At 65.3% G+C, this 56275-nt stretch carries 54 protein-coding genes and 3 pseudogenes (2 of these 57 only partly in view); 34 read left to right on the top strand and 23 right to left on the bottom strand.

The window, feature by feature from the left end:
• Nucleotides 1-465 carry the final stretch of an iron-containing alcohol dehydrogenase family protein gene (locus tag ACLMAJ_RS31790; protein ID WP_412017565.1) on the top strand. 702 nt of this gene lie to the left of the window's left edge, so 465 of the gene's 1167 nt are visible here — the last part of the coding sequence; the start codon falls outside the window, past its left edge; its stop codon occupies nt 463-465.
• Nucleotides 462-1929: pseudogene (locus ACLMAJ_RS31785) on the top strand (NAD-dependent succinate-semialdehyde dehydrogenase). Before ACLMAJ_RS31790 ends, ACLMAJ_RS31785 begins: the two are co-directional and overlap by 4 nt.
• Nucleotides 1930-2094: 165 nt before the next feature.
• Here ACLMAJ_RS31785 and ACLMAJ_RS31780 read toward each other — a convergent pair.
• From ACLMAJ_RS31780 to ACLMAJ_RS31765, 4 genes are all read right to left on the bottom strand, one after another.
• Nucleotides 2095-2961, bottom strand: a complete 867-nt coding sequence (locus tag ACLMAJ_RS31780; protein WP_412017564.1) for a class II glutamine amidotransferase — start codon at nt 2959-2961, stop codon at nt 2095-2097.
• Between the two features lie 99 nt (nt 2962-3060).
• Nucleotides 3061-4341 carry an ATP-binding protein gene (locus tag ACLMAJ_RS31775; RefSeq protein WP_412017563.1) on the bottom strand — a complete coding sequence of 427 codons (1281 nt, stop codon included), beginning with the start codon at nt 4339-4341 and terminating at the stop codon, nt 3061-3063.
• Nucleotides 4342-4829: 488 nt separating this feature from the next.
• The gene (locus ACLMAJ_RS31770; protein ID WP_412017562.1) at nt 4830-5648 is read right to left on the bottom strand and encodes a class I SAM-dependent methyltransferase; all 819 of its coding nucleotides are present in this window, start codon (nt 5646-5648) and stop codon (nt 4830-4832) included.
• Nucleotides 5649-5940: 292 nt separating this feature from the next.
• On the bottom strand, nt 5941-6162 hold the full coding sequence (locus ACLMAJ_RS31765) for a hypothetical protein (RefSeq protein WP_412017561.1): 222 nt from the start codon (nt 6160-6162) through the stop codon (nt 5941-5943).
• A gap of 297 nt (nt 6163-6459) precedes the next feature.
• Between ACLMAJ_RS31765 and ACLMAJ_RS31760 the strand changes: the two genes are divergently transcribed.
• Nucleotides 6460-7317, top strand: coding sequence for an NAD(P)-dependent oxidoreductase (locus ACLMAJ_RS31760; RefSeq protein WP_412017560.1), 858 nt, complete (start codon nt 6460-6462; stop codon nt 7315-7317).
• 21 nt (nt 7318-7338) lie between these two features.
• Here the strand turns inward: ACLMAJ_RS31760 and ACLMAJ_RS31755 are convergent, their stop codons facing one another.
• Nucleotides 7339-8958 carry a GAF domain-containing sensor histidine kinase gene (locus ACLMAJ_RS31755; RefSeq protein WP_412017559.1) on the bottom strand — a complete coding sequence of 540 codons (1620 nt, stop codon included), beginning with the start codon at nt 8956-8958 and terminating at the stop codon, nt 7339-7341.
• Between the two features lie 152 nt (nt 8959-9110).
• The gene (locus ACLMAJ_RS31750) at nt 9111-10136 is read right to left on the bottom strand and encodes an aldo/keto reductase (RefSeq protein WP_412017558.1); all 1026 of its coding nucleotides are present in this window, start codon (nt 10134-10136) and stop codon (nt 9111-9113) included.
• Between the two features lie 107 nt (nt 10137-10243).
• Here ACLMAJ_RS31750 and ACLMAJ_RS31745 point away from each other — a divergent pair, with 107 nt between their 5' ends.
• Nucleotides 10244-10630 carry a response regulator gene (locus tag ACLMAJ_RS31745; protein WP_412017557.1) on the top strand — a complete coding sequence of 129 codons (387 nt, stop codon included), beginning with the start codon at nt 10244-10246 and terminating at the stop codon, nt 10628-10630.
• On the opposite strand, the gene ACLMAJ_RS31740 is transcribed toward ACLMAJ_RS31745, so the two are convergent.
• Nucleotides 10608-11303, bottom strand: coding sequence for a response regulator (locus ACLMAJ_RS31740; protein ID WP_412017556.1), 696 nt, complete (start codon nt 11301-11303; stop codon nt 10608-10610). The genes ACLMAJ_RS31745 and ACLMAJ_RS31740 overlap by 23 nt on opposite strands.
• Nucleotides 11304-11544: 241 nt before the next feature.
• Between ACLMAJ_RS31740 and ACLMAJ_RS31735 the strand changes: the two genes are divergently transcribed.
• The 3 genes from ACLMAJ_RS31735 (at nt 11545) to ACLMAJ_RS31725 (ending at nt 13503) form a co-directional block, all read left to right on the top strand.
• On the top strand, nt 11545-12261 hold the full coding sequence (locus tag ACLMAJ_RS31735) for an MIP/aquaporin family protein (protein ID WP_412017555.1): 717 nt from the start codon (nt 11545-11547) through the stop codon (nt 12259-12261).
• A gap of 88 nt (nt 12262-12349) precedes the next feature.
• Nucleotides 12350-12988, top strand: a complete 639-nt coding sequence (locus ACLMAJ_RS31730; protein WP_412017554.1) for an HD domain-containing protein — start codon at nt 12350-12352, stop codon at nt 12986-12988.
• Nucleotides 12989-13020: 32 nt separating this feature from the next.
• The gene (locus ACLMAJ_RS31725; RefSeq protein WP_412017553.1) at nt 13021-13503 is read left to right on the top strand and encodes a Dps family protein; all 483 of its coding nucleotides are present in this window, start codon (nt 13021-13023) and stop codon (nt 13501-13503) included.
• Nucleotides 13504-13631: 128 nt separating this feature from the next.
• Here the strand turns inward: ACLMAJ_RS31725 and ACLMAJ_RS31720 are convergent, their stop codons facing one another.
• The gene (locus ACLMAJ_RS31720; RefSeq protein ID WP_412017552.1) at nt 13632-14204 is read right to left on the bottom strand and encodes an NADPH-dependent FMN reductase; all 573 of its coding nucleotides are present in this window, start codon (nt 14202-14204) and stop codon (nt 13632-13634) included.
• Nucleotides 14205-14464: 260 nt separating this feature from the next.
• Here ACLMAJ_RS31720 and ACLMAJ_RS31715 point away from each other — a divergent pair, with 260 nt between their 5' ends.
• Nucleotides 14465-15160: a cupin domain-containing protein gene (locus tag ACLMAJ_RS31715; RefSeq protein ID WP_412017551.1), complete on the top strand. Its 696-nt coding sequence runs from the start codon at nt 14465-14467 to the stop codon at nt 15158-15160.
• 42 nt (nt 15161-15202) lie between these two features.
• Here ACLMAJ_RS31715 and ACLMAJ_RS31710 read toward each other — a convergent pair whose 3' ends face one another.
• From ACLMAJ_RS31710 to ACLMAJ_RS31700, 3 genes are all read right to left on the bottom strand, one after another.
• A complete protein-coding gene (locus ACLMAJ_RS31710) occupies nt 15203-16036 on the bottom strand; it encodes an alpha/beta fold hydrolase (RefSeq protein ID WP_412017550.1) in 834 nt (277 codons plus the stop codon).
• Between the two features lie 10 nt (nt 16037-16046).
• The gene (locus tag ACLMAJ_RS31705; protein WP_412017549.1) at nt 16047-17738 is read right to left on the bottom strand and encodes a PHA/PHB synthase family protein; all 1692 of its coding nucleotides are present in this window, start codon (nt 17736-17738) and stop codon (nt 16047-16049) included.
• Nucleotides 17739-17899: 161 nt separating this feature from the next.
• The gene (locus ACLMAJ_RS31700) at nt 17900-19198 is read right to left on the bottom strand and encodes a PucR family transcriptional regulator (protein ID WP_412017548.1); all 1299 of its coding nucleotides are present in this window, start codon (nt 19196-19198) and stop codon (nt 17900-17902) included.
• 159 nt (nt 19199-19357) lie between these two features.
• Here ACLMAJ_RS31700 and ACLMAJ_RS31695 point away from each other — a divergent pair, with 159 nt between their 5' ends.
• The 5 genes from ACLMAJ_RS31695 to ACLMAJ_RS31675 all read left to right on the top strand — a co-directional run bounded on the left by ACLMAJ_RS31695 (nt 19358) and on the right by ACLMAJ_RS31675 (nt 25398).
• Nucleotides 19358-20839, top strand: a complete 1482-nt coding sequence (locus tag ACLMAJ_RS31695) for a class I adenylate-forming enzyme family protein (protein ID WP_412017547.1) — start codon at nt 19358-19360, stop codon at nt 20837-20839.
• A gap of 4 nt (nt 20840-20843) precedes the next feature.
• Nucleotides 20844-22649: a DUF3556 domain-containing protein gene (locus ACLMAJ_RS31690; protein WP_412017546.1), complete on the top strand. Its 1806-nt coding sequence runs from the start codon at nt 20844-20846 to the stop codon at nt 22647-22649.
• A complete protein-coding gene (locus ACLMAJ_RS31685) occupies nt 22646-24061 on the top strand; it encodes a phytoene desaturase family protein (RefSeq protein ID WP_412017545.1) in 1416 nt (471 codons plus the stop codon). The genes ACLMAJ_RS31690 and ACLMAJ_RS31685 overlap by 4 nt, the downstream gene beginning before the upstream one ends.
• 45 nt (nt 24062-24106) lie before the next feature.
• Complete coding sequence (locus ACLMAJ_RS31680) at nt 24107-24940, top strand: 3-oxoacyl-ACP reductase family protein (protein WP_412017544.1); 834 nt, start codon at nt 24107-24109, stop codon at nt 24938-24940.
• Nucleotides 24941-25041: 101 nt separating this feature from the next.
• Nucleotides 25042-25398, top strand: a complete 357-nt coding sequence (locus ACLMAJ_RS31675) for a nuclear transport factor 2 family protein (RefSeq protein WP_412017543.1) — start codon at nt 25042-25044, stop codon at nt 25396-25398.
• 300 nt (nt 25399-25698) lie between these two features.
• Here ACLMAJ_RS31675 and ACLMAJ_RS31670 read toward each other — a convergent pair whose 3' ends face one another.
• Nucleotides 25699-26055: a nuclear transport factor 2 family protein gene (locus ACLMAJ_RS31670; protein WP_412017542.1), complete on the bottom strand. Its 357-nt coding sequence runs from the start codon at nt 26053-26055 to the stop codon at nt 25699-25701.
• A gap of 23 nt (nt 26056-26078) precedes the next feature.
• The gene (locus ACLMAJ_RS31665; RefSeq protein WP_412017541.1) at nt 26079-26864 is read right to left on the bottom strand and encodes an SDR family oxidoreductase; all 786 of its coding nucleotides are present in this window, start codon (nt 26862-26864) and stop codon (nt 26079-26081) included.
• A 104-nt stretch (nt 26865-26968) separates the two neighbouring features.
• On the opposite strand from ACLMAJ_RS31665, the gene ACLMAJ_RS31660 reads away from it, so the two are divergent.
• Nucleotides 26969-27478, top strand: coding sequence for a winged helix-turn-helix transcriptional regulator (locus tag ACLMAJ_RS31660; protein WP_412017540.1), 510 nt, complete (start codon nt 26969-26971; stop codon nt 27476-27478).
• Nucleotides 27479-27595: 117 nt separating this feature from the next.
• Here ACLMAJ_RS31660 and ACLMAJ_RS31655 read toward each other — a convergent pair whose 3' ends face one another.
• Complete coding sequence (locus ACLMAJ_RS31655; RefSeq protein WP_412017539.1) at nt 27596-28699, bottom strand: DUF6630 family protein; 1104 nt, start codon at nt 28697-28699, stop codon at nt 27596-27598.
• A gap of 3 nt (nt 28700-28702) precedes the next feature.
• Nucleotides 28703-28867 (bottom strand): hypothetical protein, encoded by a 165-nt coding sequence (locus tag ACLMAJ_RS31650; protein ID WP_412017538.1) that lies wholly within the window; start codon nt 28865-28867, stop codon nt 28703-28705.
• 401 nt (nt 28868-29268) lie between these two features.
• Here ACLMAJ_RS31650 and ACLMAJ_RS31645 point away from each other — a divergent pair, with 401 nt between their 5' ends.
• Nucleotides 29269-30054 (top strand): SDR family NAD(P)-dependent oxidoreductase, encoded by a 786-nt coding sequence (locus ACLMAJ_RS31645; protein WP_412017537.1) that lies wholly within the window; start codon nt 29269-29271, stop codon nt 30052-30054.
• A gap of 258 nt (nt 30055-30312) precedes the next feature.
• Here ACLMAJ_RS31645 and ACLMAJ_RS31640 read toward each other — a convergent pair whose 3' ends face one another.
• Entirely contained in the window at nt 30313-31176 is an 864-nt protein-coding gene (locus tag ACLMAJ_RS31640) for a MerR family transcriptional regulator (RefSeq protein ID WP_412017536.1), read from the bottom strand.
• A 220-nt stretch (nt 31177-31396) separates the two neighbouring features.
• Between ACLMAJ_RS31640 and ACLMAJ_RS31635 the strand changes: the two genes are divergently transcribed.
• The 7 genes and pseudogenes from ACLMAJ_RS31635 to ACLMAJ_RS31610 all read left to right on the top strand — a co-directional run bounded on the left by ACLMAJ_RS31635 (nt 31397) and on the right by ACLMAJ_RS31610 (nt 37537).
• Nucleotides 31397-32053 (top strand): lipocalin family protein, encoded by a 657-nt coding sequence (locus ACLMAJ_RS31635; RefSeq protein ID WP_412017535.1) that lies wholly within the window; start codon nt 31397-31399, stop codon nt 32051-32053.
• Between the two features lie 70 nt (nt 32054-32123).
• Nucleotides 32124-33449 (top strand): cryptochrome/photolyase family protein, encoded by a 1326-nt coding sequence (locus ACLMAJ_RS31630; RefSeq protein WP_412017534.1) that lies wholly within the window; start codon nt 32124-32126, stop codon nt 33447-33449.
• A 408-nt stretch (nt 33450-33857) separates the two neighbouring features.
• Nucleotides 33858-34886, top strand: a complete 1029-nt coding sequence (locus tag ACLMAJ_RS31625; protein ID WP_412017533.1) for an alpha/beta hydrolase — start codon at nt 33858-33860, stop codon at nt 34884-34886.
• Nucleotides 34887-35007: 121 nt separating this feature from the next.
• Nucleotides 35008-35199, top strand: a pseudogene (locus ACLMAJ_RS31620) (cold shock domain-containing protein); the annotation flags it as partial.
• 486 nt (nt 35200-35685) lie between these two features.
• Nucleotides 35686-35979, top strand: a pseudogene (locus tag ACLMAJ_RS38085) (fasciclin domain-containing protein); the annotation flags it as partial.
• Between the two features lie 179 nt (nt 35980-36158).
• On the top strand, nt 36159-36791 hold the full coding sequence (gene sigK, locus ACLMAJ_RS31615) for an ECF RNA polymerase sigma factor SigK (RefSeq protein WP_412017608.1): 633 nt from the start codon (nt 36159-36161) through the stop codon (nt 36789-36791).
• Nucleotides 36788-37537 (top strand): anti-sigma factor, encoded by a 750-nt coding sequence (locus ACLMAJ_RS31610; RefSeq protein WP_412017532.1) that lies wholly within the window; start codon nt 36788-36790, stop codon nt 37535-37537. The genes sigK and ACLMAJ_RS31610 overlap by 4 nt, the downstream gene beginning before the upstream one ends.
• 137 nt (nt 37538-37674) lie before the next feature.
• On the opposite strand, the gene ACLMAJ_RS31605 is transcribed toward ACLMAJ_RS31610, so the two are convergent.
• Nucleotides 37675-38925, bottom strand: a complete 1251-nt coding sequence (locus ACLMAJ_RS31605; protein ID WP_412017531.1) for a COG4705 family protein — start codon at nt 38923-38925, stop codon at nt 37675-37677.
• Between the two features lie 206 nt (nt 38926-39131).
• Between ACLMAJ_RS31605 and ACLMAJ_RS31600 the strand changes: the two genes are divergently transcribed.
• Nucleotides 39132-39698 (top strand): dihydrofolate reductase family protein, encoded by a 567-nt coding sequence (locus ACLMAJ_RS31600; RefSeq protein WP_412017607.1) that lies wholly within the window; start codon nt 39132-39134, stop codon nt 39696-39698.
• Nucleotides 39699-39786: 88 nt separating this feature from the next.
• Here ACLMAJ_RS31600 and ACLMAJ_RS31595 read toward each other — a convergent pair whose 3' ends face one another.
• The 3 genes from ACLMAJ_RS31595 to ACLMAJ_RS31585 form a co-directional block, all read right to left on the bottom strand.
• Nucleotides 39787-40458, bottom strand: coding sequence for a GOLPH3/VPS74 family protein (locus ACLMAJ_RS31595; RefSeq protein WP_412017530.1), 672 nt, complete (start codon nt 40456-40458; stop codon nt 39787-39789).
• Nucleotides 40459-40557: 99 nt separating this feature from the next.
• Nucleotides 40558-41979 carry a sensor histidine kinase gene (locus tag ACLMAJ_RS31590; protein WP_412017529.1) on the bottom strand — a complete coding sequence of 474 codons (1422 nt, stop codon included), beginning with the start codon at nt 41977-41979 and terminating at the stop codon, nt 40558-40560.
• Nucleotides 41976-42806, bottom strand: coding sequence for a phosphatase PAP2 family protein (locus ACLMAJ_RS31585; protein WP_412017528.1), 831 nt, complete (start codon nt 42804-42806; stop codon nt 41976-41978). Before ACLMAJ_RS31585 ends, ACLMAJ_RS31590 begins: the two co-directional genes overlap by 4 nt.
• A gap of 109 nt (nt 42807-42915) precedes the next feature.
• Between ACLMAJ_RS31585 and ACLMAJ_RS31580 the strand changes: the two genes are divergently transcribed.
• The gene (locus tag ACLMAJ_RS31580; RefSeq protein WP_412017527.1) at nt 42916-43587 is read left to right on the top strand and encodes a response regulator transcription factor; all 672 of its coding nucleotides are present in this window, start codon (nt 42916-42918) and stop codon (nt 43585-43587) included.
• 157 nt (nt 43588-43744) lie between these two features.
• A complete protein-coding gene (locus ACLMAJ_RS31575; RefSeq protein WP_412017526.1) occupies nt 43745-44599 on the top strand; it encodes a COG4705 family protein in 855 nt (284 codons plus the stop codon).
• Between the two features lie 133 nt (nt 44600-44732).
• On the opposite strand, the gene ACLMAJ_RS31570 is transcribed toward ACLMAJ_RS31575, so the two are convergent.
• Genes ACLMAJ_RS31570 through ACLMAJ_RS31560 form a run of 3 tightly spaced genes read right to left on the bottom strand, consistent with a single transcriptional unit; the run spans nt 44733 to nt 47952 of the window.
• Entirely contained in the window at nt 44733-45605 is an 873-nt protein-coding gene (locus tag ACLMAJ_RS31570; RefSeq protein ID WP_412017525.1) for a sugar phosphate isomerase/epimerase family protein, read from the bottom strand.
• Nucleotides 45602-46792, bottom strand: a complete 1191-nt coding sequence (locus ACLMAJ_RS31565) for a dihydrodipicolinate synthase family protein (RefSeq protein WP_412017524.1) — start codon at nt 46790-46792, stop codon at nt 45602-45604. Before ACLMAJ_RS31565 ends, ACLMAJ_RS31570 begins: the two co-directional genes overlap by 4 nt.
• The gene (locus ACLMAJ_RS31560; RefSeq protein ID WP_412017523.1) at nt 46789-47952 is read right to left on the bottom strand and encodes a Gfo/Idh/MocA family protein; all 1164 of its coding nucleotides are present in this window, start codon (nt 47950-47952) and stop codon (nt 46789-46791) included. Before ACLMAJ_RS31560 ends, ACLMAJ_RS31565 begins: the two co-directional genes overlap by 4 nt.
• A gap of 172 nt (nt 47953-48124) precedes the next feature.
• Here ACLMAJ_RS31560 and ACLMAJ_RS31555 point away from each other — a divergent pair, with 172 nt between their 5' ends.
• From ACLMAJ_RS31555 to ACLMAJ_RS31515, 9 genes are all read left to right on the top strand, one after another.
• The gene (locus ACLMAJ_RS31555) at nt 48125-49165 is read left to right on the top strand and encodes a LacI family DNA-binding transcriptional regulator (RefSeq protein WP_412017522.1); all 1041 of its coding nucleotides are present in this window, start codon (nt 48125-48127) and stop codon (nt 49163-49165) included.
• A gap of 126 nt (nt 49166-49291) precedes the next feature.
• Entirely contained in the window at nt 49292-50164 is an 873-nt protein-coding gene (locus ACLMAJ_RS31550) for an ABC transporter permease (protein WP_412017521.1), read from the top strand.
• Between the two features lie 44 nt (nt 50165-50208).
• Entirely contained in the window at nt 50209-51249 is a 1041-nt protein-coding gene (locus ACLMAJ_RS31545) for an ABC transporter substrate-binding protein (protein WP_412017520.1), read from the top strand.
• A gap of 17 nt (nt 51250-51266) precedes the next feature.
• Entirely contained in the window at nt 51267-52070 is an 804-nt protein-coding gene (locus tag ACLMAJ_RS31540) for an ABC transporter ATP-binding protein (protein ID WP_412017519.1), read from the top strand.
• A gap of 49 nt (nt 52071-52119) precedes the next feature.
• Nucleotides 52120-53274, top strand: coding sequence for a glycerate kinase (locus ACLMAJ_RS31535; protein ID WP_412017518.1), 1155 nt, complete (start codon nt 52120-52122; stop codon nt 53272-53274).
• 379 nt (nt 53275-53653) lie between these two features.
• A complete protein-coding gene (locus ACLMAJ_RS31530; protein ID WP_412017517.1) occupies nt 53654-54541 on the top strand; it encodes a hypothetical protein in 888 nt (295 codons plus the stop codon).
• 79 nt (nt 54542-54620) lie between these two features.
• A complete protein-coding gene (locus ACLMAJ_RS31525) occupies nt 54621-55259 on the top strand; it encodes a TetR/AcrR family transcriptional regulator (protein WP_412017516.1) in 639 nt (212 codons plus the stop codon).
• Between the two features lie 36 nt (nt 55260-55295).
• Nucleotides 55296-55874, top strand: a complete 579-nt coding sequence (locus tag ACLMAJ_RS31520; RefSeq protein ID WP_412017515.1) for a TetR family transcriptional regulator — start codon at nt 55296-55298, stop codon at nt 55872-55874.
• Nucleotides 55871-56275, top strand: the beginning of a protein-coding gene (locus tag ACLMAJ_RS31515; protein ID WP_412017514.1) for an NADH:flavin oxidoreductase. It continues 792 nt past the right edge of the window; only the first 405 of its 1197 coding nucleotides appear in the window; it begins with the start codon at nt 55871-55873; its stop codon lies beyond the right edge, outside the window. Before ACLMAJ_RS31520 ends, ACLMAJ_RS31515 begins: the two co-directional genes overlap by 4 nt.

Raw genomic sequence — 56275 nt, 5'->3', positions numbered from 1 at the left:
ACCACCGCCGCCCTGGCCGACGCGGTCGCCGACGGCGGCGATCTCGAGGCGCGCAGTCGCATGCTGATCGGCGCGCATCTGGCCGGGCGCGCGTTATCCCTGAGCGGTCTGGGCCTGGTGCACGGCATCGGTCACTCGATCACCGCCACCACCGGCACCCCGCACGGTGTCGCACTGGCCTCGATCGCTGGCCCGGCATTGCTGTTCGGCGTCGACGCCGCCCCGGCCCGGTACGCGGACTTGGTGCGGGCGCTGGATCTGAGCGGCACCGGCGAGCGGGCGGTCGCGCGGATCGTGGAAATCGCGGTCGCGGTCGGCCTGCCCACCGACCTGGGCGCGATCGGAGTCACCGCCGATCTGATCGACACCCTCGTCACCAAAACCCTCCACGACGCGGTCACCAACAACACCCCGCGCCGCCCGAGCCCGCAACAGCTCACCGACCTACTGCGGGAGAGCCGATGAGCCACGATCGCAATTCCGCTCGCGCCCTCGTCGCGGTCCTGCCGCGGGACCTGTACATCAACGGCTCCTGGCACGAATCATCCACGGCGGCACGCTTTTCCGTGCACGATCCGGCCGACGGCACGACACTGACCGAAGTTGCCGACGCGAGCGTCGAGGATGGCGTCGCCGCGCTGGCCGCCGCGCACGCGGCTCAGGAGGCATGGGGCGCGACGACTCCGCGCGCCCGTGCCGAACTGCTGCGCCGAGTGTTCGACCGGATCATCGAGCGAACCGAGGATTTCGCGGCTGATCACCCTGGAAATGGGCAAGCCGCTGGCCGAGGCGCGCGGCGAGGTGGCCTACGGCGCGGAATTCCTGCGCTGGTTCTCCGAGCAGGCGGCCCATCTCACCGGGTCCTACGCACCCGCTCCGAATGGTGGCTACCGGATCGTCACCACCACGGTGCCGGTCGGTCCGTCACTGCTGATCACCCCGTGGAACTTCCCACTGGCCATGGCGACTCGCAAGATCGGCGCGGCGCTGGCGGCGGGGTGTACCTGCGTAGTGAAACCCGCGCCGCAGACCCCGTTGACGCTGGCACTGCTGATGCGGATCTTCGATGAGCTGGATGTGCCCTCGGGCGTGGTGAATTACGTCCCCACACTCGACGCCGCCGCGCAGTCGCGAGCGCTGATGGCGGATCCGCGGCTACGCAAGGTCTCGTTCACCGGATCCACCGGAGTCGGTTCGATGCTGTTGCGCTAGGCCGCCGATCAGGTGCTGCGCACCTCGATGGAGTTGGGTGGCAACGGTCCGTTCGTCGTCTTCGACGATGCCGATCTGGACGCGGCGGTGGACGGAGCGATGCTGGCCAAGATGCGAAACGCTGGTGAATCATGTGTCGCGGCAAACAGATTCCTCGTGCACAGCGCCGTCGCGGCGGAATTCACCGAGCGGCTCGTGCGGCGGTTCGAGGGACTCGTCGTCGGCGACGGCTTCGATCCGGCCAGTACGGTGGGCCCGCTCATCGATGCGGCGCAGCTGGCCAAGGTCGCCGACCTGGTCGACGACGCGGTCGCCCACGGCGCCCGAATCCGCACCGGCGGCAAGACATTCGGCGAGGACGGTCACTTCTTCCAGCCGACCGTCCTGACCGAGGTGCCCGATACCGCGCGCCTGGCGCACGAGGAGATCTTCGGGCCCGTCGCGGCGATCACCACCTTCGACACCGAGCGCCGAGCGCTGGCCACCGCCAACGACACCGAATACGGCCTCGCCGGATACGTGTACACCCGCGATATCTCCCGGGCCCTGCGTTTCGCCGAACGCCTGGAGACCGGCATGGTCGGCGTGAACCGCGGCCTGGTCTCCGATCCGGGCGGCCCATTCGGCGGTATCAAGGCCTCGGGCCAGGGCCGAGAGGGCGGTGCCACGGGGATCGAGGAGTACTTGGAAACCAAGTATCTCGCGGTAGAGATGTAATCTCGGGTCCCGCATCCGGCGCGTGCGCCCGCCACTGGCGGCGGGCGTTCGCACCGGCCGGGTCCTTGCCGGAAGCGCAGGCAATCGAAACGTTGTACAGGAGCCATCTCGGCCCAATCGACCGCGAAGTAGGTCCGGACGACCTACCTGTGGCACGACGCGTGGTCACCGCCCCGACTGCGCTGCGGCCGCTCGGCTGTCGAGCTGCGCCAGTGACAGTGGATGGCGCGGGGCGAAATCCAGGACGGTGCTCGATTTGATGCGCAGATGGTCGTTGACATGCAGTAGCTCGCCCGGTGCCAGTGCCCGCCAGCCCGGGTCCTCGTCGGTGCGCTCGCTGGCCACGACGACCGCCGGGAATTCGCCCAGATGTCCGCTGCGCGTTCGGATCCCGGCCCGCCCGGCCTGGTCCAGATGCCGAGTGCCCTGTGGTCCGCCTGCCGCGCGTTCGAGGACGTAAAGGCTGTGTGTGTCGGGATATCGGAGCGCCCACAGGTTCGTTGCCGTGGTGAGCACCAGGTTGAGGGCGTAGACCGGCAGCCGGTCGGCGATCCACCCCACCGCGTCGGTGATGCCGGCGGTGACGTCGCCGGCGTGCCGGTCAGTGCGTTGGGTGATCAGGGCGAAGAATCGTTCAGAATCCGTGTCGCCGTGCACCAGATCGAGGTAGTCACCGAGTTCGGAGTCCAATTCGTCGAGGCCCCACAGCACACCGTTGTGTGCGAACAGACGGTCATGTTGTTCGAACGGGTGGGTGTTACGAGGTTGCAAGCCGCCTGTGGTGGCATAGCGGATGTGCGCGACGAACGTCATCGACTCCCGTTCGCGCGCCTCCCGAGCGAATTGGACGTCCTGGTACGCGGCGATCGGTTGTTTCTCCACCAGCGGGACCCCGTCGGCGGCGAATGTGCCCAGACCGACGCCGTCGGGTTCACGTCTGCTCTGCACCGAAAGACTGTCCGGTGCGTCCAACAACCAGAACGTCGCCCGCACTCGCTGCGGTGCGGCCGACAAACCGAACAAGTGACACATGGGACTCCTGCCTGGGCGTTGTCCGCGTGTGATGGGCGTCCTGCGATCGTAGTCCCCGGCGTGATGGCAGGTCGGTGGGACAGAGTTGGTATCCATCTTTCAGATGCGCTGGTAGTGCTCGATGTCCTCGTGGAAGCTGGCGAGTGCCTGGTCGGTCAGGGTGGGCCGGGTGTCGTCAACGGCCGCCAGGAAGTCATCGGTGCCGACTGGTTGACCGCTGCGATAGGTCACCTCGCGCTCGAACGCGCGTTGGGCTCCCTTGCGGGCTGCGAATTCGATATCGGCTGGAGTGAACATCTCGCTGGCCTGCACGAGTGCGCCGAGGTCCACCGCGTCGGCGGCCGGGCCCAGGTAGCGCCTCCAGATGGCCTCGCGAGCCACCGGGTCGGGCGGCCCGACCGGAATGATGTAGTCGAACCGTCCGGGCCTCAAGAACGCGGGGTCGAGTGTTCGCAACGAGTTGGTGGCGCATATCAGCAGTCGGTCGGTGTGGTCCCGAAACGCGGGGATCAGTTTGAGAAGCTCGTTGGTGACGCCGTGGCCGGGGTCGACCGCGACGCCGGAACGTGCGGCGGCGATCTCCTCGACCTCGTCGATGAACAGCAGTACGCTCTCCAACTCGGCCAGGTCCGAGAAGGCGTCGCGTAGTGACGCAGCGAGGCCGCCGGCCCCGTCGGATGCCAACCGGGAGGGGAACAACTCCACGAACGGCCATCCCAGGCGGGACGCCACGGCCTTGGCGAAACTGGTCTTGCCGGTGCCGGGCGGCCCGAACAGGATCACCGCCTTCGGTGGCGTCACGCCGTACCGATCGGCGACGTCGGGCTCTGCCAACGGCAGCACGATCCGTTTCTCGATGGTCTCCTTTGCCTCCCGCATGCCGACGAGGTCCTCCCACAGTCCCCGCGGCAGGATCCGGCCGCCGAGTTCGGCCAGCAGCCCCATGTCTCCCGCACCCAGGTGCTGGACCTTCTCGTGGAAGACCAGCCCGCCGACTTGGTGGTACCCGGAGTTCTCCAAAGCCGCTGCCCCGGTCGCCCCGGGTGCGAGCACCGCGCTTATGCGGCGCACTCCAGATCCACGCAGACGCCTCTCGATGTCCGCGATCAGCGCGCTGCCGAGACCCCGGTTGCGCCATGAGCCCGACAGCGCGATCAGCACGATCCACGCACGCTCCCCGTCCACACGTGCCACCGCAAGGCCCACCACCTGCTCTGCGACAAGCGCGACAACGGCGGGCTGACCGTTCCTGGCCGCAGACACGACCTCGGACAGGGGGAACACCGGCTGTGGCAGGTCGGACTGGCGGTTCTGGTCCCACAGCTGGATGGCTTGATCCAGGTCGTCATCGTGGAAGTCCCGCAGGCGCCAGACCGGCACGCGCACTCACTTTCCAGCCCCACCGGTGCAGCGGCGGGACTCGACCCGTTCGGATGCTCGGCCGCACGCCCGCGCAGCCGCGCTGTGGTAGCCACCATTTTCCCCGCCAGCCGGTCATCCAGCAAGCTGCGTGAGCCCCGTCTGGGTCCGGATCACGCCCAGCGGCCAGGGATCCCGCGCCATGCCGCGTGTCGCACCGATGACGCGGTCCTGGTGGTGACCTGAGTCGGCGGCGTGGAAGTGTCCATAGGCGATCTGACCGCTGCGGGTCTCATCGGCATGACGCCGACACTGCGCCTGATGCCCTGGGTACTCGATTGTCGGCAGTTTGGGCACTTCTGCTGACCGCGCGGGAGCAACGATTCGATTCCGGTGGTGGTGACACCGAGTTCAGTGTGGGGTGTCTGCTCATAGGTAGCCGCTGTGCGCCGACGCTCGCATCGGCCACTGTGCCTTTCCGACTGTCCGAGCAACTCCATATGACCAGTTCAGGCCGATCGGCGCGCGGTGACCAAGAGGTACTCCCACTCCATCCGCCCGTTGCCCAGATCGTATCGGGAAGCGAGATCCGCGAGTTCCCGGTCCAACCGCTCGATCCGATCGGGTTCTGCGGCAATGGCTTTGTACACGGCGACCGTCGGTCCGTAGTAGGCCTTGAAGAAGTCGCGGAACTCGGCGCCGTCGGAGAAACAATCGATGACCGCGTTTTCGCGTCGCAGCCCCAGGTCGGCGACGCGATCGCCCAAAAGCGACCGGACATGTGTCTCGTCGCCCCACATCGGGGGCGGCAGTGCACCGGGCGGGGGTGGCGGAGCAAACGGTTTCATCGTTGCGAACATCTGCCCGATGAATCCGGTGGGTGTCCAGTTGATGAGCCCGATCGTGCCGCCCGGCTTGGTGACGCGAACCAGTTCGTCGGCGGCCGCCCGGTGGAACGGCGCGAACATGATGCCCACGCACGAGATCACGGCGTCGAACTCGGCATCGGCGTAGGGCAATGCCTCGGCGTCGGCTTCCTGCCACTGCAGGTCGACGCCCTGGGCGGCGGCGATACGCTGGCCCGCGTCGAACAGCTCCGGCGTGAGGTCGCTCGCAACGACGTCCGCGCCGGCCGCCGCGGCGGGGATCGCTGCATTCCCGGATCCGGCCGCAATGTCCAGCACGCGCTGACCCGGGCCGATGCGGCAGACCTCGACGAGACGCCGGCCCAGCCCAGGGATGACTTCGGTGGCGACGGCCGGGTAGTCGCCCAGTGCCCACATTGCGCGATGCCGCGTCTCGAGATCAGCGGGGTCGGATTCGGTCATCTGATGCTCCCTCTGTAGTCGGGCCGGCGGACGCTGCCGAACCTGATCGATTTACGACGAGTCGCGAAGTCAAATGTTGTGCAGGACAAGTGCGGCTGAACGGTGAGCGTGCTGTGCCAGGAAAAGGCCGCTATTGGAGCGGCCGATGTGCGCGGCTGACACGACCGCCATTTCGGCCCGTGCAGGCCCGGCGTCGCGTTGCCGTACAGCGGGTTCTGCTCATGCGCTTTCGATGCGGTACCAGAATCGCCAGTCGCCGAGGTCCTCAGGCGCAATATGAGGCGCAATATGATCAGCACCCGGGTTCGGTCGAACCCAACCATTCTGCTGGCAAGCCGGTGAAAACGCGCCGGCACGGCCGCAGCTTGTCGTCGGGATCGAATGTGTCCATTTCGATACCGGTAATTTCCATGGCGATATGATCCTCCACGAGGCCCTCGAACAGCGGTAGGTTGATATACACCGTGTTGCTGCCCGGCTTGTCTGATATGTGGTGATGCCCTTTCTCGGGCAATCAAGGCTGAGCATCTCGATATTCTCCGAGGTAACGCAGCCGACAGAAAGAAGGCGCCCGACAACGCGATGCTTATCGGTCGCTATCCACAACTCCCAGAATGCCGACCGTCGCTAGCTGGGCCGGGTGCGCTGCCATCGCTGCCAGTACAGCTCTGCGGGATGCAGGTAGCGGGTATCGCCACTGTCTGGTCAGCGGCAATGACGTACTCGACGATATGCGCGAGGGTTGCAGTCACAGCGGACGACGCTGACGGCGATGTCATGTCGCAACGGATACGAGCGCCGAGGAGGCCGGATGGATATCGCGGTATTGGGCATGGGACGGATGGGACAGGCACTGGCGGGGCGTCTGCTCGAGGGCGGACACCGGGTGCGGGTGTGGAACCGAACGACGGGTAAGGCCGGGCGGCTCGTGTCCGCCGGTGCTGAAGAGGCGCAAAGCATCGCCGAGGCTGTGCAGGGCGCCGGCGTGGTGGTCACGATGTTGGCCGACGACGCGGCGGTCAGGGCTGTGGCGCTGGGGGATCTGCGGGCCTCGTTGGATGCGGCGACCAGTTACGTCGACTGTTCGACGGTGTCTCCTGCGCTCAGCGGTTATCTGGCAGAGGTCTTTCCCCAATTCGTCGCCATGCCGGTAGTCGGTGGTCCCGCTGCGGTGAGCGCGCGGCGGGCGGTGTTGCTGGTCGGTGGTGACGTCGACCGGGTGGACCGTCTTCGTCCGATGATCTATTCGCTTTCGGATACGGTCCGGCGCTACGACACGGCGCCGCTTGCCCTCGTCGCCAAGCTGACGACCAACCTCTTGTTGCTTTCGGGAGTTGTCGCGTTGGCCGAGGCGTTCGCTGTGGGCCGGTCGGGAGGCCTAGAGGACGATCAATTGCGGGATCTACTCGGCACGAGTCCCGTCGTGGCGCCCGGATTGCACAACCGGTTCGACAGTGTGCTGACCGGTACAACGGATGGGTGGTGGACCACGGCGCTCGGTGCGAAGGATGCTGGCTTGGCGCTCGAAATAGCACGCGCCGCCGGTGTGGAGTTGCCGGAGGCCGAGGTGGTGTGGCACCTCTATGAGGCGGTGGCGTTCCGTCATGCGGATGCCGACATCTCGGTCGTCACCGACCTCTACCGGCGCCAAGCGCCAACAACATCGTAGTGATCCTGGGTAATTCGGCTATCAGGTGGTCGTCGGTGATTCGGTGACGATCGGGATCTGCATGAACAGGGTCGTCCCGCATCCGGGATGGCTCGTGATGTGCAGATGACCGCCGAGGGCCTCGACGCGGTCGATCAGGCCCATGAGGCCTGACCCTTCGGCCGGGTCCGCGCCACCGACTCCGTCATCACGAACCGAGAGTCGAAGGTGCGGGCCCTCGGTCCAGGCGTCGATGTCGATCCCGGATGCCTGCGCATATTTCGCCGCGTTCGTGAGTGCTTCTGCCGCAACATAATACGCGGCTACTTCGGCGGACTCGGGCACTCGCTCGGTCAAGTTCAGGTCCAGTTCGACCGGGACGGTTGAGCGGCGCGCCAGCGCCTTCAGTGCGGGTCCGAGCCCACCTTTGGACAGGATCGCCGGGTGAATTCCGCGGGAGATCTCGCGTAGATCTGCCGAGACGTCGACCAGGCCTGCCACCACTCCCGACAACTGGGTCTGCAACGTGCTCAGTTCGGAAGGCACCGCCGCCTCCACGGTACGGAGTGCGAGTCCGAGCGAGACCAGACGTTGTTGCGCTCCGTCGTGCAGGTCGCGTTCGAGGCGCCGCCGAGCCTCATCGGTGGCGGTGATTATCCGAGAACGGGACGCGGTCAGTTGTGCGCGCGCTTCGGCATTCGCGATCGCGGTCGCGACCAGGTCCGCGAATTCGGCCAAGCGCGCTTCGGTATCGGTTGGCAGCGGTTCGCGGCGCGATGTACCCGCGACGATCGCCCCCCACAGCTGGCCATCGACGACGATCGGCGCGCCGACTCCCGCGCGCAGCCCCAGCTCTCGGATGCGCGCTGCGGCGGAGCCGACGGCGTGGTCGTGGCTGTCCATCCGAGCCGGGCTGCCGCTGTGTAGCACCATCGCCGCGATGTTGTCGCCTTCCAGTGTGAGGCGCTCACCGACCGGCATCTTCTGTAGTCCGGGCTCGTCACAGGCCGCGACGATCGTTCCCGAGCCGTCTGGCTCATAGCGGAACAGTGTCGCGTTCAATACGCCGAGGCAGCGGGCCGATTCCTCGGCCACAGCCGAGAACACCTGCGCCGAGGTCGCGCCGCGCGCGACCAGCGTGGCTACCCGGCGCAGTGCGGCTTGTTGCTCGGCGACCAGATCGGCTTGTTCGCGCCGTCGATTCGCTTCGGCGGCATGGGCTCGGGCCAAGCCCGCAAGGGTGTTCGCCAGCAAAGCGACGACCAGGAAGACCGCAATGGCCGCCAAGTCGTCGGCCTCGGCGCCGAAGGGCTCAGGCCAGTTGCGAAAGTAGGCAAAGGCGATAGCGCTGGCCACCGATGTCACCACCGCCACCCCGAGTCCCCATATTGTCGAGACCACCAGGACCCCGAGCAGATAGACCACACCGAACGCCTCCCCGGGCCAGATCTGTTTGAGCCAATGGACCAGAACCGATTCCGCCGCGATGAAAGTGGTCGCGACCGCGAACCCGAGCCAGCAGGGCGGGGAGGTGGAGCGCAGGGACAACGACACCAAGCGCCCGCGCATCGAGCTCGGTGGGATATCGGTCCGGTGGCGTGCGGTAATCGCGCCTGGCGTGGCTGCCAGCCAGCCGCATGTTCGGGACCGGTTCCGCCTCATGACGCAGAGCTCACATCGACAGTCGACAACCGCGGACGACGCAACGATTCGATCGTAACCGGTCGGCGGATCCGGCTATCCGATCACGAGCCCCAAGTCCACCTTCGCCGCGACCATGGTCCCGGTGCCGAGCGGGCGAGCTGCGGCGCTCATCAGACACTCTCCGGTGACGGTCCGGCGACCGGGGTGGCCCAGGCCATGATCTTGTCGATCTCGTCGAGGTCGGTATCGGACAGTGATACCTCCGCTGCCGCGAGGCTGTCCTCGACATGGCTCGCGTGCCGGGCGCCGACAATCGCGACGTGGATGGCGGGGTTGGACAGGGTCCAGGCAATCGCCAACTGGCTGACGGTGATTCCGCGCTCGGTCGCGAAGTCCTCGAGCGTCTGCACCGTCGCGAGATTGCGTTCGTAGGCTTCGCCGGTGAAAGCCGAGCTGGCGCTGCGCCAGTCGTCCTCGGCGAATGTCGAGTAGGTGCTGAGCGTTCCGGTCAGCAGGCCGTGCGCCAATGGGCCGTACGCCAGCACGCCGATGTGGTGTGCGCGGCAGTACGGCAGCAGTTCGTCCTCGATCTCGCGCCGGAACAGGTGATACGGCGGCTGGACGGTCTCCACCGGCAGGGTCGCGGAGAATTCCGCGATCTGTCCCACGTCGTAGTTGGAGACGCCCACGTGGCGGATCTTGCCCGCGGTCACCAGCTCGGCCAACGCGCCCGCGGTCTCGGCGACGGGAACGGCCGGATCGGGCCAGTGCACCTGGTAGAGGTCGATGTAGTCGAGGCCGAGCGCGGCGAGGCTGGCGTCCACATCGCGGCGCAGCCAATCGGGGCCGGCGTCGCGCACCATGCCGGACTCGGTCCGGCGCAGGCCGCCCTTGGTGGCGATCACCAGTTCGTCTCGGGCGGCGGTGAGTTCGTGCCGCAGGGCATTGCCGAGCAGCCGTTCGGACGCGCCGAATCCGTATGCCTGCGCGGTGTCGAAGAAATTTACGCCGAGTTCGCGGGCGCGGCGGATCGCGGTGATCGCTGCATCTTCGTCGAAGCGGCCCCAGTCGCCGCCGAGTGGCCAGGTGCCGAAGGCGATTCGAGAGACGGGGAGTCCGCTGATTCCCAAGGTTGTTGTTTCATAGCAACCACCCTCGCGCGTAGTCGGGCGCCTGTCGCCTCCGCTGGCGGCCATCGCTCCTGCCGGCCAGCGGTAAACCGGGCTACTCGCTGGCTGCAAAACCCAGACGATTCCCGGTAGCAGCAATGCGATCCCCGCGTGCGCGTTGGCAAGCTGACGTGATGACGCGGGATTCGCCGTTACGCTGCCTCATCGTCGATGACAGCCCGAACTTCCTGGCTGCCGCTCGCGGACTGCTCGAGCAGCAGGGAGTCATCGTATTGGGTGTGGCATCGACTGGCACCGAAGCGCTGGCCAAGGTCGCGCAGGCGCGGCCCGATGTCGCATTGGTCGATGTCGATCTCGGTGCCGAGAGCGGTTTCGACCTCGCCGAGCGCCTCGCTGTGCCGGTAATACTGATATCCACCCACTCCGGGCAGGACTTCGCCGACCTGGTCGCCGAGAACGCCGCGGTGGGTTTCCTGTCGAAGTCCGCGCTGTCGTCAGCAGCCGTCCACGATCTGCTCCGCGGCGGCGAGGATCAGCTCAGCGCGACTCCAGGAACCTGACCACCGCGAGCACCCGCCGGTGATCGTCACCGGTCTCGGGCAGGTCGAGCTTGGTCAGAATGCTGCGAACGTGCTTTTCGACAGTGCCCTCGGTAACCCACAGACGCCGGCCGATCCCCGCGTTGGACCGCCCCTCCGCCATCAATGCCAAGACCTCACGTTCACGCACACTGAGCGCGGCGAGCGGATCGTTGCGACGCTGCGCGGACACCAACTCGGTGACCAGCGCCGGGTCCACGACCGCCGCGCCCTTGGCAATGCGATGCAGCGTCTCGACGAAATCCTCCACGTCGGTGACCCGGCTCTTGAGCAGGTAACCGATCCCACGGCCGCTGGCCAGCAGTTCCATCGCGTGCTCGATATCGGCGTGCGCGGACAGGACAAGGATGCCGGTCTCCGGGAATTCCTCGCGGATCGCGCGGGCGGCATCGAGGCCCTCGGTGGTGTTGGTCGGTGGCATCCGAATATCGACCACCACCAACTCGGGTGCCTGGTCCCGAACCAGACTCAGCAATTGCACGGCGTCGCCCGCCTGGGCGACCACCTCGAATCCCGAGCGCTCGAGCAGGCTCGCCAAGCCTTCACGCAGCAGGACATCGTCCTCCACCAGAATGACCCGTAAGCCGGTCGCGGCTGCCCCCGCATCGTCGGGTCCGGCCGTTGTCGCCTCCATCCAGTCACCTCCTGGCTGCCTCGATTCGAGCATATCCGCTAGGCCACCACGTTCCGGGCCGGTCCGCGCAGTGCGTTCGCAGCGCCGTCGCGGGGCGAGTTGCAGCTAGCAGGTATGCGAGTTCTGGAGCTGGCGGGCACCGGCAACGGCCGCCAGCACTGACGACATCGGTGCGGTACGGGGCGATTCTGAAAGTCCCACAGCGGGATTCGAAAGCTATCGCAATTCGAGGAGTCGTGACATGGTCACATCCCAAGAGCTCACCGCAACCCCCACCCGCCCCGATGCCTGTCCGGTGACCACTGCTGCTCAGTGGTTCGATGCGAGTTACGCCGTCGAACTGATCGGTACCTTCTTCCTGGTTCTTACTGTCGGCACCGCCGCCGGCAGCGGCAGCCCGTTCGCACCGCTGGCCATCGGCGCCGCGCTGATGGTGATGGTCTACGCCGGAGGACACATTTCCGGTGGCCACTACAACCCGGCCGTGACCCTGGCGGTGCTGGTACGACACCGGATCGGACTGCGCACCGCCATCGGGTACTGGGTCGCGCAACTGGTCGCTGGGCTGCTGGCCGCGCAGGTGGTACGCGAGATCATCGATCCGGCGCGGGCGCAGACCGTGTCGAGACTGACGCTGAACGGTTGCACGATGGGGGCCGTCCTCGTCGTGGAATTCCTGTTCACCTTCGCCCTCTGCTATGTGGTGCTCAATGTGACCACGAGTAGGAGTCATCCGGACAACTCGTTCTACGGGCTGGCGATCGGATTCACCGTAGTGGCGGGTGCTTTCGCGGTCGGTGGGATTTCGGGCGGGGCATTCAATCCAGCAGTCACCGTGGGCGCCGCAGTGATGGGGATATTCGCTTGGCCGACCCTGTGGGTGTATCCGGTCGCTCAACTCATCGGTGGCGCGGCCGCCGGCGCCGTCTTCCGCGCACTCGATCCCGACGACAAATGAACCATCCGCGTCCACAACCGAAAGGCATGAAAATGACCGAAAATCAATCGTTTTCCCACGACCGCATCGAGCAGGAGGTCCGCGCGTCATGAACGACCAGATCGCAGGCATCGTCATCCCCGACAGCCATATGGTCGCCGAGGCGACCGAGTTGGTGTGTTGCGTGGCGCCACCGCTGCTGTTCCATCATTCGCGCCGCGTCTACCTGTTCGGGATGTTGCAAGCGCAGGTGCGCGGACTGAAGCCCGACCCCGAATTGCTGTATGTCGGTGCGATGTTCCACGATCTCGGGCTCACCGATATCTACCGCACCACCACGCAGCGGTTCGAGGTCGACGGCGCCGATGAAGCCCGCCGCTTCCTCGCCATCCACGGCATCGATGACGAAGCGGCGCAACGGGTATGGACGGCCATCGCGTTGCATACGACCCCAGGAATCCCAGAACATATGGGCCCCGAGATCGCCTGTGTCACAGCGGGTGTCGAGACCGACGTGCTCGGCATCGGATACGACGATCTCGATCCCGCCGATATCGAGGCCGTCACCGCGGCCCATCCGCGGCTGGACTTCAAACGGCGGATCCTCACCGCCTTTACCAACGGCTTCGCCGACCGCCCGGACACCACCTTCGGGACCGTCAACGCCGACGTCCTCGAACATTTCCTTCCCGGCTTCACCCGGACGGATTTCGTCGAGGTCATCGAATCCAACGCTTGGCCCGAATAGTCGACCACCCCAATAGAATCAGGAGAATTATCATGACCACTCACATGGAATCGGATATCGCTTTCCGTGCCTCGTCGCAGCTGGCAGGCAACCTGCAGCGGGTCCTCGTCGACCTCATCACGCTGCACTTGAACGGCAAGCAGGCGCATTGGAACGTCGTCGGTCACAACTTCCGTGATCTGCACCTGCAACTCGACGAAATCGTCGACTCCGCAAGGGAATCGAGCGACACCATCGCCGAACGGATGCGTGCACTGGACGCCGTTCCCGACGGTCGGCCACGGACGGTCGCATCGACCACCGCCCTGCCGGTCCTTCCGGCCGGTGAACAAGACACCACCGTCGTCGTGGACCTGGTCACCACGCAGATCCGCACCGCTGTGGCGACCGTGCGCGCAGTGCACGACGACACCGACGCCGAAGACCCATCCACGGCCGACCTACTGCACGCCATCATCAATCAACTCGAAAAGCAGGCGTGGATGCTCAGCAGTGAAAACCGCACCAGGGGATAACCCCACATGCATCGAGCGGGGTGCTCGGGCCGCACCCCGTTCGATGCGCTATTGAGGAAGGTGACTCGCGCGAAAAGCCATGGAGGTGTCACGAGCTACCTGCCGATCCGTGAGTGGCAGGTGGTGTCTCAACGCGCGGGCGGGAGGACGGTGAGCACACGCGTCACATGAGCACCGAACTCGTCCATGAAATCACGCAGAAACCGCGCGGTGTCGTCGTCGAGCACCTCGCCGTCTTCGGTGAAGAAATCCGGGCGGTATTGAATGTAGGCCTCGGGGGCGTTCATCTGCGGCGAATTGAGGTAGCCCAGCACGCTACGCAGGCTCTGTTGGGCAATTGCAGTGCCCAGCTTGCCGGGCGAAGTCCCGATCACCGCGGACGGCTTAAAGGTGAACGAGTTATCACCCCATGGCCGGCTCGCCCAGTCGATGGCGTTCTTCAGCGCTCCTGGGATCGAACGGTTGTATTCGGGGGCGACGAACAGGATCGCATCCACCCGTGCGAGGGCATCCTTCAGCGCCCGACCTTCGGGTGGGAAGTCGGCGTCGTAGTCGTAGTTGTAGAGCGGAAGGTCCTTGATGGGGATGTCGACAAACTCGAGTTCGGACGGCGCCAAGCGGATCAACGCCTTGGACAGTAGGCGGTTGATGGAGTTCCGCGAAAGGCTGCCGACGATATAGCCAACCCGGTACGTGGTCATGACGCTCCCTCGGTCTTGACGATGTCATTGTTGGCATTTCTGTGGTCGTCCCGTGTGCGTCCAACCAGGAATGTACTCAAAAGTAGCTGCACCCATTATTCGGCTGGTGATGGGAGAACATCGGCGAATCGACCCGGCTGCGGCACGATCACCGCGCTGAAACCGGCGGGGCGTCTTGCCGCCGTTTCGAGATGGGGGTCATACAATGTCGGTTGCTGAGGTGTAGCTGCTCGCTCTGTCTGCGTTACGAACGGAGGTGTATGTCAAGCGATTCCGAATCCGAAACGGCAGGAGTCAAGCGGCGCGCAGCGCTCGGTACCGGCGCCGCCGCGCTGGGTGGTGCCGCGCTGGGCGCGGGACTGATGGCGGCTGCGGCCTGCGCTGATACGGTGGCGAGTCAACTGCCGAACACTGGTGAGGTCGTCGACAACCTTCAGAATTCCTCGCACCTGTTCCATCTCACTCGCACGGATCCGCAACGCTTCGATGGCGGCACGCTCCAGGGTGCCCATGAGGGCAGCTTCCCGGTGCTGGCCGGGCAGAACGGATCGGTCTACTTCGTGCGTTTGGAGCCGGGCGGCATCCGCGAGCCGCACTGGCACCCCAGCGCGTGGGAGTTGAATTACCACATCTCCGGAACCGCGAAATGGACCATCCTTGGTACCCACTCCGACGGCAGCTACCGTACCGAGGCTTTCGAGGCGCACCCGGGCGATCTCGTGTTCGCGCCACAGGGCTTCTTCCACTACTTCGAAAACGCCAGCACCGACACGCCCCTCGAGGTCCTCATCGTCTTCAACACCAGCGCCGCCGAGACCAACGACGACATCGGCATCCTCGCCGCGATGAACTCCATCCCACGCTCGGTACTGGCCACCGTGCTCAACATCCCGGAGTCCGCCCTGGCGGGCATACCTACCGAGGTCAAACCTGTCGTGGTCACCAAACGGCGCTGACGGTCCCGACGTCGGCACCGCGGCAGCCCTTTGTATCGGAACTCATGGCTGCTCTTTCCGGAAAGCTTCGATGACGGGCGCCAGTTCGGCGGCTTCGATGATGAGGTCGAGGTGCCCGCCGGCGTGCAGGTGCAGCGTTGAATGGGGCAGCAGCCGATGCATGATGCGGGCATTGACGATCGGAATGATGGGATCGTCGGTACCTGCCAAGATGAGCGTGGGCTGGCGGATGAGGGGGAGGGCGAACAGGCTGGTCCACACCGATCCGGCCAGCAGTTGATGTAGGTAGCCGATCCGAGATCCGGCCATCAGTTGCCGATCGAGCAGGAGTTCGACGACCTCGGAGTGGGTGCGTGCGCTGCCGCCGTAGAGTTCGGCGGCGATGCGCGCGGCGTAGTGGTGATCCAAGAACCGGCGTGGTGTCAGCATTTTCAGCAGCACCCTCGGCCGTCCCGGTACCATCGCCACGCCGGAGCCGGTGGACACCAGGATCAGTGCGCGACACCCGCGCGGATACTGAAACGCGAATTGCTGGGCGAGCGCCCCGCCCCATGACAGACCGAGAACGTCTACCCGGCCTCGGATGCCGAGCTTGCGCAGCGTCAATCGCAATGCCGTGGCGAGATAGGGAAACCCATACGGCAGAGGCGAATTCGGTGAACCGCCGGTCCCCGGTACATCGAAACGGACGACGGTTGTCGCCGGGTCCAGCTGCGCGACCAGTGGATCGAGGACCTCGAGGCTTGCACCGATGCCGTTACACAACAGCAGTGGCACTCCGCGCCCCCACCGCACCCGCACTCTGATCTGCTGGCCGAGCGCCGGGATCAGATGTTCTTCGGCGATCGGCTGTGACGGTTCGGGACTGGTCGGCATGACGTCGCTTTCAGTGTTGGCGCACGTAGGTGCCCGGTGCGGTGCTCAGCGGCGGCAGCTGGGCGCTGCCGAGCGCACTCGGTGCGTCCTTGTCCGCCCCGCTGCGCTCGCCGAGCCAGTCCGCGAAGTTCGGCCACCACGAACCCTGCTGTTCGGCCTCGCCCTCCAGCCAAGCGGCGGGATCGGTGGCGTCGGGTGCGCCGATCCGGTAGGACGCCCTTCGGTTACCCGGCGGGTTCACCAGGGCCGCGATGTGCCCGCTGGTGGAGAGCACGAACCGCAGATCCTCGGCGCCGAGCAGCCGGGCGCTGCGGTAGCAGGACTGCCACGGTGAGATGTGATCGGCGATCCCGGCCACCACATAGGTGTCTACCGTCAGCTTCGAGAGGTCGACCGGCGTGCCGAGCATCCGCGCCTGTCCGGGCACGGCCAGCGAGTTGTGGACGCCGAGCAGCACCATGTCGCGGTGCAGTGCGGCCGCCATCCTTGTGGTGTCGGCATTCCAGAACAGCACGTCGAACGGTGCGGGATCGCGGCCCTGCAGATAGTTGTTGACCCAGTACCGCCACACCAGATCGGTCGGCCGCAGCCACGCGAACACCCCGGCCAGCGCACGCCCGTCCAGATAGCCTTTGCGCGCCGAGAGCGCGATGGCGATTTCGGCGGTCTCCTCGTCGATGGCGGCGGCCGCGAAGCCTGCGCGACTCTGGTCGAGCACGGTCACCATGAGGGTGAGCCCGGCCAGCCGCTCGGCCTGACCGATGGCGGTGAGATGGGCCGCGGTCATGGCCGCGATGACGCCGCCGGAGCAGGACGCCTGCAGGTGGGTGCGCTCGGATCCGGTGATCGCCTCGACGGCGTCGAGCGCGTCGAGGATTGCCTGCCCGTAGGCCTCGATGCCCCAATCACGCTGCGCGGCACCCGGATTGAGCCAGGATATGGTGAACACCTGCTGTCCCTGTCGGAGGAAGTATTCGATCATGCTGCGGCCGGGGGCGATATCCATGATGTAGAACTTGTTGATCACCGGCGGCACCATGAGCAGCGGCGCTGTCCGCACCGTCCCGGTCTGTGGTGCGTATTGTATGAGTTCGAACATTTCGGTGCGCAGGACCACTGAACCCGTTGTGGCCGCGACAGTTTCGCCGATGGTGAAGGCGTCCGGCTGCACCATTGATGGCACTCGTGGCGACGCGGACATGTCGGACAGAAAGTGTCGCAGCCCGTGCACCGCGCTGCGGCCGCCGGTGTCCACCAGCGCCTTCCATGCCAGCGGGCTCAGCAGCGGATTGTTGCTCGGTGACAGGCCATCGATCACATTGTCGAGCACGAACCGCATCCACTCGGCGTCGCGCCAGTCCAGCTCGGCATCGGTGAACAGGGCGTCGACGGTGCTACTGGTCGCAAGGTAGGCCTGCATCGAGCGCTTGAACAGTGGGTTGGCCTGCCAGGCTGGATCATCGAAGCGCCGGTCGCCCTTGGTGGGTGTGCGGTCGGAGTCGCCGCGGGCGATGGCAGCCAGTTCCCGGCCGAGGGTGCCGACCCGTTCGGCCACGGTGCGCGGTTTCCGTGCCAGCGCAAGACCCAGCCTGGTCCAGGAGGTGTTCGGCAGCATGCGTCGGCCGAGGCCGACGGCCGAATTGGTCAGCAGCAGGTCCAGCGGAGCCGCGAGTTCGTCGGCACTGTCGATGGTCGTGTTCATGATTGTTCTCCTCGAGGCGCGGCGGAGTCCTGGTTGCCGGGTGCGCGGCGGTGCTGTCGCGCTGCGGTGGAATTCGATGCGGAGAACGTTAGATCGGCAACGGCGGCGTGCCATTGTGCCCGGAAAACGAGTTTCGTTCCGATTGCTGTCTCGGCGGGCGGTCAGGATGATTCCGCGCGCAGCACCGCCGACCCGTAGCAGTGGCACAGAAGCAACGCGATCTCGACGTCGAGCCGGTCCTCGGCCAGCGGCCGGCCGCGCCGCGAAATCGCCCGGCCAACCCGGTATTTGACGGAGTTGAAGTGCAGATCGAGTTCCGCGGCCGCGGCCTTGTAACTCGATCCCGCGCCCAGGAATACCCGCAGCGTTTCGCGAAGCCTGGCGTCATTGTCATTGTCGGCGGCCAGGTCGCCGAGTGTCTCGCCCACCCATTCGCGGGCAGCCGCGATAGTGCCGCCGAGCAGTGCCGCCGCGGCCACTCCCGGATCACCGGCGGTGATGATCCGCTGCGCCGCGAGGCCGCTGGTCACCGCGACGGATCGGGCGGCCTGCGCCTGCTGGTGTGATCGGCGGAACCCGGCGATGCCCGCGGCCTGCTCGCCGATTGCCAGGTGTGGGCCGCCGGGCCGGGATCCGGCGAATGCTCGAATCGCCGCGATCGCCTCCGGGTGGGCTGACCGATACGGCAGCCAGGCCCAGCCGCTGCCCCGGTCTGCGGCCACGAACAGCGGCCCCGCGCCGGTGCCGACCGCTTCGGCCAGTTCCCGCACGAATCGTTGCAGCCGCGTGAGCAGCTGATCCCGCTCATCGCTGTCGTCTGCGGAGTCGGCGTACCACATGACCAGTGCGAGGTGATGCCAGCGCAGCGGGTAACGGATGGACTCGGTCGCGGCGTCCACATCGACGGGTTTGCGGCCCGCGAGCACCTCGCGTACCCGCACTGCACGGATGCTGTTCTGACTCTCCAGCCACTGCTCGCGTTCGCGTTCATAGATGGCAGCGACCTGCTCGGTGATCGAGTCGATGTACTCGAACAAGATGCCGGTGATGGTCTCCATGACGGTGACGCGGTCTTCCGGCGGGATGCCGACTTCGCGTAGCTCGGCGAAGACGAGATCGGTCATCCGCCGCTGCCCGACTCGATAGGCGCGAATCAGCGCAGTCAATGGAATACCGTGCTGCGCAAGGCGTCTGGCGTATTCTATGGCAGCAGCGGGCGCGAGAATACGGGCAACCGGTATGTCGTGGCGTAGGGCGTGCAGCACAGTGTCGACATTGCCTTCGACGCTGGCACCGAGCAGATCGATGGTGCGCGGATCGCCGTGCAGTTCGGGGATCTCGTCCTCGAGATTGTGCCGCAGGATCGCGCTGATCTGCGTCACCCGCTCGTTCATGCGGGTGGCGATCTCCACGACATACGGGTGCACGTCGACATCAGCGTCGCGACCACTGGCCGTCACCCATCCATCGTAGGCACCGCGCCGCCGGCGTAGCGGCGAATCGTTTGTTCTCCGGGGACAACGCAGGCAGTGAAGTTGGTCGATCCGCCACGGTGTCATACCGAGTCCGGATTCCTACGGTTGTCGGCATTCCACCAGCCCGCTCACTCAGGACAGCTGATGAATCTGACAACTCTTCCCGATCGCCGAGCCGCCACGACGCCCACCGCGCCTGCCCTCACTGATGACACCGTAGCGCTGAGCAATGCCCGGTTGCTCGACAACGTCCGCCGGGCCGCCGGTGCACTGAGCGCCGCGGGTGTCACAGAAGGCGACGTGGTCGCGGTCATGCTCCCCAATACCGCGGATTTTGTCGTATCGCTGTTCGCCGCATGGCGCCTCGGTGCCGCGGTAACGCCGGTCAACCCGACCATGACCGCAGTTGAAGCGGGACATCAGATGACCGACGCGGGCGCGAAAGTGTTGATCGCGCAACAGCATCCGGATTTCAAGGCCCCAGTGCAGACTGTCATTCCCGTCGCTGAGCTTGCCCTCGCTGAACCGAACACAGCCGAGCCTGCCGATATCGGCGACGATGCGCTGGCACTGCTCATCTACACCAGCGGCACCACAGGTAAGCCCAAGGGGGTCATGCTCGATCACGCCAACCTGAACGCCATGTGCGCCATGGTGATCGACGCATTCGAGCTCACCGCCGCCGATCACAGCCTGCTGATCCTGCCGCTGTTCCACGTCAACGGCATTGTGGTCGGCACGCTCTCGCCGTTACTCGCGGGCGGGCAGGCCACTGTCGCAGGGCGGTTCAGCGCGCGGACCTTCTTCGACCGCGTCGAACGCGGCCGTGCCACGTACTTCTCCGCGGTGCCGACCATCTACGCCATGCTGTCGGACCTGCCCGCCGAGGCGCGGCCCGACACCTCCTCGGTCCGCTTCGCTGTGTGCGGTGCGGCACCGGCCAGCGTCGAACTGCTGGCCAAATTCGAAAACCGTTACGGCATACCGATCATCGAGGGCTACGGCCTGTCGGAAGGGTCCTGTGCGAGCACGATCAATCCGCTGCGCGGCCCGCGCAAGGCGGGAGCTGTCGGAATCCCGATGCCGGGACAGCGGATTCGGATTGCCGGACCGGACGGCGCACCGGTGCCTGCCCACACGGCCGGTGAGGTGCTGGTATCCGGTCCGAATGTCATGCGCGGTTACCTGAATCGCTCAGCGGAGACGGCCCGCACCATCGTGGACGGGTGGCTGCACACCGGGGATATCGGCCGCATCGACGAGGACGGCTATCTGGTGCTGGTGGACCGCGTCAAGGACATGATCATCCGTGGCGGGGAGAACATCTACCCGAAGGAAATCGAGACCGTCGTTTACCAGCTGCCCGAGATCGCCGAGGCGGCCGTCGTCGGCCGGGCAAACCCGCTGTACGGCGAGGAGCCGGTGCTCTACGTGTCGCTCAACTCCGGCGCCGTGCTGGACGCCGAGAAGATCCACGCGCACGTGCGCGACGCTTTGTCGAAATACAAACTGCCGGTCGCTATCACGATTCTGGCGGAACTGCCGAAGAACCCTGTCGGCAAGATCGACAAACCCACCTTACGCCGACTCGCCGCAACTGATTCCTCCCTCATCGACAAGGAGTAAGACCATGGGATTCACCAAACCTCATCTGCCGCAAGTCGATCCGGAAACCTTCCTGCATGAGCCGCTGATGGAGCGGATGCGTGTGCTGGCCCTCGACTGGGTGGACCACGGATTCGGGTCACCACGCATGGTGCACACCGTATACATCCTGAAGCTTGTAATGTTCTATGTTCTCGGTGGCGTCATTGTCGCCACCGCGACCTCGAATCTGCCTGCCTTCTGGCATGTTTCGCAGTGGTGGGATCAACCGATCGTCTACCAGAAGATCGTGCTGTGGACCGTGTTGCTCGAGACCATCGGTATCGCAGGCTCGTGGGGACCGCTGGCAGGCAAAGTCAAGCCGATGACCGGCGGTATCCTGTTCTGGGCGCGGCCCGGTACCATCCGATTGCGGCCGTTCAAGTGGTTGCCGCTCACCGCGGGTGATCGGCGTACCCCGCTCGATGTCGCGCTGTATGTGGCACTGCTGATCAGCGTTGCGATCCCCTTGTTCGTCCCTGGCGCGCACAGTGATTCACTATCGGAGGCCGTGCCGGACAATACTTCCGGCTTGGTGCGGCCCGCGCTGCTCATCGCCCCGATTTTGCTGCTGATCCTCAACGGTCTGCGTGACAAGACCATCTTCCTCGGCGCTCGTGGCGAGCAGTACCTGCCCGCGCTGTTCTTCTTCGCCGTGCTGCCGTTCGTGGACATGATCATCGCGCTCAAGCTGCTGATTCTCGTCGTCTGGGTCGGTGCGGGAGTCTCGAAGTTCGGCAAGCACTTTTCGCTGGTGGTGCCACCCATGGTGAGCAACGGCCCGGCAGTGCCCTTCACCTGGCTCAAACGGGCGCACTACCGTGACTTCCCACGGGATCTGCGGCCATCGCGGGTGGCCGATTTCATGGCCCATGTCGGCGGCACCACCGTCGAGGTGGTGGCGCCGCTGGTGCTGTTCTTCTCGACCAACAGCCGGCTGACTGTGGCCGCGGTAGCGGTGATGGTGATCTTCCACCTGTTCATCGTGTCCACGTTCCCGCTTGCCGTGCCGCTGGAATGGAATGTGCTGTTCGCGTACGCGACCGTCTTCCTGTTTCTCGGCTTCCCGAACTGGCACGGCTACGCGCTCACCGATATCTCCTCGCTGTGGCTGGCCGTGCTGCTCATCGCAGGGCTGCTGTTCTTCCCGATCCTGGGTAATTTCCGGCCCGACAAGGTGTCCTTCCTGCCGTCCATGCGGCAGTACGCAGGCAACTGGGCCTCAGCAGTCTGGGCCTTTGCGCCCGGGGCGGAGGCCAAGCTGGACAAGGTGACGCGCACTGCGAAGAACCAGGTCGACCAGTTCGTCGACTTCGGGTACGAACCGGCCTGGGCCGAGGTGACTATGCAGCAGGTCATCGCCTGGCGCACCATGCACAGCCAGGGACGCGGCCTCTTCTCGGTGCTACTGAAGAACCTCCCCGACATCGATACCAGGACCGTGCGCGAGGCCGAATTCGTCTGTAACTCGCTCATCGGCTTCAACTTCGGCGACGGACACCTGCACAATGCCGATCTCATCGCCGCGGTACAGCGCAGAGCCGGGTTCGAACCCGGCGAGTTGGTGGTCGTCTGGGTCGAATCGCAGGCGTGGGGAAGCAAACTGCAGCACTATCAAGTCATCGACGCGGCATTGGGCGTGATCGAACGGGGCACCTGGAGGGTCGCGGACGCGGTCGCGGAACAGCCCTGGCTGCCCAATGGGCCCATCCCGCTGGCGGTCACCTGGACCGGCGCACCGCGACCGCGGGTCCGCGACGAGCAGGATCACGGACACGGAGCGCTCGCATGACGACCGCGACGGTAGTGGGTGGCGGGCCCAATGGACTCACCGCCGCCGTGGCCCTGGCCCGAGCGGGGGTGCAGGTGACGGTGCTGGAGGCCGCCGACGAGATCGGCGGCGGCGCCCGCACCCGCGAGGCGCTGCTGCCCGGCTTGTTGCACGATCAGTGCTCGGCGGTGCATCCGATGGCGGTCGGCTCGCGTTTTCTTGCCGAGCTCGGGCTGGAGCGCTTCGGATTGTCTTGGCGCACACCCGAAATCGATTGCGTGCATCCCATCGACGGCGGCAGGGCCGGCGTGTTGCACCGCTCGGTGGCAGACACCGCCGCCGGGCTGGGTTCCGACGGCTCCGCATGGCGGGCGCTGTTCGACCGTCCCGCGGCCCACTACGACGCGCTGGCCGAGGACATAATGCGGCCGCTGCTGCACCTGCCGCGCCATCCATTGACGCTGGCCCGATTCGGCATGCCGACCGTCCTACCCGCGTCCACCCTGGCCCGGATCTTTCGGACCAGGCAGGGCCGTGCCCTGTTCGGAGGCATTGCGGCACATACCTTCCGGCCCCTGCACTACCCGATGACCTCGGCCATCGGGCTCGGCATCATCACCGCGGGGCATCGGCACGGGTGGCCGGTGGCGGCGGGCGGATCGCAGTCGATCACCGATGCGCTCGCCGCGCTGCTCGCCGAACTGGGTGGCAAGATCGAGACCGGCGCCCGCGTCGAGGCCCTCGCCCAGCTGCCCGTCGCCGATGTGACCATGTTCGACCTGGCGCCCGATGCCGTTGCCGGCATCATGGGCGAACAGCTGCCGCGCCGAATCGCCAACGCCTACCAGCGGTTCCGGCAGGGGCCGGGCGCTTTCAAAGTCGACTTCGCCATTGCCGACGGGGTGCCGTGGACCAATCCGGAGGCCCGCAGGGCCGGGACAGTGCACGTCGTGGGCGATTACGCCGAACTGGCCGCCGCCGAACGCGATATCCACGCGGGACGCATGCCGGAACGGCCGTTCGTTCTGGTCGGACAGCAGTACCTGGCCGACCCGCAGCGCTCCTTCGGAAACGTGCACCCGCTGTGGACCTACGCACACGTGCCCAACGGCTATGACGGTGACGCAACGGCCGCAATCATCGCGCAGATCGAACGGTTCGCGCCCGGCTTCCAAGAGCGCGTCATCGGCTCCACCGTCCGCAGCGCCACGCAGATGGCCGCGTACAACCCCAACTATGTGGGCGGGGACATCATGACCGGGGCAAAAGACATCCGTCAGCTGGTATTTGGACCGCGAATCACGCTTTCGCCGTACAGCATCGGGGTTCCGGGCATGTACATCTGCTCGGCCGCCACCCCACCCGGACCCGGCGCACACGGCATGTGCGGCGCCAACGCGGCCGCGGCCGCACTCGATCAGCTGAGCCGCTGATCACCCTCCCACACAACAACTCTCGACTCAGACAGAGGCATCATTATGACCACGCTCGAAACCCACAGCCCCGCCACCCATGTCACCGACAAGCTCGCCGGCCGGGTCGCCTTCGTCACCGGCGGCACACGCGGCATCGGCGCGGCCGTCGCGCACAGCTTGGCGAACCAAGGCGCCACCGTGGCTGTCGGGTACAGCCGGAATCCGGACAGTGCCAACCAATTCCTCGACGACCTGGGGAAGGTCACCGCGCTACACGGCGCATCAGTCTCGGCGCATCGTGGCAATGTCGCCTCCGCCGACGACTGCCGCCGTACGATCGCCGAGGTCATCGAAGACCATGGGCGACTGGACATTCTGGTCAACAACGCCGGCATCACCATGGACAGGACAGTGGCCGATATGTCGGAAGAGGAGTGGTACACCGTTCTCGCGGTGAATCTTTCCGGCACCTTCTTCCTGTCGCAGGCCGCACTGGCGCATATGGTCGAGCGCGGCACGGGCCGGATCGTGAATGTCTCCTCGGTGGTCGGCGAGACCGGAAACATCGGCCAGGCCAACTACGCCGCCTCCAAGTCCGGCCTGTTCGGTCTGACCAAGACCCTCGCCAAGGAGGCCGCCTTCCAGCTGGCCCGTTCCGGTAAGCGCTCCGAATGCAGCCTCGGCATCACCGTGAATACGGTGACACCCGGCCTCATCGCCACCGAGATGACCGCTGCCATCCCGGACAAGGTGATGGCCGAACTCACCGGGGCAATCCCGGTAGGCCGCGCGGGTCGCCCTGACGAGATCGCCCGCGTAGTGCACTTCCTCGCCGCCGACGCCTCGTCGTACATCACCGGCCAGGTGTGGAGCGTCAACGGCGGGATGGATATGTGACGCGGTGTCAGCAAAGCCGCTCGGCTTCGAGCCGTTGTCACCAGGCGACCAGAGCATGCCAAGACTGGCGGAAAGAAGGCGGGTCGGGCTGTACGGGGCAGATGGCACTGTTCACCGAGGACACACATTTCGTCGTGTTCATGGATGCCGCATCGAAAGAACCGACCCAGGACCTGCATGGCCGTGCTGCCCTCGCATCGGTCTTCGACAACCTGAACACCTACACCGCGACCACCCACTTCAATGGGCAGAGCGCCGTTTCCCTGCAAGGTGACCGAGCGACCGGCGAGAGTTACTGCCGGGCTCACCACGTGTCCGCTGACGCCACCGGCCGGCGCACCCTCATGATCGCCTCGATCCGCTATCTCGATGAGTTCGTCAAGCAAGACGGTGAATGGCTGTTCGGTGAGCGTCGCCTCATGGTCGATTGGACCGAAACACGCGCTAGTGCAACGTAACCGACAATGGCCGACGAGCCGGAAATGATGGGCCGGATTCCGGCGGCCGGCGTGGGCGATGTGTATGCCGCCTAAGGGTGGGGAGCTCGTCGGGGTGTGCCGAGACACCCCGTGGTCCCCATTCGAGCCGTTCGACCTGTTTGACAATGAATTCAAACAACTGCACGCTCGTTCGCCGCTCCTGAGGCGTTCCTTGACGGCACCCTATTAGAGCCGAGAGGCTCAGTGGAAGTGTCGGATCACCCCGACCGGGAACTAACCCCTACCGGGGTCAGATCCGCCGTTAACCCGTTCAGCAGATCAGGCAATTGTGAGTTGTTCGACGCGATTTCCGTCGAGGGTGAACTGGTAGCGCAGGTCTGTGGTCCCGCCGGGGAAGTCGCCTTCGAGGTGCTGGGTGACCACGTAGTGGGTGGCGTCTATGGCCCGGGCGTCGGTGGGCTCGATTGTGTAGGTGTACTCGGTGGCCGAGCGGCTGAGCCATTGCTGGATGGCGGCGAAGCCGTGGTGGGCGTGGCCGTCGTCGACGACGGTGGCTTCGCTGGTGAACGCAGTGAGCGCGGTGGCGGTGTCGTGAGCACGGTGTGCGCTCAGGTAGCGGGTGATCACCTCGGGTAGTAGTTCGAGGGTGATGGTTTGGGTTTGGTTGTTGTGCATGGTTTTCCCGGCGGTGTGATGGATCAGGCGGTAGGGGTGGTGCCCCCGTCGATGACGTACTCCGCGCCGACGATGGAGGCGGCACGGTCGGAGACGAGGAAGGCGACTAGTTCGGCGACCTCTTCGGGGCGGTTGGGTCGCCCGAGGGGGATGCCGCCGAGGGAGTCCATGAGCTTTCCGAGGGCGGCGTCGCGGCTGATGCCTGCCTCGTCGGCGATGCGGTCGATCAGGTTGTCGGCGGCGGTGGTCTGGGTGAAGCCGGGGGAGACGGCGGTGACCCGGATGCCTTGCGGGGCGACCTCGTTGGCCAAGCCCTTGCTGTAGGTCGCAAGGGCAGCCTTGGCGGCGGCGTAGGCGAGGGTGCCGTTCCACAGCGGCATGCGGCGCTGGATCGAGGTGACGTGCACGATCACGCCGCTGCCCGCCTCGATCATTCCCGGTAACAGTCCACGATCCAGGCGGACGGCAGCCATCAGGTTCGTGTTCAGCTCTCGGGCCCAGTCTTCTTCGCCGAGTGCGGCGAATCCCCCGGCAGGTGCTTCGGATCCGCCCAGGGTATTGACGAGGATGTCGATGCCACCCAAGCGGTCGGTCGCCTCGATGGCGACGGCTTCGGCGCCTTCGGCGGTGCTCAGATCGGCGGCGATGAACGTCTTCTCCTCGACGTCCTCGGGGCGGCTGCGGGCGGAGACGAGCACGGCAGCGCCCGCTTCACGCAAGCGCGCGGCGATTGCCGCACCGGTGCCCTTGGTGCCTCCGGACACCAACGCGCGACGGCCGTCGAGGGAGTCGCTGATGGACTCGGTCATGGGCATGGTCCTTTCCCGGGCGTGGCACAGTGTTGCCCACGTAGTGACTGCTAGGATAGAAGTTACTAACTTCGAAATTAGCAGGGACTCGGGAGGTTGTCATCTTGGCCAGCCGCATCAGGGCAGAAGATTGGGAGTGCCCGCTGTCGACGACGGTGGAGCAGGTGGGCGAGTGGTGGACGTTGCTGATCCTGCACGACGCATTCGACGGCTACACCCGGTTCGACCAGTTCCAGGGCAACCTGGGCATCTCCTCGAGCATGCTCACGGCACGCTTGAAAGCCTTGGTCGCGGACGGGCTGCTGGAGCGACGCCCCTACCAGACCAATCCGGTGCGCTACGAATACGTGCTCACCGATCGGGGGCGCTCACTGCGCCCGGTGCTCGTGGCCTTGGCCGCGTGGGGCAATGCGCGCTTGGCGCCCGAGGAGCGGAGCATGGTTCTTGTGGCCGCCGATACCGGCGAAGAGGTCGAACCCGTCGTCGTCGACGCCAGAACGGGTCGCCGCCTCGACGACAGTGACGCTTACGTCTTCGCCGCCGGTCCTGCTGCCAGTGCCGATATGCTCAGCCGGTATGCGGGCCGCGTACCCCTCCGCGCGCAGGGGGCCTGACCAAAGCGACGACCTGGCCGGCCGGGGAGTAGCCCACCTGGAACGCGCCACCTGAGGCACGGCCTCGAGCACGCCTGGGACGGGATATCGGGCGGGGATTTCCGGGTGCCGAACGCGTCAGGCGAGCCGGTCCGGTTCGGCCTCCTCGGGTGCGCAGGGGCTCTCGAGCGGCGCCGGGATCGCCACCCCGCGGGCTGCTTCGACCTTGTGGCCGTTGGCTATGGCCCAGGCTCTGATCGCGCTGCTCGCGGCGCTCTGTTCCGGGTTCACGCGCAGTGTCCAGCGGCCATACCGCACGCTTTCAGCGCTCATCCTGTGTGCGGTGAGAAGCCGCGAGAGCTGTTGGAACTCGGTCGGTGTCACGAAGGCCAGGTAGTAGTCTTGCCCGGAATCCAGCGACGCCAGGACAGTACCGAGGGCGAAGGCGTGCTCACCGATCTGTTCGAGGAACGCTTCGATGTAACCGACGCGATCGTCGGCTGGCACGACGAAGGTGGCGGCCCAATCCCAGGGCAGCGCCGTGGGATAGGAGCTCAGCGATGTCAACTGCTCGCGGACAGACTGGAGATCGGCCTCGCGGGAGATGACCGCCATATCCGCGGTCCCGTTTGGAGATTCGGCGTCGCGAAACGATTCGGCTCCTTCAGGGGTGAGGTGTGCCCGTCGTTGGGCCATGATGGCCCGCGCGCGGAACTCGAAATCGGGTTGCTGGCGGGCATAGTCATGGGCGTAGGCCGCGACTTGCGAGGTCTGGCGCACTATGCGGTCCGGTTCGGGTGGGGCGGGCCAGAACTGTAGGAGGTAACGGTCCTGTAGTGGCTCATCGTCGAGTCTGACGTCCTTCTCTCGTGCCTGGTCCATGCCTTGCGCGCAGTACCGCACCCGGTAGTCGAGCCCTTCTTTCAAGTCCAGTTCCCAGGAATCCTCACCAGCCCACTGCGCCAGGAAGCTTTGATCCGAGAGCGGGTAGAAGGAGACCTCCACGACGTCTTCCCATGCCGGATCGAGCGGGGGAGCCTGGCCGCGCACTTCGACGGTGAAGCCGACGTCGCCGGTGTGCAAACCGGTCCTGAGGAATAGTGCGCCGGGTACCGCGGCGCCGCACAGCCCTACGCTCTGCCCGGCAAACGCCTCGTGCATGGGTCGGCCGTTGTCCCTGGGGTCACTTTCAACATAGATCTGGCCGTAGGAGACACCGACCTCGCCATCGAGTCTGAACACTTCTCACACCATCCCCACCGGCGAGTGCCCACCATCGCTCGGCAGCGCCACGGGTAGTGAGGTCTCAGATGACGAGGGGGCGTTCATCTCGCCAGGTTCGGTGCCGACCAGCTCGAGGGCGAAGGGGGCGGCGGGAGCGTGGTGTGGTCTGGTTCGGGAACGGGTCATGGGCGGCAGCGTAGAGAAGCCCACTGACACAGCGGCTTCCAAACCCTTTCGGGGCGAACAGTTCGAATCCGATGATGCTGGAGCAAGCGTCGGTTGATCCAGCGCGGACGGCTGACGACGGCCTGATCACGCTGTTGTGACTCGGTCAGCCGGACCGAGATATCGGTCGGCTGGCCCTGTGCACGCTCCGTTTCGGTGCGGCGATGACCGTGCGACCAGCCGCCGGTCTCTTCATCGGCTGTGCCGATGCCCGGTAGGTGGTACCCGAGACCGGCGTCCACCAGAAGGTGGACAAGCTCCTGCGGCTGCGACACTCCGAGGTCGCGGAGTGGATCCAGCGGTGTTGGGCTGGGCGTAGCGTGTTCGGGGGCACAAACCCAGCTGGCGACAGGAGCAGCAGCATGGATTTACATCTGTCGGGCAAGACCGCCGTCGTGACCGGCGCCAGCAAAGGCATCGGGTTGGCGATCACTCGGGCGCTGGTGGACGCTGGTGCTCATGTAGTGGCTGGATCACGCAGCCGTGGGCCCGATCTCGGGGCGCTCGAGGTGGCGGGGAAGGTGACATTTGTGTCCGCCGATTTGTCGCAGCCCGGCGGCGCTGATGGCCTGGTTGCGGCTGCGATGGACCGCGGCGGCATCGATGTGCTGGTGAACAACGTCGGCGCTGTCACTGTGCAACCGGGCGGATTCGCACACGTTACCGACGACCAGTGGCAGGCGTCCTGGGACCTCAATGTGATGGGGACGGTACGGCCTACTCGTGCTGCTCTGCCGCAGATGTACCGCCGTGGCGGCGGATCGATTGTCATAGTCGGATCGGTCAACGCGTACTATCCCGACCCCGGGATCTATGACTATTGTGCCACCAAGGCCGCCGTCACCAACTTCGGCAAGGCTTTATCAAAGGAATTGGGGCCGAAGAATATTCGCGTCAACTCGATAAGCCCCGGACCTGTGACTACCGGGCTGTGGCTGGACGAAGGTGGAGTGGCCGACACGATCGCCGACGCCAGCGGTCAGACCGCCGAAGAGGTCCGGTCAGCGACAGCCGGTGCCGCCTCGATGGGCCGGTTCACCACTCCGGAGCAGGTTGCCGACCTTGTCGTGTTCCTGGCCAGCGATCGGTCCGCCAACATCACCGGATCCGACCTGAGGATCGACGGCGGCTTCGTCACCACCATCTGAGGCAATCGTGTGAGACGGTGCAGTCACTTCTGACTGATCGGAACCGCGCATCATTTGCAGCGCCGCGGCGAAGGATTTCGCATGTCGCTCACACTGCGCCAACGGTTCCGGGCATCAGCTTCTAGTGGCCGACTCGTCGGATGGGACGCCGAGTTCGCAGGAGCGGCGGCACCTCGATTCGGCATCTACCCGCGATGCATCATTTCTGCAACTTTATATCGGGCGCCTTCAGGTCGCTCCCGGTGGTGCCCGTCATCATCAGCGTGGCGTGGCAATCAGATCGATAGCCTCGCCGAGCCCGTTGAGGCGGTGCGCGAACTCCGGCAAGATCACCGCATCCCAGCCCGGTCCACCGACCAGGACTCGGGATCCGACGGTGTGACAGGCACGTATCGCAGAGGTCAGCGCGGTGGACTCCTGCTGTGACCAGAGCACGGCATCGGACTGCCGATCATCCCGGGTGAGCGCAGCAGCGACGGCGTCGGTGGGCACGTCGGCACCGAGCATCAACGTGCCGACACCGCGCTCGGCGAGGCCGGCACGCAGGGCTTCGAGGGGTAGTGCGTGGGTTTCGCCGCTGGTGCACGCCAGCACGACCGCACGGTTGCTGTCCGTCCGGGCAGGCGCAGGTGTATGGCGGTGCAGCGCAACGGTGATCGACCAGGACAGTAAATGCTCGACATCGATACAGCTTTCGCCGCCGAGTTGCCGTGTGACGACCGCCGCGAAGGCAGGGCGGCACAGTAAATCCCAGGTATCGACTACCCCGTATGCGCGCAGATGTGCGGTCAGCAGCGCGGCTGTCGTTTGCATATCGAGCGCGACCGCCGCGTTCAGTAGCGGCTCCCACGCTCCGAGTTCGGCAGTAGGTACTACGCCGGCCACCGCGGCAGCCGCACCGGAAGGGCTTGCTCCCGCGCGAATCAGGGTGAGCATCTGCTCGAGCACTGCGATATCGGACGCGCTGTAGAGGCGGTGTTGGCCCGGCCGGTGCTGGGTCGGGCCGATAGCGTAGCGGCGATTCCAGCTGCGCAACGTTGGTATCGGAATGCCGAGTCGGTCAGCTACCGCGCGCACCGTATATCCGGCCACGTCGGATAGGGGAGCTGAACCGGCGGGCATGAGCCTATTGTGCCCGGCCCGTGCGTGTGTTTCCTAAATGCCGGGCCGTCGGGTGCCGTCGGCTGAGCCCTGCGCCAGATGATGGGACAACCATCGAGTCGCGGGGCTCGGGTTGTCCTTTGCGAACCACACGCTTCATACTTCGATGAGTCGATTATGCATCGTTTTTCTGTTAGGTTGGGCGCATCGACCGAGGCAATCGAGATTCGAGGAGCACCGGATGATTTCGCGTAGAAGCTTTGTCCTCAACGCGCCGCGCCGCCGGTTGGGGCGGCTTGTGGCCGCGCTCGGCGTGACCTCGGCGGCTGTCGTGGTCGCCGGCGCGGCATCCGGCGGGGCGGGCGCGGTTCCCGATAGCGTTTCGGTCAGTGGTCCAGCCCCGGTGGAGAAGCTGGAGCTGACCCGTTATCTGGGTACTTGGCATCAACTCGCCGCCGTCCCACAGGTGTTCAATCTGAACTGTGCCCGCGACACCCGAGCCGATTACCAGCTCGATGAACAAGGTGATATCGCGGTGCACAATCAGTGTGTCACCGGGACCGGATCACTGAACCAGATCCAGGGAACGGCCACGGTCAACGACCCTGTAACCAGCGCGCAGCTGCATGTCGGCTTTCCCGGAGTGCCCGGCCGAGACCAGCGCACCGGTCCGACCAATTACATCGTCACCGCACTCGGGCCGGACTACTCCTGGGCGCTGGTGACCGACCCCAGCCGCTTGTCCGGGTTCGTCCTGTCCCGAACGCCTGCGCTGGATGCCCCGACCTGGGATCGGGTACGCGCGGCGATCCAGGTCGCCGGGCAGAGCCCGTGCATCTATCTGACTTCGCCGACGACCGGCGGAATGACCGATATCGCGCCTCTGTGCATCCGTTGAGTACGGTCACCGGTGACCGGCGCTCGCCGGTATCTTCCGGTACCGCTGCTTTGATCCGGCGAGCACTGCGGTGACGGCGAACATTGCCCTTTTCACGCGCGATCTGCGGATACACGATAATCCGGGGTTGACCGCCGCGCAGCACGCGGGCGAGCCGGTCATCCCGCTGTTCGTGTTCGATGACGGCGTCCTGGCGCGGTTCGCTACACCGAACCGCGTTCGGTTCCTGCTCGCGGCACTCACCGAATTGGACGCCGAACTACGCGCCCTAGGGTCTGGCCTGGTCCTCCGGCGTGGTGACACGGTGGCGGAGACCGCTCGTATCGCTGAGGAGACCGGTGCTCGCAACGTTCATATCGCCGCCGATGTCAGCGGCTATAGCGTCTGCCGCGCTGATCGGCTGCGTGTAGGGCTCTCGCGGCTCGACTGCGCGCTGCATGTCCACGGCGGCTCGGTGACAGCCATCGATCCGGGGGCCCTGCGGCCATCCGGCGGTGGCGATCATTTCGCCGTTTTCACCCCCTATTTCCGCCGGTGGGTCGATGCGAACCAGCGCACGCCGCTCAGCGCGCCGCGACGACTGACCACGCCGCCGGTGACCGGCATCCCGCTGCCCGAACCGGCCGACCTGTGCCCGGGGCCGAGTTCGCCGCTGCTCGTTGTCGGGGGTTCGGCGACCGGTCGGAAAGCGCTGCACGAGTGGGTTTCCGGGCCGATCGATTACTACGCCGAACGTGCCGACCGGCTGGATTTCGACGCTACCTCTCACCTGTCGCCGTATCTGCATTTCGGTTCCCTATCCACCGTGCAGATACTCGCGGCTGTCGATCCCGCAAGTGAGGGTGGCCGAGCATTCGTACGCCAGTTGGCGTGGCGCGATTTTCATCACCAGGTGCTGGCCGCGCGACCGGACGCGGCCTGGACGGACTACCGCAGCCGGGGGAACAACACCTGGCGCGACGACCCGCAGGCGGTGCGGGCCTGGCAAGCGGGCGAAACCGGCTATCCGGTGGTCGACGCCGGGATGCGCCAGCTACGTGCGCAGGGCTGGATGCCCGGGCGTGCCCGATTGATCGTTGCCAGCTTTCTCAGCAAATCACTGGGCGTGGACTGGCGTATCGGTGCGCGGCACTTCCTGGATTGGCTGGTCGACGCCGACCTGGCCAACAACCAGCTCAACTGGCAGTGGGCGGCGGGCACCGGCACCGACACCCGGCCGAACCGGAAATTGAACCCCTTACGCCAAGCCGACCGCTTCGATCCGGATGGCGCCTACGTGCGCCGGTGGCTGCCCGAACTGGCCGAGCTGCCCGGCAGCGCCATTCACCGGCCGTGGCGCGAGAACATCGGCCACGCCACATACCCGGCGCCGATTGTCGAGTGCGCGGGCATGTGACTGTGGCCGTCAGGGTTCGCTAGCCAGTGGGTGGTGTCAGGACGCCGTCGATCAGGTAGACGGTGGCGTTCGCGGTTTCGACACCGCCGCAGCGCACTGTCGTCATACCTGGGCCTGACCACATTTCGGCTCGGGCTCGGCACGCTGATCTGTGTGGGGTGCTACCTGGCACCGCTGCTGGCGGTCGTCGGCCCGGCCTCGGGCGGGGTGGCGCTGCTGAGACCGAAGCCGCCTTCGCCCGCTGCTCCGAACAAGACCGCGGCTCGCCCCAACCGCGGACCATTCGGCGCCGAAACCAAACCGGGGACGGTGGCAGCGCGAATCTCCTGGGACGCCCGACACTAGCGAAGCATTCCGCAGCGTCATTCCGACTGTGGTTGACAACATGTACATGAGAGGGCCCCGACCTTGAGAACACGGCGATCGACAAAGACGACAACGCTGCGCTGGGTGCTTGCCAGCGCGCTGGCCGTTGCCAGCCTGGTTGGCGCGGTAACCACCGCGACCGCCGCTCCCGGGACCGCCGGTGTTGTCTCGGCAGCGGAAGTGAACGACCGGCAACTGAATGTCATGGTGTTCTCTCCTGCTATGAACAAGCCGATCCCGGTGCAAGTCATCCGCGCCGCGGACACTGCGAAGCCACGACCCACGATGTACTTGCTCAACGGCTCTGGAGGTGGACCGAATCAGAGCGGGTGGGACGCTCAGACCGACGTCGTGAGTTTCTTGCGCAGCAAGGACGTCAACGTCGTGACCCCGTTCGGTGGCAGCAACTCCTACTACACCGACTGGGTCCGCGACGACGCCGTCCTGGGCCACAACAAGTGGCAAACCTTCATCAACGAGGAGTTGCCGCCGGTAATCGAGGAGTTCTTGGGAGCCAACGGGAACCGGACGCTGGTGGGTGTGTCGATGAGTGGCACCTCGGTACTGAATCTCGCGATCGCGAAGCCCGGTTTCTGGAAGAGTGTGGCGTCCTACAGCGGTTGCGCGCAGACATCGGACCCCATCGGGCAGGAGTTCGTCCGACTCACGGTGGAGAACTGGGGCGGTGGGCAAAGCGTCGAGAATATGTGGGGCCCACGCAACGGACCGCTGTGGCGGGCCAACGATCCACTGGTCAATGCGGATCGGCTGCGCGGGACCGCGGTCTATTTGAGTTCAGGTAGTGGCATTCCGGCGGCACCGCATGACACTCCGACCGATCCGCGGGTGCAGGATGGTCGGATTCCGCTGCCGGTGCAGATCGTGTTCGGCGGGCCGATCGAAGCGGCTATCCACTTCTGCACGGTGAACCTGACCAACCGGCTGCGCGAACTGAATATCCCGGTGACGATGGATGATCGGCCGGTCGGCACACATTCGTGGGGTTACTGGGAGGATGACCTGAAGCGCTCCTGGCCATTCCTGGCTCAGTCGATCGGCAGTCAGAGCTGATCAACGGGTCACCGCAATCGATCCTCGCTGTGGTGACCGCGAAAATCGGCCGTGTCCAACAGTTCTCGCGGCCCGGACCGATATCCCAAGTATGTCGATATCAATACCTCAGGAGTACTCGATGCAGGGCACTGTGAAATGGTTCGATGCCACCAAGCGCTTCGGCTTCATCGCCGCCGCCGACGGCAGCGCTGATCTACTCGTCGAAAGCGAGCACATCCTCGACCAGTACCGAAATTCGATCAGCGAAAGCTGCAAGGTCGATTTCGAGGTGTTCGTCAGCATGAAAGGTCCACAGGCACATAAGGTGCGCCCCACCGAGATTCGATTCCAGACACCGCGGGCAACCACCGCGGACATCGCACGGTGTGGGTAGCGCGCCGGGCGGTCCAGTGCAGACGTGCTTTGCCCAGGTAACAGTCGCTCATCCGATCACCAACCGCATCTGCCGGTGATGGTGCCTTCCCGAGGGCGGCGATCCCGACGATCGAATCGGCGCCGCCTACACCACGTGAGAGGTCTTTCGCGGTCATCGTGCTCGTGACCGTTCGGCTCAACCCTTGTCTGCGATCTCTGAAATGCGCAGTAGCGGCCGTGTCCACGCAGCGGCGGCCAACTGCGGGCGGACTCTGTGACGCAACGTTGCAGCCGCACTCGGCAGTGCCGGCGGCTGTAGTTTCACCGGGTTTGTTCTCCGACCGATCCGTGGATCAGGGCGGTGCGAAGTCCATTGTGTCCAAATCAAGTGCGACCTGGAAAGGTCGCTCTCTCACGGAGGTAGTGAACCACGATGGCGATCATGCAGCGTTCGGTAGCGGCGATGGTCTTGGCGGCCGCAGTGGCAGGTGTAGCTGCATGCTCGGATGGCAAGTCCGATTCCAGCAGCAAGTCGGCCCCGTCGAGTTCGACGCCGGCTGGACCGACTACGGCGATGGCAGCCGGGGCGAACCTGGTGGGTGCCGGGTGTCAGGCCTAAGCACAGCAGGTACCCACTGGCGCGGGGTCGGTCTCCGGGATGGCCAAGGATCCGGTCGCGGTCGCTGCTTCGAACAACCCGATGCTCCAAACCCTGGTGTCGGGACAGCAAACGCCACTGTCTACATGATCGACACCGTGTTGATGCCGCCGGCCTGACACCCGACTTGCGTCATGGCCGCCATTGCCTCGCACCCCATCAGGAGTCCGGATGGATATGCCCACACCTCGACCTCTGCCCACTCGATCACTCTGGGTGCGGATGTGACGCGCGACAGTGATGCACCGAAGATCAGGATGGTCCTCGACATCGACGATCCGGACAATCCGGTCGGTCAATCTTGTCCGATCACCCGGCCGGGTCACGATGTCCAGCTCACTCGTCGGTTGGTCGGCCTGCTCGCCGAGGTTGGTGGCGGTGACCGTGATGCGTTCACCGAGTTCTATCGGTTGACCAGTCATCGGGTTTACGGATTGGCCGTGCGGATTCTTCGCGGGCACACCGCTGCGGAGGACGTCACCCAGGAGGTGTATCTGCAGGCATGGACGCGGGCCGACAGCTACGACGAGACTTTGTCCAGTCCGATGGGTTGGCTGATGATGCTGACCCACCGGCGGGCAGTCGATCGCGTCCGCAGAGAACAGTCGGCTGCCAACCGCGACATCACTTACGGTCACGTCAATCTGGGCCGTGACCACGACGTGGTCGCCGAAGAGGTCCATCAGCGTTTCGACGAACAAGCGGTCGCGCATTGCATGAACACGCTGACACCGCGCCAGCACGAGACGATCGCTCTGGCCTACTACGGCGGCCGCACATACCCCGAAGTCGCCGACCATCTCGGCATTCCCCTACCAACCGTGAAGTCCCGAATCCGCGATGGCCTCAAACGTCTCGCGCTATGTCTGACTGGAAGTGATATCCCATGAGCACTACCGAGCGGCCCGAACCGGACCTGCTCGCGCTCGCATACCCCTACGCGCTGGACGCCATTACCGACAACGAGCGGCAACGCATCGAACATCAGCGCGAAATGGCAGATCGGGTAACCGCTACCGAATTCGACCTCACAGTCGCCGGCGTCCACGAAACGCTGGCCGCGCTCACCGTCGTGGACTCGGTCCGACCTCCCGCAGCTCTGGAGGACCGATTGATGCGAGCTCTGGCTGGAACGGTGACAGCCATCGACGGGCACCGGTCGCCACCAGCCCATGTGCTGCGACGGCAGTCGATTTCGCGGCTGCATTGGCTGGCCGCCGCCGTGGCGGTGGTGATCGCGATCGCTGTAGGCACTGTGGCGATCACATCTCGTCACATCGATTCTCCTGGCGGCGAGTCGATCACCGCGCACATGATCGAACAGCAACCCGACATGCGCACTCGCACAACCCGGATGGCCACCGGTGGCTTGCTGGAGGTCAGCAGTTCGGCGTCGCTGTCGGCCGCCGCGGTTACCTTCCGAGAAGTCCCCGACCCGGTTATAGGACGGTCGTACCAGATATGGTTGGTCCCCATCGGCGGCACACCGCACTCTGCCGCGGTCCTCGACGCACCGCCCGGCCAGCCGCTCGTAACACGTTTCGAAGCCGTGGAGACCCTGGCCGTCACCATCGAACCCGCCGGTGGATCCCCACAGCCCACGAGCACGCCGATCGCCAGCATCAATCTCGGCTGAGTCGCACCGTGCTTCTACGTGCAGAAACCACTATGGCCACACGGCCATCGACCGGCTCGACGTGCCACGCGTCCGTTCGACTGGTGAAGGCCACCCACATGCAGGCGCAGCAAGACGAATCGGCTTCGGGCGTCGTCTCAACCGAGCGCGGTCAACAGCGCGTTGAGAGTCTTCGTCTCGGTTGCGGTGTCGGGTGTGCCGACCCGCACCGCCTTCAGGGTGCTGTCGATCTGCCCGTCGAGCGCCTGCCACGCGTTTTGGTCCAGGGGGCGCAGGGCCGCCTCGTCGGCGTCCCACACGGTTTCGAGGTCCTTGATCCGGGCTTTCGCGCCGGCCTGGTCGCCAGCTTGTACCTTCGCGAGCGTGTCCTCGGCGATGGTACGGAACTTCGCTATCTCTCCTTGCGGGAAATGCGTCGTCGCGTCGCCCGAGGAGAACGAGGTGGTCACGGCCGCCCCTGTGGTGTCGTCTTCGGTCGCTGTTGCGTGTGGCTGCGCGGCGGCCCATACGAGTAGAGCGGCCGCGGCGACAGCGACTGCGGCGTAGTAGGTGACCATGACCCGCTCGCGAGCCGGACGCACGGTCGCGGTCGGTTGGTGGGTCGGTTCGGATTCTGTGATGACATCGCTGCGGGTGCGGGTCAGGTATACGACCGATGCAAGGATCGCGGCGAGGAAGATCACGCTGGTGGCGGCAGTACCCAATCCGAGTCCGTGATCGGTCGACGGGGACACGAACCAGTCGCCGAGGTTCGCACCCAGCGGACGGGTCAGAATATAGGCGAGCCAGAACGACAACACCGCGTTCGCGCCAAGCCGCCAGCCGATCACGATCGCGACGATCAACCCGACCGGCAGGAGCACCGAAATACCCGGACCCCAGCCGGTGAGCTCCAGTGTCCAGTCACCAGCCGCTGTCCCCAGGGCGAAGGTGACCAGGACTGCGAGCCAATAGAACAGCTCTCTGGGCAATGTGACGATGCTGTGGATCGACAGTGTCCGCTCTCGCGCGAACCACACTCCGAAGACAACGACCAGGATCGCTACGAAGACGCCGGTGCTCAGTGCGAGCGGAACCCCCACGCTGTCGGTGAGGATGTCGGTGTAGAGGGTGCCGGTCACGCTCAGCACGACGACCGAAAGCCAGTAGACGAACGGTACGTAGCGGTCGAGACGCAACTGCCACCCCAGAACGGCGGCGAGCACGACCGTGAAGAGGAGAGCGGTCAGGCTCAGACCGACACCCACTGTCAGGTTGATCCAGTCGGCGAAGCTCTCGCCCACGGTCGTGCACAGGATCTTGATGATCCAGAACCACACCGTGACCTCGGGCACCTTACTCAGCAGAACGCGAGTCTCGACGGTCCCGGATCTCGTTGTTTCGGTCACAGCGCGCGACTGTAACGACAACTCGCTGTGGCGATGCTGAGAGAAATCCGACGCCCGAGCAATATGGTCGGACGCGATGACCTCCGGGTGGTCGGTCAATTCGTCAACCACGAACGAGGCCGCGTGACGTTCGCCCCTTCTACAAGGATTTGACGATCTCGTGTGGCGTCGCGATGAGTTTCGCCCTCCGGTGCAGTCTGATCTCCATGGGCAAACTCATCTATGGCTTCAACGTGTCGGTGGACGGGTACATCGCCGACGCGCAAGGCAACATCGACTGGTCCGATCCGAGCGAAGAGCTCCTCCAGTACTGGAACGACTTCGAGCGGGAGACCGCCCTGTCGTTCTACGGGCGGCGGCTCTACGAACTGATGTCCGCGTACTGGCCGACCGCTGACAACGCTCCGGACGCCACCCCTCTGATCGTCGACTTCGCCCGCATCTGGCGCGACATGCCCAAGGTCGTGTTCTCACGCACCCTGGAGTCGGTCGACTGGAACTCCCGTCTGGAACGCGGCGACCCGGTCGAGGTGGTGACGAAACTGAAAGCCGAAACCGACGGCAGGCTGGAGGTGGCCGGCGCGACGCTGGCCGCACCGATCGTGCAGGCCGGACTGGTGGACGAGTACCGGATCGTGGTCACGCCCACCGCCGTGGGCGGCGGCACCCCGTTCTTCCCGACACTGCCGTCATGGATATCGCTGCGACTGTTGGAGAACCGCACCTTCCCGGGCGGCACGGTCCTGCTGCGCTACGAGGCGAAACACGACTGACACAGCCAGACGCGCCCTGCGGACGCACTACGAGGTACACGACTCGAGCGGCACCCCGCTACTGTGCGACGGCCTGTTCGACATGCGGTCAGGGAATGAGATAGCCGCCGGTGTAGGTCCGGGCGTAGGAGTCGCAGATCGCTTGCCGCACCGACTCTGTGGTCCAGGTGCTTTCGGTGTACTGCTCGCGAATTCGCATGGCACGTTCGTCGATGACACGACGCCGCCAACCCGGGCACTGCGCGGGCAGCGCGCAGGAGATGTGCAGCAGCGTGATCAAGGTGAGCGTGCGGTGGTCGGGGTGATGTGCGTCGAGCAGCACCCGCCGCAGTGGCCGGCGCAGCACGTTTTTGGCGTCGCGGTCGATGGTCGGCCAGGTGGTGGTCGGGATGAATCCGAGCAGGCGGCTGGATTGGCGGGTGACCCGTCGATGCGAACACAACCGGTCCGAAAGCGTGTTGCGCAGGCCTGGTTCGAGTTTGTGGATCGCCTGCTTGGGAGTGAGGTTGCGATGCCGCAGCAATTCGACCGCGTGTGCGAGCAGTGGATCTGCCCGCGGTGGCACCGGCTCGAGGAGGACGAGCCTGCCCGCACGTACGGTGTCACCGGGCCCGGTGACCCGTGCGAAGCGGTTCGGTGCGACCAGGTCGACGAGCAGGGCACCGGCGAGGGCGTGCGACAAACTCTGTTTGTCGACGAGTGGTTCGCCGGTGTCATCGTCGAGAAGTAGCCACAGCAGGTCTTCGGCAAGCAGGGTCATGGCCGATCTCCAGCCCATATCGCCGCCGCGGCGGCCCGCACGATCACGCTCATCGGTCCACCATGGATGTCGACCGCTGTGGGCACGCTGAGAAGCCGTTCAGACCTTGGTCAAGGGCAGATCGATGATGGCGTTCGCGCCGGTGGGGACGTTCTGGTCGATGCGTACTGTGCCGTGGTGTGCGGCAATGATTTCGGCGACGATGGCAAGGCCGAGGCCGGATCCGCCGGTGCCGCGACCGCGATCGTGTTGGGGGCGATAGAAGCGGTCGAAGATGTGTGCGCGGTCGTGTTCGGCGATGCCGGGTCCGTCGTCGGCGATCTCGATGTGGGCATTGCCGTGGGTACAGGTCAGGCGGACTGTGATGGTGGTTGCGGCGTATCGGGTGGCGTTGTCGAGCAAGTTACGCACGGCCCGCGAGATCTGGGCGGGGTCGCCGGTGATGCGGGCGGGTTCGACGATGGTGTCGATGGTGAGTGCGGTGGTCGTGCGATGGCGGGCGACCTCAGTGGCGAGGACATCGTCGAGGTCGACATCGATGCGGCGGTGGGTGAGCGCGTTTTCGTCGGCGCGGGCGAGTAGCAGCAGGTCGTCGATGAGTTGGCGCATGCGCTCGGCCTCGGGGAGCAGGGTGTCGTCGAGCATGGCCGCGTCGAGCACGGTTGGTTGGGCGCGGCCGAGTTCGAGGGCGGCGGTGATGGTAGTGAGCGGGCTACGCAGTTCGTGGGAGGCGTCGCTGATGAAGCGGCGTTGCGCGTTGTGCCCGGCTTCGATGCGGGTCAGCATGTCGTTCATCGTCTGTGCGAGGGCAGCGATTTCGTCGCGCTGCGGTGGAACCGGGACGCGGTCGGTGAGGTCGGCGCTGGTGATAGCGGCGACGCGGGTGCGGATGTTTTCGACCGAACGCAGTGATCGCCCGACCAGAGCGTAGGTGGCCAGTGCGGCGAGCGCGACGATGAACGGAGTGGCCAACGCGACCAGGACGGCGACCAGTTTGATGGTGCGTTCGACTTCTTCCTGATCTGTGGCGACGGCGATGGTGTAGCGACCATCGCGGCCGTCGACGGTCGCCGCGCTGACTCGGCTTTCATCAGCGCCGGTCGTCGTGGGCAGGTCATGGGCGATGGCACCCGGGGCAGGTCGATCACCGGTGATCGGCTGGGGCGGACTGTCGGTGGAACTTTGCACGACCTGGCCGGCCTGATCGATGATCTGCACGATCGAGATCCGATTGTCTGTCGCCAGAGCGCTGCGATCCAACTCTGCCGCCGTTAGGAGGGTGAGTTGGCTGCTGACCTGGCGAATCCGTTCGGCGGCGGCGTCATCGGAAGCAGTGATCAAGGACCGATACAGCACATAGGTCAGCGACAGGGTCGCGATCGCCAGTGCCGCGGTGATAACGACCGCGACGACGAGCGCCGACCGAATCCGCAAACCCCATCGGGTGGGACGGACCAATCGTGTTGCGGCATCGACGAACCCGCGCTCGACCGACCGTCGGGCGGGTTTCGCGGTGATCATGATGTCGGCACCACCTCCGGGGCTTCGATTGCGGGCGCGCGGTGCAACCAGGACCGCAAGTAGGGGTGCACGACCGCGCCGATCAGCACGATCGAACAGCCGAGCAGTCCGCCGCCGATCACGTCGGTGAGCCAATGCACGCCTAGATACAGGCGGACCACCGCCACGACGGCCACGACGAGCACCACCAGCAGGGTAGCGGCGATGGCGCGCAAAATCCTCGGTCGCGCACCGAGATACACCAGCAGTACCGCCCCGGCGAGTGCGGCGGTCCCGGTCACGTGACCGGACGGATAGGAGAAGTCGGTCTCGGTCATCAGTTGCACCGCCCCAGGTGGGCGCGTCCGTCCGACCACGACCTTGCTGATCGTGCTCGCTGTCGAGGCAACCGCGACCACGCCGAGGATCAGGACCATCGGCACCATGCTGCGCAACCGCCAGGCAAGAAAACTCGCGAATAGCAGACTGATCACCGCGAGACCCGCCGGATCTCCGGCTGTGGTGATGGCTCGCGCGATCATCGTCCAGCCCGAGGACCGATGGCCGGTGAACCAGTGCAATGTAGAGGTGTCGGCACCGATCAACCAGCCCGATGCCGACACCTGCACACTCAACTCGACGAACATCACGATCACCGCCACTGCCCGCGCCGCCCGCCGCACGGTGGACTGTGCCAGGTCATCGGTCGGCCGGAGTCGATCGCTGAGCAACGACGCCACGATCACCGCGACACTCACCACCCCGATCCACACCGCGATTTCCGCGGTCGCGGCCTCGGTGGAGACCTCGCTGACGGTGGGAGCGATCAGATCGACAATGGTGGACACTGTCTCAGTCTGGGTGCGCGGTGCTGTGGAAACGCTGAGAGCCCGATCCCTCGCGTACCTCATTGGGCTGTAATGAACCAGCTGACTACTGGAGGAAAGGATGGTGACGGTGCGGGTACTCGTGGTCGACGACGAGGTCCGGTTGGCCGAGACCCTGCGCCGTGGGCTCACGACGGCAGGCTTCGTCGTCGAGGTGGCCCACGACGGATTCGACGGACTGGAACTCGCCGCGACCGGCGACTTCGATGTGCTCGTGCTCGATATCATGCTGCCGGGCAAACACGGCTACCAGATCGTGCGGGAACTGCGCCAACGCCAAGTATGGACACCCGTGCTGATGCTCTCGGCCAAGAACGGCGAATACGACCAGGCCGACGCCTTCGACCTCGGCGCCGACGACTACCTGACCAAACCCTTCTCCTTCGTGATCCTCATCGCCCGATTGCGGGCCCTTGTCCGGCGCGGCGCACCGGAAAGACCGGCGATCCTCACTGCGGGCAGCCTGTCGGTAGATCCGGCACGACGAACCGTGACTCGTTCCGGCCACGACATCTCGCTGACCCCACGCGAATACGGCGTCCTGGAATACCTGGTCCGCCACAAGGGTGACGTCGTCACCAAAAGCGACATCCTGCGCGGAGTGTGGGACATCAACTATGAAGGTTCCGACAACGTGGTCGAGGTCTACGTCGGGTACCTGCGCCGCAAGATCGACACCCCATTCGGCCTGGCCAGCATCGAAACCATTCGCGGTGTCGGATACCGCCTACTCGACACGTGACCCACCCGCGCCGGTCGCACCCGTTCGCCACCGGCACGTTCTCAGCCGAGGCCGTTTCGGCGAAAGTGTGCCGCACAGCACGTTCTCAGCGTGTTCTCAGCGACGCTTCGACAGACTTTGCGTCCACGAGTGTCGGTACCGGAGAAAGAGAGCATCGGTGGTCAAGCGCGCGGCTCGGGTTCTGTTCGTCGACTACAAGCTCCCGCAAGTCACGGTCTTGTTTTGGGTGCTCAAGATCGCCGCGACCACGCTCGGGGAAACCGGCGGGGATCTGCTGGCGCAAACTCTGAAGCTCGGCTACGCCCAGGCGTCGCTGTTGTTCCTTGCCATCTTCGCGATCAGCTTGCTGGCACAGTTACGGGCACGCCGGTTCCACCCCGCTCTCTACTGGACAGTGATAGCCGCGACCAGCACGGCAGGCACGACCATGTCCGACCTGATCAACCGCGGACCGGGTTCAGACACCTCCACCGACGGCGGCCTCGGGTACGGCGGCGGCGCGATCATCCTCATCTCCGGGCTGGCCATCGTCTTCCTGATCTGGAAGTACAGCGGACAGACCTTCAACGTCGAAAACATCACCACCGTCCGCGGTGAACTGCTGTACTGGGCCGCGATCTTGCTGTCCAACACTCTGGGCACCTCACTCGGTGACTATCTGTCCGACAGCTCCGGGCTGGGCTACTGGGGCAGTGCAGCGCTCGTCGCCGCGATCATGGCACTGATCCTGGCCGCCCACTACTTCACCAAAGCCTCTGGCGTACTGCTGTTCTGGATGGCATTCGTACTCACCCGTCCACTCGGGGCGACCATGGGCGACTGGCTTTCCAAACCCCACACCAGTGGCGGGCTCGCCTTCGGCACGTACGGCACCTCCGCGGCGCTGCTGGCGATCCTGATCGTAGGCATCGCCTACTGCTACCGAAAAGCGAGCCGTGTGCCCGAGCCGACCGAGCTCAAATCCGCGAACGACACTGACGCAATAACCGAGGTTTTGGGTACGAGGCCGTAGGTTATCGGCTCCGGGCTCGTCGTCGGTAATGCTGGGACCGAGCCCGGTGTCGGTGTTGCCATTCAGTCCTGCGAATAGCGGGCGATGTCGATCCGTCGAGGTACATGATCGCGGGCGGCCCTGTTGGTCCCGTTCAGTCCACGAGGGACGGGAGAACCAGGTCGCGGTAGCGTTGCTTCATCGTCTCGATCACGTCGTGGCCGTCGCTGGACCATATTGCCGCATTGAAGATTTCGACTTCGACGTCACCGCGGTAACCGGCGTTGCGAACCCACTCGCCGATAGTCGCGAAGTCGATGATGCCGTCGCCCATCATGCCCCGGGACAGCAGCGGATCGGCGGTCATCGGGTTCAACCAGTCACATACCTGATACGAGCTGATCCGCCCGGACGCACCGGCCAGCGCGATCCCTTCTTCCAGGGTCGGATCCCACCAGATATGGAAGGTGTCGACCACGACACCCACGGTCTCCGCCGGATACGGCTGCGCCATGGACAATGCCTGTGCCAATGTGGAAATCACCGCGCGGTCGGCACAGAACATCGGGTGCAGCGGCTCGAGAGCAAGGCGGATACCACGCTCGGCCGCATACGGGACCAGCAGGGCGAGCCGCTCCTCCACCCGCGCCCGCGTGGCGGCGAGGTTCCGGTCCGGCATACCGCCCACCACCATCACCAGTTCCCGGGTGGCCAGCGTCGCCGCGTCGTCGATGGCACGGCGGTTGTCGTCGAGTGCCCCCTGCCCGTCGCCCGGTTCGGTCAAGAATCCGCCGCGGCACAGACTGGAGACGCGCAACCCCGCATCGGCGACGATCTTCGCCGCGGTGGCGGCACCGACCTCGTCGACCCGATCGCGCCACAGGCCCACCGCGCCGAGCCCCGCGCGGGCTGCGCCATCTACCGCCTCGGCGAGCGTCCACATTTTGGTCGTCGCCGTATTCAGCGACAGCGACCGGTACGGATCGGCGAGATCGAATGGCGTCTGCTGTGCCGCAATCGAAGTCATGAGCTCAATCCGTTCAGTTCGAGGTAGACCCGCATGCGATGCGCGGCGAGTTCCGGATCCGATAGCAGTCCGGCTTTGTCCGCGAGCTGGAACAGTTCGACCATATGCGGCACGGAACGGCCCGTGGACAGGCCCGCGACCATCGAGAAGCCGGGCTGCTTGCCATTGAGCCACGATAGGAAAGCGATACCCGTTTTGTAGTAGTACGTCGGTGCCGCGAAGATATGCCGCCCGAGTTCCTGAGTGGCACTGAGGATCTCCGACGCGCGCGCGACTTTTCCGTTGTCGAGTTCCTGCAGCGCGGTCGACGCGGCGGGATAGATCGCCGCGAAGATGCCGAGCAGGGCATCCGAATGGCCTTGTGCATCACCGATGATCAACTCGGGATAGTTGAAATCGTCGCCCGTATACAGCCGTACCTTGTCGGGCAATGCGCGTCGCAGTGCGACCTCGTGCGCCGCGTCGAGCAGTGAGACCTTGACCCCGTCGACCTTCGATCTGTTGTTCTCGATGAGCGTGCGGAATGTCCCGGTGGCGGTCTCGATATCGGCGCTGCCCCAATAGCCTTGCAGCGCAGGGTCGAACATGGTGCCGAGCCAGTGCAGGATCACCGGTCGATCGACACCGGCGAGCAACTTCTCGTAGACGTGCATATAGTCGGCGGCCGAGTGCGCGACCCGCACGAGTGCGCGCGAGGCCATCAGGATCACCTGTGCTCCGGCCTCGGTCACCACGTCGATCTGCTCGCGATACGCATCGATGATCCTGGCGAGTCCGGCCGATCCGGAGGGGAGTCCGGCGAGGTCGAGTTGATCGGTTCCGGCCCCGCAGGCGAGCCTGCCACCGACCGATGCCGCCTCGGCGCCGGATCGCCGGATCAATTCCGCGCTCGCCTGCCAGTCGAGGCCCATTCCGCGCTGTGCGGTGTCCATGGCATCGGCGACACCGAGCCCGTAGGACCACAATTCGTGTCGGTATGCCAGGGTCGCGTCCCAGTCGACTGCCGCGGGCGCACCCGGCGTGTTGTCCGCCGACGCTCGCGGAATCACGTGTGCGGCAGCGAAAGCTACGCGTGAGGTGATCGGCCGTGTCGGTCGCGTCCACGCGCCGGGGGTACCGAGGATGTACGGTTCGAGTCGGCCATCGACGGGCAGCATGACCGACAGGCCGGTGGATGTCGCGGTCACAGCGTGACCTCCGGAATCTCGATCCGACGGCCCTCGGCGGAGCTGCGCAGTCCGAGTTCGGCCAGTTGAACACCGCGCGCGGCGGAGAGCAGCCCGTAGCGGTGCGGCCGTTCGTTCACCACGTCGGTGAGGAACTCCTCCCACTGCAACTTGAATCCGTTGTCCAAATCCGCGTTCGCGGGCACTTCCAGCCATTGATCGCGGAACGGCTCGGTGACCGGGAGATCCGGATTCCAGACCGGCTTGGGCGTATGCGCGCGTTGCTGCGCGACGCATTTGCGCAGTCCGGCGACGGCGGAGCCGTGCGTTCCGTCGATCTGGAACTCGACGAGCTCATCGCGGTACACGCGCACTGCCCATGACGAGTTGATCTGCGCGACAACCCCGTTCTCCATCTCGAAGATCCCGTAGGCGGCATCGTCGGCGGTTGCCGGGTATGGCTTGCCCTGTTCGTCCCATCGGGTCGGGATATGAGTCGTTGCCTTCGCGGTGACCGTTTCGACCTTGCCGAGCAGCCCCTCGAGCACGTAGTTCCAGTGACAGAACATGTCCACCACGATGCCGCCGCCGTCCTCGGCCCGATAGTTCCAGCTGGGTCGCTGCGCGGGTTGGCTGTCGCCTTCGAATACCCAGTAACCGAATTCACCACGCAGCGAAAGGATCCGGCCGAAGAAGCCTTCGTCGACGAGCCTGCGCAACTTCACGAGGCCGGGCAGATAGAGCTTGTCGTGCACGACGCCCGCGGTGACGCCGGAGTTCGCGGCCACCCTGGCGAGTTCGACGGCCTCGGCCAGCGTTTCGGCGGTCGGCTTCTCGGTGAAGACGTGCTTGCCCGCCTTCATCGCAGCGGCGAGTGCCTCGGCGCGCCGTGAGGTGACCTGCGCATCGAAGTAGATATCGATCGACGGGTCGGCGATGACGGCGGCGGCATCGGTGCTCCATTCGGCGATGTCGTGCTGTGCGGCGAGTTCGGCGAGTTTGGCGGGATTGCGGCCCACCAGGATCGGCTCCACCTGGACGCGGGTGCCGTCCTGAAGTAGCAGCCCACCGGCGTCGCGGATCGGCAGGATCGATCGCATCAGGTGCTGGCGGTAGCCCATGCGACCGGTGACCCCGTTCATGGCGATGCGGAGCGTGCGCGGGGGAGTGGAATCGGGCATTGGTATGTGCCTCTTCTGATTTGCGTGGCTGACGACCGCAGAATGGGTCGTGGACGGTGCGGATGGACCCGCACAGGTCGAGTGGACAAGTCAGCGTCGGAATGCGCTTTCCAAGCTATGCTAGTCCCGATGTCCGGTCAACCCCCACGCGTAGAGAACGAGGCACGAGGCCATGGCGGCTGTGAGATTGCAAGACGTCGCGATCCGGGCGGGCGTCTCCCAGGCGACCGCGTCCCGCGTTCTCAACGGATCGTCGCGGGTCCCGGGCGAAGGCGTCGCCGACCGAGTTCGCGCAGCCGCCGCCGAATTGGGCTATGTGGCAAATGCTCAGGCCCAGGCACTGGCGCGGTCTTCGACCGGGCTCATCGGACTCATCGTGCACGATATCGCCGACCCCTACTTCTCCTCGATCGCGCAGGGCGTCCAGGCGGCGGCGCGCAGGGCGGGCAAACTCGTACTGCTGGCCAGTACGCAACGCGATTTCGATATCGAACGCGAATCCGTGAGCACCTTCATCTCCCACCGCGCCGACGCGATCATCCTGGCGGGCTCACGCCAGAGCGGGGATCTCGACCGCGACCTCGAGAAGGAATGCGCGCGGTATCTGGACAACGGCGGCACGGTGGTCGTGATCGGACAGCCGCTGTCCTTCGGTGCTGCCGTAGAGCCCGAAAACTACGCGGCATCAGCGCAATTGGCGCATGCCCTACTCGGGCAGGGCCACCGCGATTTCGCCGTGATCGGGGGGCCGGGCAATATCAGGACCGCCGTCGACCGGCGCAACGGCTTCGTTGAAGCTCTCGCGACGCACGGCGTGACACCGCTGGTGGAGATCGCGGGGGACTTCTCCCGTGACGGTGGCTTCAGTGCCGCCCGTCGGCTTTCCGCTGCGTTGGATCTGCATCCCGGACAGGTCGACAACGTCCCGCCCTGCGTATTCGCAGTCACCGATGTGATGGCGATCGGGGCGATCGCGGCCTGGCGTCAGCTCGGCCTCGCGGTTCCCGACGACGTCTGTATCGCCGGGTTCGACGATATCCCGACGCTGCGTGACCATGTGCCGGGTCTTTCGACGGTAGCGCTGTCGCTGGTCGATATCGGCGAGCGCGCCGTGCGGCTGGCGCTCGACGACTCGGCCACGGAATCGCGCGCCCACGAATTCGTTCCCGGGCGCGTGATCCTGCGTGACAGCAGCGTATTGCGACGCGTCTGACCTGTGACAATTCCGAACCCTTGACACTGTGGGTCCGATCACACTAGCCTCGACCGCAGCTTCGGAAAGCGCATTCCCAGCGGGTGCAGTTCGAACCCCGCTCCACTACTAGCTTTAGGACTCCAGATGGCGGTAGTCACGTCCGTCGAGGTCAGTTCCTCCGCACCGAAAGCGACCCAACCCGTTCGCACCCGGCGCCGGAAGCTCCCATCCCTCTCCACCATGTGGTCGACCATATGGCGGCCGCTCGCACTGGTGGCGGTGCTGGTCGTCGCATGGTGGGCCGTCACGAAGTTCGAGCTCGTCGAGCCGTACATCCTGCCGTCACCGGCGGATACCTGGCGAACCGCTGCCGACAATTCGACGTACCTGCTCCGGCACAGTTGGGTCACCACCTACGAAACGGTGGTCGGCTTCATCATCGCCGCGCTGATCGGCGAAGCCGTCGCACTGGTGATGATCTACTCACGCGGTATCGAGCGAACGATGTACCCACTCATCCTTTTCGCGCAGGTCATCCCGAAAATCGCGATCGCACCGCTGTTCATCGTTTGGCTCGGATTCGGCACCAGCCCCAAGATCCTCGTCGCCGTACTGATGGCATTCTTCCCGATCGTCATCTCCGGTATGGCCGGGCTGCGCTCTGTGGATCCCGAGATCCTCGAACTCACCTCCACCATGGGCGCGAGCAATTGGAAGACGTTCGTGAAGGTGCGGTTTCCCGCATCGCTGCCACAGTTGATGTCCGGCCTCAAGATCGCCGCCACCCTCGCGGTCACCGGCGCCGTCGTCGGCGAATTCGTCGGTGCCAATGAAGGTCTCGGCTATGTGATCCTGCAAGCCAACGGAAACATCGATACGGCAATGCTGTTCGCCGCCCTGATCATCATGTCCATGCTGGGCATCATCCTGTTCGCGATCATCGAAATCGCCGAGCGGTTCCTCATTCCATGGCACGCCTCCCGTCGATCCACGGCCTCGGTCGTCGGCGGGGCATGAGCATGTCGAACGCACCGTATTCGCGCCACAGCTGGAGAACTCGCATGAAATTCGGAACTCGCACATTCACGATGATCGGCGCCGCCGCGGTGGCATCGGTCCTGGTATTGACCGGCTGCGGGGGCGGGGGCGCCGACAAGAAGGATCCCGGCACCGACGGGAAGACCACCGCAGTGTCACTGATGCTCAACTGGTACCCCTACGGCGAGCACGCGCCGTTCTATTACGGTGTGCAAGAGGGCATTTTCGCCAAGCACGGCATCGACCTGAAGATCTCGGCCGGGCAGGGCTCGACCAAGACCGCGCAGGCCGCCGGTTCGAAGAAGACCGACTTCGGTTGGGCCGATACACCGGCCGTCCTCAGCAATATCGACAAGGGCGTCAAAATCAAGAGCGTCGGCGTCTTCCTCCAGACCACGCCCTCGGCAGTGCAGGTATTCGCCGATTCGAATATCCGGACACCAGCCGATCTCGCGGGCAAGACGATTGCCGTCTCCGCGGGTGACGCACCGACCACGACCTTCCCCGTCTATCTCGCCAAGGCGGGCGTGCCGGCGGATCAGGTAACCCAGCAGAGCCTCGACTCGGCGGGCAAGATGTCGGCGATGCTCTCGGGCCGCGTCGACGGGCTGATCGGCTTCGCGCACGATCAAGGCCCCACTATCGCGAACAAGAGCGGCAAGGAAGTCCGCTACCTGCGGTATTCGGATCAGGGCCTGAACTTCTTCAGTAATGGGCTGATCGCCAACCAAGCCACCATCGAATCCTCGCCCAAGTTGATACAGGCCATGCTGGATGCCACGAGTGAGGCGTTCGCCGCCGCGGTCGCGAAGCCAGAGGCAGCGGTCGCCGCGATGGAAGGCAAAGATCCGCAACTGCCGCCGCAGCAGGTGCTGCTCCAGCAGTGGCAGCAGACGATTCCCCTGCTCAGCACGCCGGAAACCGCGGGTAAGGCGCCGGGAACCAATTCCGAAGCGAACTGGCGCGCCACCATTGATGTCCTCAGCAGCGCGGGGCTCCTAGACAAAGCCGAGGAGCCGGCCAAGTACTGGGCCTCGCAATTCACGCCGACCAGCAAGCCGTGAGTGGAGCAGCTGACAATATGAGTACACCGACCAAGACCATCGCCCGTACCGATACCGCGGTCGCGGTAGACAATCTGACCGTGCGGTTCTCGTCCAAACGGGGTGAGGTCACCGCACTGCAAGACGTCGGATTGCAGGTCAGCAGAGGCGAATTCGTCTCGATCGTCGGTCCGTCCGGCTGCGGCAAGTCGACGTTGCTGAAAGTAGTCGCCGGCCTTACCGACCCGAGCGGGGGAAGCGTCGAACTCGGCGGCGTCCCCGTGCGTGGGCCGCAGCGCAATATCGGCTATGTATTCCAGCGCGCCGCGCTGCTGGAATGGCGGACCGTTCGCAAGAACATTCTGCTGCAAGCCGAGATGCGCGGCATGAACAAGCGGGCCGCCGCGGCCGAATGCGCACGACTCATCGAGATGACCGGGCTCAGCGGATTCGAGAACGCACTTCCGCACGAACTGTCCGGCGGTATGCAGCAGCGGGTTTCGCTGTGCCGGGCGCTGCTGCACGAACCGGAAGTGCTGCTGATGGACGAGCCGTTCGGCGCACTCGACGCGCTCACCAGAGAACGGATGAACGTCGAGCTGCATCGGATCTGGCGGGAGACCGGCACGACGGTACTACTGGTCACCCATTCGGTGGCCGAGGCCGTATATCTCGCCAACCGGGTGGTAGTGATGAGCCCGAGGCCGGGCAGGATCATCGAATTGCTCGACGTCGACTTGCCCGCGCACCGGGACTACGCCACGACAATGGAGACACCGGAATTCATCACGGTCGCCAACCACGTCCGGGACCTACTCGGGTCGGTGGCTCACGCGGACTGATATTCGGTCCCCGCCGTCGAGCCGACTCATCGATAAGGAAGTCAACCGCGTGAGGGTTCTGGTCGCCCCGGACAAGTTCAAAGGAAGCCTTTCCGCGTCCGAAGTGGCCGACCGGCTGGCGGAGGGCCTGGCGTCAGCGGGGATCGACAGTTATCGGATGCCGCTGGCCGACGGCGGCGACGGCAGTGTGGACGCCGCGGTAGCAGCAGGCTTCGCTCCGCATTCGGTGACGGTGGCTGGGGCGGCGGGGACCCCGAGATACGGGGGAATCGCCGTCGGCGACGGCACCGCTGTGGTTGAGGTCGCCAACACCTGCGGCCTCGACACGCTTCCGAACGGCCGCCCGCTGCCGCTCGACGCGAGCAGTCTCGGAATGGGGCAAGCCATCTCGCAGACGTTGCGATATCGGCCGCGCCGGCTTGTCCTCTCCCTCGGTGGCAGCGCCAGCACCGACGGCGGGATGGGACTGCTCGTAGCGCTCGGCTTCATCTTCGCCGACGCGACGGGTAGACAACTGCGAGCATGCGGACGGAGTCTGGGCCGAGTCCACACCGTCGACGCATCCCGAGCGGCGAAGCTGACCGGGATCGAGATCGTGGTCGCCGGTGACGTCACCAATCCCTTGCTCGGACCGAACGGTGCAGCAGCGGTGTACGGGCCGCAGAAGGGGGCCTCCGAAGCCGAGGTGCGATTTCTCGACGCCGGTCTGAACAACCTCGTCCAAGCGTTCGCCCGCAGCGGCTATCCGGACGCGATGGCGGTCGCGGCGACAGCCGGAGCGGGCAGCGCGGGCGGAATCGGCTTCGCGGCGTTACTGCTCGGTGGCACGATCGTGTCGGGCGCCGAGTTCTTTCTCGACTTGTTCGAGTTCGATCGGCACCTGCCCGGATATGACCTGGTGGTCACGGGGGAGGGGAGTATCGATGAGCAGACCGCCAACGGCAAACTGCCCATGGTCCTGGCCCGCCGCGCCCACCCCGTCCCGGTTGTCGCCGTCGCCGGTCGGAGCACGTTGTCCCGAGACCAATGGGGTCCAGCGGGATTCACAGATATTTACGCACTCGGCGACTACACCGATAGGGATACCGCCGCTGACCCCGAACTGACCCGGCGACTGCTGACTCGGATCGGCGAGCAGATCGGAGTCTCGGGTGGGTATGCCGTGTCGGCGGGGTGCGGGTCGGGCAACTGCACAAGGTCATAGTCGTCGACCTCACTGCAACGGCACCAGGGTCGGTCGTCGCCGACGTCGACTTTCAGGAGTCCGTGCGCCCGGATTTCGATGGAATCGACCATGGCGGTTCCTGCCTCTCCTGCTCTGTTGCCGATGACAGCCCCTGAAGGTGTTGTCCCGTTCCTCGACGCGCTGATCGCACCGTTAAAGCTGGGAATTCTTGCGTTAAGTCAGCCTCTCGCTGGCTGCAAACGCAAAGTTTTGTGGCGTTAATTAGGCGCAAGCCGTTGACAAGGTGACGCGCGTAGCCGAAGCTACTTTAACGCAAGTTTTCCTTGCGTTAATTTTGGGCTCGTCCGTGCGATGCCTACAGGACGCGGGCGAGCAAGTACGCGAAGGGAATTGGTCAATGCTGACCAGGAGAAGCCTCATCATCCGCACCGCCGGGGCGACAGTCGTCGCCACCGCGACCGCGGCCTATGTCGGCACCGGGACCGCATTCGCGTCCCCCGTTGCGCCGACGTCGGGAGCCGGGCTACGCACTTTCATCGATGGAGCTGCCATCGACCAAGCCAGGGTCGTCGAATGGGAACGGCGGCGGCTGTCGGTAGCCGCGGCGCGGCTGCGCAAGGACTACGTCGGCCTGCTGACCGGTGAGCTCGACTCACTGCTCACCCGCTTCGCGGTCCACGTCGACGACATCCCCGCCGCACGAGCGGCGATGGCGCGGGCTCGTGTGCTGATCGGCCCCGACGGGTTGCGTGAGCTGCTCGCCGGCGAGCTTGTCGCCTCCGAGGCCGCCACCCGCGCCACGCTCGCGGCCTCAGGGGGACGCTGGGTGCTGGCGACCGTCGAGATCGCCAGCGATCGCGGTAGTGCGCAGGGTTTCGTCGACACGTTCGACCGGGCGCGGGTGAACAACGACCTGGCGTTCTGGACCGACGCATGCCCGGACCACTACATCATCGCGACCCAGCCCGACGGGCTGCAGGAGGTCATAGAGGTGACCGGCGGAGCCGTGCTCGCCAGTCGGTTCCTCGTCAACTACGCCGTCCCGTCGAAGGTAGTGGTCCCAGCGGATCCGGCCTATCCGCTCTCGCTCGCCGGTGCCGCCGTCCTCTCCGACGGTGAGGTCATCGGCGGGGTCTGCCATCAGTTCCGTGACGAACCCGGTGGTGGGTTCCGCAGTCAGCTCAAAGTCGCGTTCCCCGCGGCGGTACCCGGCTTGTATGTCAGCGAGCACAAATGGCATCTCGCGACCGAATTCGGCAACTGGATCGCGGCGTACCTGCGTTGATCCGGCCGACTCACCGCGCTGCCGGTCGGCGAAGTCTGCGCATTCGGCACGCGGCAACGCTGTCGAGTAGAACAGGGCCATGAACCAGAGCGAACGCGATCCCGAGAACGAGCAAGCGGTGACGCCCCCGGTTCCGCGCAAGCGGACCGGAGGTCGCTCTGCCCGCGTGCGCGACGCCGTGCTCGCCGCGACCCTGGACCAGGTTGCCGAACACGGCATCGAGGGATTGACCATCGGCGATGTCGCGGCCCGTGCTGGTGTCGCGGAGACGACCATTTACCGGCGCTGGGGCACCCGCACCGCACTTGTCGCCGAGGCCGTCACCGAGCTCGCCGCAGTCGCCAACCCCGCCCCGGACACCGGCGCCTTGCGAGCCGACCTGCAACTGCTCGCCGAGCAGATCTCCCAGCTGATCTCGCGTCCTGGCGTCGCGCGGCTGGTCGGCACGACCATCGCCCTCTCGGTCGACCCGGAGGTCGCCGCGGCGCGCCACCGCTTCTGGAACGATCGATTCGAGCGAACCTCTCAGGTCATCGACAGAGCTGTCGAGCGCGGTGAACTACCCGAGGGCACGAACCCTCGTGAGGTCATCGAAACCCTGTCCGCGCCACTGTATTTCCGGTTGCTGGTCGGAGACGAGGCGATCGACGACGCGTTCATTGCGCGCTGTGTCGACAACACTCTCACTCTCCACGGCAATTGCCGATTGAATCATTGATTGAAATACCGATTGAAACATGTTTCACTTCTGGACATGGTTGATGAGGGCACGCCAGGGACGCGGCAGCGACTGCTGGCCGCGGCCGAATCATTGCTGCTGACCGAGCCGTACGACGAGGTCTCGGTACGCGGCATCTGTGCCGCGGCGGGCGCGAACGCGGCCGCGGTGCACTACCACTTCGGATCGAAGGAAGCCCTGGTCGGTGCGCTGATCGAAGATCGAATGGGACCGCTGTGGGCGGACGGACTGGCCCGTGCGACCACAGGGCCGGATGCGCTGCCCGTCGTGGTCGACACGATCCTCGCGCCGTTCGTTCAGCTCGCCGGAGATCCGTTGGGCCGCTTGCATCTTCGGCTATTAGCGCGGTTCGTGCTCGGACGGCATCGCACAGCGTGGCAGGGACCCTGGTTTCGGATGGGCACCTGGGCCGCGCTGCTGCCGGAACTGGGCGCGCAGGAGAGCCGCAGGCGGTGGATGCTCGCCTTCGATCTGATCATCATGCGTTTCGGCAGCCCCGAAATAGACGAACACGGAATGGCGCAGCCGGACCTGGAGACACTGCGAGATTTTGTGGTGGCCGGTCTGACCGCGCCGACGGGAGAGTTGACATGAACGACATCTTCACACCGGCCAAGCTGGGGCCGATCACCTTGCGCAACAGGGTGATCAAGGCCGCGACCTTCGAGGGGCGCACGCCCGACGCCCTGGTGACCGATGAACTGATCGACTTCCATCGAGAGGTGGCCGCCGGTGGCGTCGGCATGACCACCGTCGCGTACTGCGCGGTCGCGCCCGGCGGTCGCACCGATCGGCATCAGATCTGGATGCGCCCGGAAGCCGTTGCCGGACTGCGGAAGCTGACCGACGTGGTGCATGCCGAGGGTGCTGCCGCCAGCGCGCAGATCGGGCATGCCGGACCGGTGGCCAATGCCGCCTCCAATCGGGTACCGGCGCTCGCGCCGAGCCGGATGTTCAGCCCGCTGAGTATGAAGTTCATGAAAAGTCCCAGTGTG

The organism is Nocardia arseniciresistens (genome assembly GCF_046764875.1).
Lineage (GTDB): Bacteria > Actinomycetota > Actinomycetes > Mycobacteriales > Mycobacteriaceae > Nocardia > Nocardia arseniciresistens.
This window is presented reverse-complemented; position numbering and strand designations above follow the sequence as displayed.

What these genes read in the sequence shown, in the direction of transcription:
- ACLMAJ_RS31780 (WP_412017564.1), bottom strand. Translation starts at nt 2,961, where the DNA reads ATGTGTCACTTGTTCGGTTTGTCGGCCGCACCGCAGCGAGTGCGGGCG.
- ACLMAJ_RS31770 (WP_412017562.1), bottom strand. Translation starts at nt 5,648, where the DNA reads ATGACCGAATCCGACCCCGCTGATCTCGAGACGCGGCATCGCGCAATG.
- ACLMAJ_RS31760 (WP_412017560.1), top strand. Translation starts at nt 6,460, where the DNA reads ATGGATATCGCGGTATTGGGCATGGGACGGATGGGACAGGCACTGGCG.
- ACLMAJ_RS31755 (WP_412017559.1), bottom strand. Translation starts at nt 8,958, where the DNA reads ATGAGGCGGAACCGGTCCCGAACATGCGGCTGGCTGGCAGCCACGCCA.
- ACLMAJ_RS31750 (WP_412017558.1), bottom strand. Translation starts at nt 10,136, where the DNA reads ATGGCCGCCAGCGGAGGCGACAGGCGCCCGACTACGCGCGAGGGTGGT.
- ACLMAJ_RS31745 (WP_412017557.1), top strand. Translation starts at nt 10,244, where the DNA reads ATGACGCGGGATTCGCCGTTACGCTGCCTCATCGTCGATGACAGCCCG.
- ACLMAJ_RS31740 (WP_412017556.1), bottom strand. Translation starts at nt 11,303, where the DNA reads ATGGAGGCGACAACGGCCGGACCCGACGATGCGGGGGCAGCCGCGACC.
- ACLMAJ_RS31735 (WP_412017555.1), top strand. Translation starts at nt 11,545, where the DNA reads ATGGTCACATCCCAAGAGCTCACCGCAACCCCCACCCGCCCCGATGCC.
- ACLMAJ_RS31730 (WP_412017554.1), top strand. Translation starts at nt 12,350, where the DNA reads ATGAACGACCAGATCGCAGGCATCGTCATCCCCGACAGCCATATGGTC.
- ACLMAJ_RS31725 (WP_412017553.1), top strand. Translation starts at nt 13,021, where the DNA reads ATGACCACTCACATGGAATCGGATATCGCTTTCCGTGCCTCGTCGCAG.
- ACLMAJ_RS31720 (WP_412017552.1), bottom strand. Translation starts at nt 14,204, where the DNA reads ATGACCACGTACCGGGTTGGCTATATCGTCGGCAGCCTTTCGCGGAAC.
- ACLMAJ_RS31715 (WP_412017551.1), top strand. Translation starts at nt 14,465, where the DNA reads ATGTCAAGCGATTCCGAATCCGAAACGGCAGGAGTCAAGCGGCGCGCA.
- ACLMAJ_RS31710 (WP_412017550.1), bottom strand. Translation starts at nt 16,036, where the DNA reads ATGCCGACCAGTCCCGAACCGTCACAGCCGATCGCCGAAGAACATCTG.
- ACLMAJ_RS31705 (WP_412017549.1), bottom strand. Translation starts at nt 17,738, where the DNA reads ATGAACACGACCATCGACAGTGCCGACGAACTCGCGGCTCCGCTGGAC.
- ACLMAJ_RS31695 (WP_412017547.1), top strand. Translation starts at nt 19,358, where the DNA reads ATGAATCTGACAACTCTTCCCGATCGCCGAGCCGCCACGACGCCCACC.
- ACLMAJ_RS31690 (WP_412017546.1), top strand. Translation starts at nt 20,844, where the DNA reads ATGGGATTCACCAAACCTCATCTGCCGCAAGTCGATCCGGAAACCTTC.
- ACLMAJ_RS31685 (WP_412017545.1), top strand. Translation starts at nt 22,646, where the DNA reads ATGACGACCGCGACGGTAGTGGGTGGCGGGCCCAATGGACTCACCGCC.
- ACLMAJ_RS31680 (WP_412017544.1), top strand. Translation starts at nt 24,107, where the DNA reads ATGACCACGCTCGAAACCCACAGCCCCGCCACCCATGTCACCGACAAG.
- ACLMAJ_RS31675 (WP_412017543.1), top strand. Translation starts at nt 25,042, where the DNA reads ATGGCACTGTTCACCGAGGACACACATTTCGTCGTGTTCATGGATGCC.
- ACLMAJ_RS31670 (WP_412017542.1), bottom strand. Translation starts at nt 26,055, where the DNA reads ATGCACAACAACCAAACCCAAACCATCACCCTCGAACTACTACCCGAG.
- ACLMAJ_RS31665 (WP_412017541.1), bottom strand. Translation starts at nt 26,864, where the DNA reads ATGACCGAGTCCATCAGCGACTCCCTCGACGGCCGTCGCGCGTTGGTG.
- ACLMAJ_RS31650 (WP_412017538.1), bottom strand. Translation starts at nt 28,867, where the DNA reads ATGACCCGTTCCCGAACCAGACCACACCACGCTCCCGCCGCCCCCTTC.
- ACLMAJ_RS31645 (WP_412017537.1), top strand. Translation starts at nt 29,269, where the DNA reads ATGGATTTACATCTGTCGGGCAAGACCGCCGTCGTGACCGGCGCCAGC.
- ACLMAJ_RS31640 (WP_412017536.1), bottom strand. Translation starts at nt 31,176, where the DNA reads ATGCCCGCCGGTTCAGCTCCCCTATCCGACGTGGCCGGATATACGGTG.
- ACLMAJ_RS31635 (WP_412017535.1), top strand. Translation starts at nt 31,397, where the DNA reads ATGATTTCGCGTAGAAGCTTTGTCCTCAACGCGCCGCGCCGCCGGTTG.
- sigK (WP_412017608.1), top strand. Translation starts at nt 36,159, where the DNA reads ATGGTCCTCGACATCGACGATCCGGACAATCCGGTCGGTCAATCTTGT.
- ACLMAJ_RS31610 (WP_412017532.1), top strand. Translation starts at nt 36,788, where the DNA reads ATGAGCACTACCGAGCGGCCCGAACCGGACCTGCTCGCGCTCGCATAC.
- ACLMAJ_RS31600 (WP_412017607.1), top strand. Translation starts at nt 39,132, where the DNA reads ATGGGCAAACTCATCTATGGCTTCAACGTGTCGGTGGACGGGTACATC.
- ACLMAJ_RS31595 (WP_412017530.1), bottom strand. Translation starts at nt 40,458, where the DNA reads ATGACCCTGCTTGCCGAAGACCTGCTGTGGCTACTTCTCGACGATGAC.
- ACLMAJ_RS31590 (WP_412017529.1), bottom strand. Translation starts at nt 41,979, where the DNA reads ATGATCACCGCGAAACCCGCCCGACGGTCGGTCGAGCGCGGGTTCGTC.
- ACLMAJ_RS31570 (WP_412017525.1), bottom strand. Translation starts at nt 45,605, where the DNA reads ATGACTTCGATTGCGGCACAGCAGACGCCATTCGATCTCGCCGATCCG.
- ACLMAJ_RS31560 (WP_412017523.1), bottom strand. Translation starts at nt 47,952, where the DNA reads ATGCCCGATTCCACTCCCCCGCGCACGCTCCGCATCGCCATGAACGGG.
- ACLMAJ_RS31555 (WP_412017522.1), top strand. Translation starts at nt 48,125, where the DNA reads ATGGCGGCTGTGAGATTGCAAGACGTCGCGATCCGGGCGGGCGTCTCC.
- ACLMAJ_RS31550 (WP_412017521.1), top strand. Translation starts at nt 49,292, where the DNA reads ATGGCGGTAGTCACGTCCGTCGAGGTCAGTTCCTCCGCACCGAAAGCG.
- ACLMAJ_RS31545 (WP_412017520.1), top strand. Translation starts at nt 50,209, where the DNA reads ATGAAATTCGGAACTCGCACATTCACGATGATCGGCGCCGCCGCGGTG.
- ACLMAJ_RS31540 (WP_412017519.1), top strand. Translation starts at nt 51,267, where the DNA reads ATGAGTACACCGACCAAGACCATCGCCCGTACCGATACCGCGGTCGCG.
- ACLMAJ_RS31530 (WP_412017517.1), top strand. Translation starts at nt 53,654, where the DNA reads ATGCTGACCAGGAGAAGCCTCATCATCCGCACCGCCGGGGCGACAGTC.
- ACLMAJ_RS31525 (WP_412017516.1), top strand. Translation starts at nt 54,621, where the DNA reads ATGAACCAGAGCGAACGCGATCCCGAGAACGAGCAAGCGGTGACGCCC.
- ACLMAJ_RS31520 (WP_412017515.1), top strand. Translation starts at nt 55,296, where the DNA reads ATGGTTGATGAGGGCACGCCAGGGACGCGGCAGCGACTGCTGGCCGCG.